Origin of the sequence: Pseudomonas sp. RA_15y_Pfl1_P11 (genome assembly GCF_963970975.1) — a bacterium.
Taxonomy (GTDB): Bacteria; Pseudomonadota; Gammaproteobacteria; order Pseudomonadales; family Pseudomonadaceae; genus Aquipseudomonas; species Aquipseudomonas tritici.
In genome coordinates, this window is sequence record NZ_CAXAOY010000020.1 from 1 (window position 1) to 57,215 (window position 57,215).

The window sequence follows — 57,215 nt, forward strand, 5'->3', positions numbered from 1 at the left end:
TGAAACGATGCATCGCCGATGGTAGTGTGGGGTTTCCCCATGTGAGAGTAGGTCATCGTCAAGATTAAATTCCGAAACCCCTGTTTGCTAACGCAAACAGGGGTTTTGTTTTGGGCGGTTGGAAAGTCCCAGGAGGAAGGGCTTGTCACCGTTCCCCTTACCGTAATCCGAGCCTCCATGAAAAATCCCTCATCCGGCATACCGTTGGGTAAAACGATACAAAGTGTTTCTGCATTTTTGGTATGGTGCAGCACATTTTCACAGGGATTGATCTTTAATCCGCAGGACGCGGCGTCGACCTTCTTTAACGAGATGCTGTAGAAATGCCTGAACCGATACCGATCAAAGATCACGAAAAAGAAAACCGCCTTGTCAACAAGCGCCTGCTCGCCTGCGCACTGTTAGTGATTGGCATCACCTGCGCCTTGGTAGGCCGTATGTATTTTCTGCAGGTGGTGCAGTACGACTATCACTCCACGATTTCTGAAAACAACCGTGTCCACGTGTTGCCCATCACACCAACGCGCGGGTTGATCTATGACCGCAATGGTGTGGTGCTTGCCGACAACCGCCCCAGCTACAACCTGATCATCACCCGTGAGCGCACCACTGACCTCAAAGGTGAGCTGGACGCCATCATTCGTTTGCTGCACCTGCCCGCCGAAGAACGTGCTGTGTTCGACAAGGCGCTCAAACAAGCACGCCACCCCTTCGTGCCTGTGACATTGTTTTACGAGCTGACCGAAGAACAGATCGCGCTGCTGGCTGTGAACGAATTCCGCCTGCCTGGGGTAGACGTAGAACCGCAATTCGTTCGCCACTATCCTCTGGGCGCCCACTTTGCCCATTCCATCGGGTATGTGGGGCGGATCAATGAGAAAGAATCCAAAGCCCTCGACTCTGTGGAGTATCGCGGTACGCAATCCATCGGCAAGACCGGTATCGAGCGCTTCTACGAGTCCGAGCTGCATGGTCACGTAGGCTATGAAGAAGTCGAGACCAATGCTCAGGGCCGCGTACTTCGCGTACTCAAACACACGGATCCGATCCCGGGCAAAAACATTGTGCTGAGCCTCGACGTGCACCTTCAGGAAGCGGCGGAAGAAGCCCTCGGTAATCGCCGTGGCTCGGTGGTTGCCCTCGACCCGCAAACCGGGGAAGTGCTGGCCATGGTCAGCAAGCCGAGTTTCGACCCAAACCTGTTCGTCACCGGCATCAGCTTCAAGGAATATGCCGCGTTGCATGACTCCATCGACCGGCCACTGTTCAACCGCGTCCTTAGAGGACTTTACGCGCCGGGCTCGACCATCAAGCCTGAAGTCGCCATTGCCGGCCTCGACAGCGGTGTCGTCACGCCGCAAACCCGTGTCTTCGACCCCGGTTACTACCAACTGCCGGATTTTGACCACAAATACCGCAATTGGAACCACAGCGGCGACGGCTGGGTAGACATGGACGCCGCCATCATGCGCTCCAACGACACCTACTTTTACGAACTGGCCCACAAGCTGGGCATTGACCGCCTGCATGACTACTTGGCGGAATTCGGCCTGGGCCAGAAAGTGTCGCTGGATATGTTCGAAGAGTCAGCTGGCCTGATGCCATCCCAGGCCTGGAAGCGCGCCACCCGGCGTCAGCCGTGGTTCCCGGGCGAAACCGTGATCCTCGGCATCGGCCAGGGCTATATGCAAGTCACGCCGTTGCAACTGGCCCAGGCCACTGCTTTGATCGCCAATAAAGGTGTGTGGAACCGACCGCATCTGGCCAAGACCATCAACGGCGTGCCGCCCGAGGATGAAAATCCGATGCCTAACGTGGTCCTTAAGGACCCGCGCGATTGGGAGCAGGTCAACCACGGCATGCAACTGGTCATGCACGATCCACGCGGTATTGCACGCGCGGCGGCACAAGGCGCGCAATACCGCATTGCCGGCAAGAGTGGTACAGCGCAAGTGGTGGCGATCAAGCAGGGTGAGCGTTACAACCGCGAAAAGACCCAGGAGCGCCACCGTGACAACGCCTTGTTCGTCGGTTTCGCTCCGGCGGAGCATCCGAAAATCGTGATCTCGGTGATGATCGAAAACGGCGAGGCCGGAGGCCGCGTCGCGGGGCCGGTAGTACGTCAGATTATGGATGCCTGGTTGCTCGATCAGGAAGGCCACCTGAAACCGCAATATGCGACGCCGACTAAGGCGCCTGGCGACCCAAAGGTTTAAATCATACTTGCCATTCGTCCCATTGCTCTACGCCTTGGTAGGTAAGCCAGGGCACGTCATGGGCTGTCCAGATATGCGCGGTGGCCGTGACACCCGGATCATCATCCAGCGTCGCCACCCGCACAATGACATGGGGTTGATGCACACGCTCTGCCATCAGATGCGAGCCACAGCGCGAGCAGAAATGCCTGAGTTTGCCTGGCGAAGATTCGAAAGACGCCAGCAGCTCCACGCCCCGCGTCCAGCGAAAGTGTTCGCGCATCACGCCGGCCGTCGCCACAAAGGCCGCCGCATGCACCTTGCGGCAGCTGTAACAATGGCAGTGACTGACGGGCATATCCAAGCTGTCTAGCTGATACTGCACGGCTTTGCAGAAACAACTTCCATGGAGCTGTTCAGTCATGGTGCGTCACCTCAGGGGGGGGGGAGGTGGGAGAATCTACCTTTTGCCGCCGCGTTGCGCATCACTGTCATACAAGCCATTTGCCTTAGTGCTAAATTGCGAAGCGTTCTCATTCTTACGCAATATCACTATGCCGTTGTCCGCTGGGCCTCATCCTACCCACGAACCTATTGGCCAACTCTACAGTGGCCACCCCCGCTGATTGGTCAGTTGGTTACCTGCGCGCCTGGGTTGTTCCCATCAGGCTGCAGACCTGGCTCAAGACACCTTATCCGTTTGTTGCTGGCCGAGCGCGCGAAGCCGGTGGCCGCTGACTTGAAGGAGGCCCGGCACTTTCTTGTGACGATTGCCAAGCGCGTGATGATACAGCTTTCGCCGAAAAGCCCTTGAGCACGCCTACCTCCAGGCCATCGCTGGCACCACCACGCGCGGTGTCGAAACTGAGATTTCCGGTGAATTGGCCGCAGGCTGGAACGTGTTCGGCGGCTATACCTCCCGCGAGTCTCACGGCGAACGTCAACAACCTGTTCGACAAAAAATATTACGACGGCATGGGCACATTCAACTCAGGTTCCTACGGCGATCCGCGCAATGCGATGGTCAACGCCAAATGGAAATTCTGAAGTAAGTAGCAACACCAATGCGTGACCGAAAGGTTGCGCATTAGTCGATGTCGCCTACTGTCAATGCAGGAGGTGACGTATGCACGTATTGGACCGCATAGAACGAAAAGTACTGCTCAATGCTCCACGTAAACAGGTGTGGGAAGCACTGACAGACGCCGAACAATTCGGCCGATGGTTTCGGATTGCACTCACGGGCAAGGCGTTTGTCGCGGGGCAAACCGTTGAAGCGCCTATCACCTACCCAGGTTACAAACATGTGATCTGGAAGGTGAAAATCGAACGCATCCTGCCGCAAACACTGTTCTCTTTCTGGTGGCATCCGTTCGCGGTAGAAGAGGGCGTCGACTATGACCAGGAGACCCCGACGTTGGTGGAGTTCACCATTGAAGACCGTGCTCCGGGCATTCTGCTATGGGTGGTCGAATCGGGTTTTGACGCAGTGCCTGAGGCGAGGCGGCAAAAAGCCTTCAAAATGAATTCCCGTGGCTGGGACGAACAGATGAGCAACATCGAAACCTATCTGAGCCAGGCTGGGCCCTAAACAGCATCATGATTGTTGGGGCAGCCGTCATGAGCGTTAACGTGCCGCACTCGTGCGATGCCGAGTAGAATCACGCCCTGAAAGCGATTCCTGAGGTGCGTTACGGTGGATTTACAGCAGGGTTTTGTCCTGACCCGGCATTGGCGTGATACCCCGGCGGGCACGGAGGTGAGCTTCTGGCTGGCGACCGACCACGGCCCTAGGTTTATCCGCCTCCCCGTGCAGACCTCGGTGATGTTTATCCCCGAAGCCCATCGCAAGCCGCTGGATTGGCTGCTCAAGGGTGAGCGCGACATCGAATTGCGCCCGTTGCAGTTGTGCGATTTCCATCACCGCCCGGTCCTGGGTCTTTACACCCGCCAGCACCGCCAGGCGATGGACGTGGAAAAACGCCTGCGCGCTGCCGGTGTGGATGTCTACGAAGGTGACGTGCGCCCACCCGAGCGCTACATGATGGAGCGTTTCATCACCGCACCGGTGTGGTTCGGTGGCACTCCCGACGCAAACGGCGTGCTCTGCGACGCGCAGATGAAACCCGCGCCCGACTACCGCCCGCCGCTGAAACTGGTGTCCCTCGACATCGAGACTACCGCCGAGGGGGATCTCTATTCCATCGCCCTCGAAGGCTGCGGCGAGCGCCAGGTGTACATGCTCGGCCCGCCGAACAACACCGACGCAGTGGACTTCAAGCTCGACTACAGCGACACCCGCGCGCAATTGCTCGAACGACTCAACCAATGGCTTGCCCAGCACGACCCCGATGCGATCATCGGTTGGAACGTGGTGCAGTTCGACCTGCGTGTCCTCCACGAACACGCCCAGCGCCTCAACGTGCCGCTGATGCTTGGGCGTGGCGAAGAGCCGATGGCCTGGCGCGAACACGGTAGCCGTAATCACTACTTCGCGGCGGCGGCGGGGCGGCTGATCATCGATGGCATCGAGGCCCTGCGCTCGGCCACCTGGAGCTTCGAATCCTTCAGCCTGGAAAACGTCGCGCAAACCCTGTTGGGCGAGGGCAAGGACATCTCCACGCCGTACCAGCGCATGGACGAAATCAACCGCATGTTCGCCGAGGACAAGCCCGCCCTGGCACGCTACAACCTCAAGGACTGCGAGCTGGTCACGCGGATTTTCAAGAAGACTGAGCTGCTCAAGTTCTTGTTGGAGCGCGCCAGCGTCACCGGGTTGCCGGCTGACCGCAACGGTGGCTCTGTCGCCGCGTTCACCCATTTGTATATGCCGTTGATGCACCGCCAGGGCTTTGTCGCGCCAAACCTGGGCGACAAACCGCCCCAGGCCAGCCCCGGCGGGTTTGTCATGGACTCGCGCCCCGGTCTCTACGAATCGGTGCTGGTACTCGATTACAAAAGCCTCTACCCATCGATCATCCGCAGTTTCCTGATCGACCCGGTGGGCCTGATCGAAGGCCTCAAGTACCCCGATGACAGTGCGTCGGTGGAAGGCTTTCGCGGCGCGCGTTTTTCCCGCACCCGGCACTGCCTGCCCTCAATCGTCGCGCGGGTCTCCGAAGGCCGCGAAGTGGCCAAGCGCGAACACAATGCGCCGCTGTCCCAGGCCCTGAAAATCATCATGAACGCCTTCTACGGCGTACTCGGTTCCAGCGGCTGCCGTTTCTTCGATACACGGCTCGCTTCGTCAATCACCCTGCGCGGTCACCAGATCATGCGCCAGACCCGCGAACTGGTCGAAGCCCAAGGCTATGAGGTGATCTACGGCGACACCGACTCCACCTTCGTCTGGCTCGGCAGCGCGCATTCTCAGGAAGAGGCCAGCCGCATTGGACGGGCGTTGGTACAGCACGTCAACGACTGGTGGCGCGAGCACCTGCTAACGGCGTTCGGCCTGCAAAGCGCCCTGGAACTGCAATACGAAACCCACTTCACGCGCTTCCTCATGCCGACCATTCGTGGCGCGGAGGAGGGCAGCAAGAAGCGCTACGCGGGCCTTGTCGTGCGTAGCGATGGCAGCGAAGAAATGGTCTACAAAGGCCTGGAAACCGTGCGCAGCGACTGGTCGCCCCTGGCCCGCCGATTCCAGCAGGAGCTGTACCAGCGCATCTTCCATCGCCAGCCCCACCAGGACTACATACGCGACTACGTGCGCCGTACCCTGAGCGGCGAATTCGATGAGTTGCTGATCTACCGCAAACGCCTGCGCCGACGGCTGGACGATTACGAGCGCAACGTGCCGCCGCATGTGCGTGCTGCGCGCCTGGCGGACGAATACAACGACCGGCTGAACCGCCCCCGTCAATACCAGCGCGGTGGCTGGATCAGCTACGTGATCAGCGTCAACGGCCCGGAACCCCTCGAAGTGCGGCAAGCACCCATCGACTACGACCACTACGTCACCCGGCAATTGCAGCCGGTGGCCGACGCTATCCTGCCGTTTGTGAATGACGATTTCAGCACGCTGGTCGGCGGGCAAATGGGCTTGTTTTAAAACACTTGATTCGACTCCGTGGTTACTTGCACTCTTGGGCGCAGGCACCGCTAGGAGGACAGGCCCATGTACACGCTCTACGGCATCGACGAATCCGGTTCCTGCATGATTGAAATCGCCCTGCAACGATGTGCGGTGCCGTGGCGAAGGGTAGACGCGGCCTCCTGGGCGGAAGGTGAGGGCAGTGAGGAGCTGGCCCTTATCAACCCGCTCAAACAGGTGCCCACCCTGGTAACCCCCGACGGCCAGGTGCTGACGGAAAGCGCAGCGATCCTGATCCATCTGGGCCTGGAGTTTCCCGGCTCCGACCTGCTGGCCGGCAACCGTGCGCAGATCATTCGCGGCCTGGTGTATATCGCGGCCAATTGCTATTCGGCGATCGGCATTATCGATTACCCCCAACGCTGGATCGGCGACGTCAACGAAACGGTGCAGGCGCAGCTTGTTACGGGCACCCGGCGCTACCTGCACCAGGCCTGGGTGGTATTTGCCGATCAGTTTGCCGGGCATTTGTTTGGCCCGAACCACACTCCGAATGCACTGGGCTTGATGGCCGCAGCGGTGTCGCGCTGGGACGAGGCACGGGACGCATTGAACGGGCTGGCGCCGAGCTTTGCCCAGAGTCTGGCGCAAGTGGATGCCGACCCCATCGTCGCCCCCGTATTGGCGAGGCATTGGCCGGAGTGGAAGGTCTCATGAAGTTTCCGCAATCAGTGGAAACAATGACAGTTGAACCCACCAAACCCTTGCGTAGCGGGCGTCCTGACCTACGCTTTATTAAGGTGATGTAGGAATCATCCTTGAATTTGACTGTCGCAGACATGAAACTCAAGAACCCTGCATGGAATTCAAAGGAGGTGCGCATGCTCATCCGGTCGCTGACCCTGGCTACCTTGATGGCTTTAACGGGGCCGCTGTTGGCTGCTGATGATATCAACCCGCTCAAGCAGGACTTGGGCAAAGCCCGGCCGCTGGTGGTGGTGGAGCTTGATGCTGGCAACGACACCTTGGCGACCCTAAAGAAACAGTTGGACGAGCCTGCGACCAAGCAGTCCTTTGAAGAGCGCAGCATGGTGTTCTACACCGTGAAATTCGGCAGCATTGGTGCCGAAGGGGAGAAGTTCGCCAAGGACCCAAAGGACAACAAAAAGCTCACGCCGCCCGAAACCAATGCGCTGATTCGTGCCCTCAAACTGGGCGCCGGCAGTGGCACTAAAGTGATCCTGGTGGGCAAGGACGGTGAGAAGAAAGTCGAGAAGACCGTGCCACCGGATACCCTCGACTTGAAGGAGTTTTTCGCGGCTATTGACCAAATGCCGATGGCGGAAAAAGAAGCTGCCGCGGCCGCAGAGCCTGAACCAGCAGCACCCGCTGCTGCGCCGACCAAGGGTGCCAAACCGGCCAAGCACGGCAGTAAGCCAGCTTCGCAACAACTCGACGACTGAAATACATAACCCTTTGTGGGCGTCCGTCGTCCGTCTTGCCCGCGATGGCTATAAGTATCTGCACAACCCTGTAGGGGGCGGGGCAAGCCCGCTCACACAGGTTGCTCTCGAGATGTGTAGATACCAATGCTGCGCATCTTCAAGTGTTCCTTACGTTGCCGCCTTCTCCCCGGTCGCCTTACGCACTGGAAACGGAAAGTAGAGAAACCGCAAAAACGCCACCCGCTTGATCACTTCCCCGATCAATAACGGCACCACCACCGCCACCACAAACCCCACGCACGCCGCCGGCAGTGCAGGCAGCCCCAAGCGCTCCATCAGGTCGAAGGACTTGTGCTGGATCTCGCCGTGGAAGATCAGCAGGATCAAGGTGTTCTGGCCGATGTAGGTCATGGCCCGGGTGACCCAGGCCGAGACCATCAGCACCCGCGCCAGCGCCCAGCAGGCATAAACGCCGATCGCGGCCGGCAGTGTGGTCCAGAACCAATGGTCGTAGCGACGCTGTGCCAGGTCCATGGTGTCCCAGGTGAAGGTGAACACCAGGGCGAACAGCGCGATCGAGATCAACAGCGTCAGCCAGGAACCCGAGTGCCGGCGCAACCAATCGCGCAACAGGTAGCCGACAATGAAGTAAGTGCTGCTGATCAGCGTGATATCCAGGCTGAACGGCAGGCCTGGCAGCACCCACGTATGCTCGCCGAAGGTGACCGGCAGTTGCCAGAACCACGGCAGCATCCAGGCGCCTAGGATCAATTGCAGTGCCACCAGCGCGAGGCTCAACCACAGCGACAGCTTCAAGCGCTGGATCAACCGCAGCATCACCCAACTGAACAGGATCGCCACCCAGAAGTGCGGCAGAAACCACAGCGCCTGCCACGGGAGGGTGTCCACCGAGGCATACAGCACGCCACCCACATCCGGTAGCAGCGGCTGGCCGCGCAGAATGCTGCGCACGACCACATAGGTGAGCATGGTGAAGAGAAACGGCTTGAGCAGGCCATCGGCCTTGCGCACCGCCATCTCCACGAACGGTTGTTCAGGCTTGAAGAACACCCCCGACAAAAAGAAGAACAACGGCAAGATAAACGACGCCAGTACCGGGTACAGCAAGTCCGGCGAGGTGGCGACGAACCAGCTGTGGGCAAATACGATCACCAGGATGCCGATACCCTTGGCAATATCCATTTGAATCCAGCGATGTTTCATCTGAGTTGTCCCGATTGATCGTTCATGCCTTGCGCCACGGCTTCAGCCACAGCCCCATCCCGAGCAACACCACCGCGCCGGTCAGGGTGCTCAGCCCCAGTTGCAGCCACACGCCTTCAACCCGAAACAGCGCCAGCGCCACCACGCCCATCAGCACTGCACTGAGCAGCCAATGCCGGGCCCAGGGCAGGGCGCCAAGCAAGGCTTGGCGCTGCATCAGCAGTAACGCGGTGCAGATCACCCCGGCCAGCGCAGCCAGAGGAATGCCGGCCAGGCCGAACATAAAAGGCAGGGCGCCGAGCAGCAGCACATTGACCAAGCTACCGAGCAATTCGCAGCGCAGTGGCTGGCGTGTATCGCCAGCGGCATAGGCATAGCGCGCGAGCAAGGCGTTCCAGGCGCCGAACACCAGTGGCACAGCAAACCAGGCCAGCAACAGTGGCAACGGCGAGTCCACCGATTGCCTGGGCAGCAGCAACGCCACCAGGCTCGGTGCCGCCGCCACCAGGCCAACGCCAGCGGGCAGGGTCAGCACGCTGGCGGTTTCCAGGCCGCGCTTGAGCAGGGCCAGGCGTTCATCGCCCTGGCGACGGCTCATCATGCCCAGCAGTACTTGGTTGAGGCTCATAAGCGCAATCAGCGGCAGGTTCATCAGCTTGCGCGCCAGGTTGATCCAGGTCACCGCGCCTTCCCCCAGCAACGACGCCACCAGCCGCTCGATCAGCGCCAGGCCCTGGCTGGCGCCATTGCTCAACAACAGTGGGCCGATGCGCTGGCCCAACTCCCGTAGTGGCGCCAACGACAATTGCCAATGCCATGGCCGCCAACCCTGACGCCACATCGACGGCAGCAGCGCCAACGGCATCAACAGGCTGCCGGCCAGGCACGCCAGTGCCAGGGAGTGCGGTTGGGTGGCGGTACCCGCGAACGCGAGGTAGGTCACCGGCGGCAGATTGAACAACAATGAGCCCAAGCCTGCCAGCACAAAACGCTCGCTGGCCTGCAACGGAATACTGAACAGTGCATGCAGCATCAGCCCCGGCACGCACCACGCGACAATCTGCAAGTTGCTGCTCGCCAAAGCCGTCGCACTGGCCGCCAAGCCCGGCCCAAGCAGTTGCACCAGCCACGGCGCCCACAGCGTCAGCAGCAGGCTGATGACCAGCGCGATCAGCAGCAACGTCGGAAACAACTCCGTCAACCAGCCCTGCCGCTCGTCGTCTTTGCGCGCGAGATAAAGCGGCAGCGCAGCGGCGCTCAGCACACCGCCAGCCAGAGACATGCGCAGCGCCTCCGGCAAAAACAGCGCGATCAGGAACGCATCACTGCGCTCACTCGCACCCCAGGCCGCCACCAGCAACCATTCGCGGGCGAAGCCCAGGCACAAGCCCAGCAGCGTCGCCAGGGTCAGCCAGACCGCGGAGCCCAGCATCAGGGTTGCGCGCCATCAATCAGCGGTTTGCGCAACGCCACGCTTTTTACCTGTGGCAGGCGCGCCGGAAACAGTCGGCGGGCCTCCAGCACATTGATCCCCACCATCAGCCAGAACAGCGCGACCATCACCACCGCAAAGCTGAAGTAGTGGTCGAACAGGCCGCTGACCAGCGCCGAGAGAATCCCGGCGGTGGTGCCCAGCCATAGCGCATTGTCTTTCGTCAGGCGGATCGGGCCGCTGTCCGGGCGCGCTTCACGCCACCAGCGCACCGTCACCGCCACAAAAAACAGCATGCCGACGATGCCGGTCTTGTAGATGAAGTTCAGCCACAGGTTTGAGATGCCCAGCAACTGAGTGCCCGGTACCGGTGGATCCACCTTGAAGCCAATACCGAACGGGTAAGACCCCACCGCCTGCGGGAACATGCGGTACTCGTCGAAACGCACTTCTGTACTGGCGTTATCCGACGAAAAGATCGTCGCCAGGCGCTCCTGCAACGGTGGATAAGCCATCACCAACGCTACCGTCAGCGCCGCACCGATCATCAGCAGGCGACCGGTGTAGGGCACCCGGCGCGTGGCCATCCACATCAGCACCAATGCCAGGCTGACCATCGCGCCGCGGCTGCTGGCCAACAGCAGCGCCGCCGCGCCCAGGCACGCCACGATCAGGCCAAGCGCGCGTTTCCAGCCTTGCTCGGTCATGCCGAAACAGAAGGCCAGGGGCAGCAGCAACGCCATGATCCCGCCGATGGCATTCGGGTGCATCCACGGCGAGCCCATGCGCGAAGACATGGCCTCCAGGCCGAACTTCAACATGTCGAAGTTGGCGTAGTTGAACAGCCCCAGGATCGGCGCAATGCCGGCCGCGGATCGCGTGTGCACAAACACTGCAATCGACAGCACCAGCATCGCCAGGCTGCCCAGCAGCAGGGCGATTACCAGCGATTCGCGGTGCTTGTGATCCACCAGCAATTTAGCGCAGAGGAATACCGCCGACAGGCTCAACAACCAGCGCAGCCAGTTGGCCACGCCGCTGGTGTCGGCGTGGATGGTGACTTGGCCGACGATAAACGGGAACACACTGAACAGCATCAGCCACAGCAGCATCTGGTCGGTAGGCCGGCGGGAGAGGCTCGGTGTGTCGGGCAGGCGCGCCAGGAAGTTGTGCCACAGCACCGCGCCCCATGTCAGCGCCAGGATGGCTTCGCTGACGGTACTGCGAATGCCCAGGTTGACCGTGGAGTACGGCATGAACGTGGCGATCAGGGCAAACAGCAACAAGCCCCAGAACGGAAAGCGCAGGATGGTAACGGCCCCGGCCAGGCCGATCACGGCGAGGAACGCCTTGGCCGGTGACAGCAGCAGCGCGAGGGCGCCAAACAGCAGGCCGAAGAGGATCGCGAAGAGGCTGGTTAAATTTATTTTCACTTCAGCTCCTCAATCAGTTCGCCCAGGCGCCGGCGATAGGCGTGATGGTTGAAGCGCTCCGCCCACTGGCGCCGTTGCTCGGGCGATTCCTCATTGGCGCGCTCGCCCAGGCTGACCATCAACTGCGTCAGCGCCGGGCCATCGGTGGGCGAGAAGCGCGGTGCCGACGGCGGGGTGATTTCATCCAGCGACGTACCGCTGGCCACCGCCACCGGGGTGCCCACGCTCAGGGCTTCGATCACAGGCAGACCAAAGCCCTCGGCATACGAAGGTTGCCACAAGCGTAATGCCCGGCGGTACAGCGCGTGCAATTCGGCATCCGACACGCCACTCAGCGCGCGAATACCCGGTAGGGCACGCAGGGCTTCGGGCAAATGGTCGAGGCTGCCCACCAGCACCAAATCCGGCACGGCAGGGGATTGGCGTCGCGCTTTCTGCCAGGCCTCCACCAGGAATGGCACGTTTTTGCGCAGCTCGCGGGTGCCCACCAGCAGCCAGTAGCGCTCGGGGAGTTGGCGGGCGCTGAGGTCCGCCGCCAGTTCGGAAAAACCGTCGACCTGGTTGGGCAGCACGCGAATCTTGCCCGCCGACTTGGGAAACAACCGCGCGGTTTCGTCGGCGCTGTACTGCGACGGCGTCCACACCCGGTCGGCGCTGTGCACCGCGTAGGCAATCGACAGGCGATCGCTGGTCTTGTAGATCAGCGCCTTCAAACGGTTGGCGTGGTAGTTGTCCAAGGTGATCTGAAACAGGTCATGCAGCAGCACCACGGTACGCAATCCTTTCGGCTTGGGCGGCAACGGCAGGCCCATGTTAAAGGTGCTGATGTACAGGTCGATAGGCTGCTCACGCAACGCGCGCGGTAGAAAACCGGCCTCGAAACGCAGGCGATTCTGCGGCTGGTGCATGGCGGTCTTCGCGCAGCCCCAGGCTGGGCAGTGGGCCTGCAAACGGGTTTCATCGCCCAGGGGCGCCACGGTAAACCGCTCAAGCTCAATGCCCGGCAGGCTGTGCAGGGCGCTTTCCAGCGCGTACACCTGGCGGCTGATGCCCGATTGCGGCGAAGTGCCGACGGTGCGGTAATCCAGGCCTACACGCATGCGGGCTCCTTTTGATTCAACGGCGAAAGGCTCGCGTACACCTGCTCTAGCTGGCTGGCGGCGACGCTCCAGTCATGGGCGCGACGCACATACGCGCGGCCAGCTTCACCCATGGGCCCGGCGGCGTCGGGGAACTGCAGCAGACGCACCACGGCGTCTGCCAGGCTCGCGGCGGTTTGGCCGCCTAGGTAGTCCAGGCCTTCTATCAGGTCGAGCCCCGAGACACCTTGCTCGGTACTTGCCAGCGGCAGGCCGGCGGCCAAGGCTTCAAGCACCTTGAGTTTGGAACCGCCGCCATGGCGCAACGGCGCAAGAAAAACCGAGCAACTCGATTGCAGGTCTATCAGGTTAGGCACAAAACCTTGCCACTCAATGCGTGGGTCCTGCCAGCGCTCGCGCCAGCTGGCTGGCATGCCGAAACCACACACGCTCATGCGTGCCTGCGGGCAGCGTTCCCAGACCTTGGGCAGGATCTCATCCAGCGCCCACTCGATAGCGTCCACATTGGGGGCGTATTCGTAATTGCCCAGGAACAGCACGCGGCGTGCCGATGGATCGGGATGGGCCACCGCGAAGTGATCGCAATCCACGCCATTGACCACCACCGACACCGGTTTGCCGGCGATCTTGGTCAGGGTCTGTGCGTCGCTGTCAGTCACCGCCACTACCTGCGTGGCCTGGCGCATCACACGACGCTCCCAGCGCGTGTAGCGCCATTGATCGTAGCGAATGAAGGGCAGCGCCCAGCCCGGCAAGCGGTCATAGGTGGCCGCGCCCAGGGCCGACTCGACATTGTGTTCGGTCAGCACGAACGGCTGGGATTTACGCGCCAGCGCGTCCTCGTAAGGCTGGAAGCTGTAGCTGTGCTCAATCTGCACCACGTCCCAGTCGTCATCCAGCAACCCGTTGAAGGTTTCCTGCAGTTCATTCGACAGGCCATTCACACTGGCCAGCAGCGGGTAGGGTGCAAACAGCCCGGCCACGAGGGTCTTCACACTGCGCAGTGGGCGGCGCGGCAGGATGATCAGTTGTTCGAGAAATGCTTCCAGCACTTTGCGGTCTGTGAGCGACACCGGGTGCTTGTCATGCAGTAGCAAGGTGATCCGATGCCCGCGCGCGGCCAGGCTGCGCAGCAGGTGAAACTGGCGCGTCTTGCCGCCGCTGGTGGCGGGCCAGGGTGAGTAGGGCAGGATCCATAAAATGCGCATCGCAGGCCTCAATCCCATAGCAGAATTTGCAGGTTCGACTTGACCGGTACAGTCAGGCCGTTGGTGCCGCTCACCGGGGTCTGGGTGCCGCGCAACGGGTCGTACAGGGTGGCGCTGGCCAGGCCCGGCAAATGCGCGTTGCCGCCTTGGGCAGACCAGAAAAACCACAGCTTGCGCCCGTCCGCACGGGTCCAGCCGATGCTGAACAAACCGCCGGGCAACTGGTCGGCAACCGGTGGATCGCCCGGCGTGAGTTGCGGCCCGCTGACGTCGAGGAAGTTTTTCAGCGCGGTGTAGGCGGGCTTGGGGTTGGCGTCGATATCGAGCAGGCCATACGACTGGTCGCGCACGCTGGCGCGCTGGTCGAGGTCGCTGAGGGTGAACAGGAAGATTTTGTCGTAATCCATCGCGCTCATCAGCGCCACACGCCGCACGATGTAATCGGCCTGGGCTTGTAGCGTGATGATGTCCTGGGCGTCTTTTGGCCCGTGGTAAGTCGACCAGCCCCACTCGGTGCTCCACAGGGTTTGTACACCGCCGTTGCGCAAGGCCTGGTTGAGTTGGGTGGTCTTGGCGATGAAGTCCAGGTTCGCCGGATCGTTGCCTTCAGGCAGTTGGGTGTAGGGGTGGTAGGAAATTACCGTGTTCAAGCTGGCTACACCCAGCGCACCGAGGGCCGCGAGCATGGTCTGCCCATTAGGCATTTCGCTGAAGAACGCCATACCAGCGGCCACCACCGGTGTGTTCGGGTTCACGGTGCGCAAGGCATTGGCGGTAGCCGTCAAAAGGGTGGCATAACCGGCCGGGTCCGCTACCGGGCGCCAGAAGCCCAGCAGGTTCGGCTCATTCCACACCTGCCAGGCATCCACACTGGGATAACGCTGGGCCAACAGCGCCATGCGATTGGCGAACACGTTCGGATCCTTGGGCGGGTACTGATCCTGATACGGCGCCCCGGCTGGCGCGGTCGTAGCGAAGGGCGCCGAGCCGACCAGGTAGAACACCGACTTGAGCTGATTGTCCTGCAACTTGCCGACCAACTGATCCAGGGTTGCGACCTGGTACTGGTTCTCGGCGGGTTCAAGCTGATCCCAGTGCAGGTCCAGGCGCACCCATTCCAGGCCCAGGGCCTTTAGGCGGTCGATCTGCATCTGGTAACGCACCGGGCTGAACCACAGGAATTGCGCGTTCACCCCCAGGAAATCCTTCCACACCACGACTTTGCTGCCCTTGAGCACAGGGTTCTCGGCATCGGCCTGGCGCCCCCACAAAAACGCGCTGAGGCCCAGGGCGGCGACTACCGCCAGGGTGACCAGGTAAGTGCGTTTACGCGACATGGCGGGCTCCGACGATGGCCTCGCCAAACAGCGTGACAAATTTCTGCGCCGTCAACGGCCACAACCGTTCGCGACCAATTTCCCCGGCGCGCTCGGCCCAATCCCGCGCCAGCAGCGGCGTGCGTGCCAGGCGCAACAGTTGTTCGCCGAGGGCAGCCACATCACCCTCTGGGTAAATGGCGCCGTTGCCACTGGCGACTTCCTCGGCAAACGCGCGCGCATCGGAGGTGATCGCGCCGCGCCCGCAGGCGGTCGCCCAGGACAACGCCCCACTGGTGCCGCGCTGGCGCCCGAGCAGGCCAAGTTTTTTCGATTCGCGGTACGGCAGCACCATCGCATGGTGGGCCTGGATGGTATGGGCAATTTCATCGGCGGGCAGGTTCAGCCGCCAGTCGATGGACGCGGTCAGGCCCAGTGACGCGATCTGCGCGTTCAGTTGCGCCAGGTAATTACCGCCCGCGCCAAATGCCATCTCCGGGGCAGTGCCGCCGGCCAGGGTCAGGCGCACGCGATCGCGTAATTCGGGGGCGTGTTTGAACACATCCGCCAGGGCCTGCACCAGGTCTTCGATGCCTTTGCCGCGGTAGATGAAGCCGAAGTACAGCAGGTGCAGCGTGTCCAGCGATGGCAGCGGTGCCGGTGTAATCGCCAGGTTGGCATGGTTGATCACCGCCACTTTGGCGGCGGGCAATTGCATGCGCTGGCTCAAGCACTTGGCACCCAGGCGGGTGAGGGTCACCAGCCGGGTCAACCCTTTGGCGACCTGGCGTTCTTCGCGCAACGTCAGCGGGTCGGCCAGCACCACGGCCGCTTGGGGTAACGGGCTGGGCAAACGCTCCAGCAGGCTCAAAGGGAACGGCAGATGCTCACGCCGCCACACCAAGCGTTCCGGGTCATGCACGGTGGCGGTCAGTGGCAGTTGCGGGTAAGCCTTGCGCAGCTCGCGCAGGGCCAGGAACTCCCCCAGCCGCCCGCCGCCCAGCTCGGCGTGCACCAAGTCGACGGTTTGCCAATCGAAGCCGGCGACGGCCTGCTCTATCGCTTTGGAGTTGCCCGCCACCCCGGCCAACGGCGTCAGCACCGTCACACCGAGTTGTTCCAGCGCCGTACGGAAATGGTTCGCGTAGTCGGCGATGCCGTTTTTTTCCGGCGGCAAGGGCGCGAGCAGGGCGATACGCATCAGAACGCTCCCCGGTATTTGCCAATGGTCTGCAGCACCTTGCTCGGCACTTCGAACTTGCGCCGGTTGATGATGATGCCGTCCACCTTGCCGAACGCCGTGTTGAGAATCGACAGCGCATGCTCCACCACCGGCACGGTACTTTTGCGCGCCTCCACCACCAGCGCGATCAGGTCGGCGCAGCGCAGGGTCACAAACGCATCGCGGTTAGCCAGCAACGCCGAGGCATCCAGCAGCACCACCTCGCCGGGCGCCGCCGCTTCAAGCCCGCCGACCCGCACATCGATGCCGTTTTCGGCCAGCAACTGGCGCAGTTGCTCGACCACAAAGGTCACCCCCTCGCCGTGACGCGCTGAGGTCAGCCCGAGTGTCAGGCCCTTCTCGGCGATACGGTCGGGCTGCAGCAAGCTGTATAGCCGGTAGATGCTCGCATTGAACGCGTTGGCGCTTTGCGCGGTGGTGGTGTCCAGCTCGGGCAGGGTGGTCCACAGCGGCAGGCCGAACTTGCGCTCCACCAGGCCACCGTCGTGAATACGCTGGTCGAGCAGGTAGCACAGGTAGATCACCAGCAAGCCGACGACGATCGCAAACGGGATCGCCAGGATTAGCATCACCAGGGTTTTCGGGAAGATGCGGCCTGGGTTCAGGGTTGCTTCTTCGATCACGGCAATGTTGCTGATCTGGCTGTTGTCCAGCTCACGGTCGATGCGCGATTTTTCCAGGTTATCCACGTACAACGCGTAATTGCGCTCTGTGGTGTTCAGCTCTCGGGAGAGGCGGGCCAGCTCCGGTTCTATCTCCAGGGCTTGCTTGCGCTGCGCTTCCAGGTTCACCAATTGTTTCTGCTGTTGAACCAGCTGCGTGCGCAGCGCCAGGTTGTTACTGGTTTCATCCAGCAGCACGCGCTGTAAGTGGATTTCCAGGGTGTTCGGCGCACGGTTTTCCGAGGCTTGAACGGTGTTGCTTTCGCTGGCGACCTGGACCTGCATGGCACGAATCGACGCGTCCAGGGCTTTGACCGGCGGCGCATTGTCCGTGTACGTGCGCATCATGTCGGCCTTTTCCAGCAGCTTCTGGTTAAGCAGGCGACGTAAGTCCTGCTGCTGCGGGTTCAGAGCGATCTGGCGCACCGTGGTGACTTCCTTCGGCTGGCTCTTGAGTTGCTTGCGTGTGCTCTGGATTGCGCTGTCGGACGAGGCGATCAGCCGCGTAGTGTTGAAGGTCTCGCCGCGCAGCACGTTGATGCGCTCGGACAAGTCTTCCAGGCGATCGGTGATGCTCGCTGCGCCGATCTCGTTGAGGTGCGTGAGGATCTGTTGCTTGTAGCTCTTGATCTCGGTCGCGCTGTTGGCCGCCTGGCCTTCATAAAAGGCGTACAGGCTCTTGCGCCCCAAGGCCTGGGTGCGTTCGTTGATATAGGTTTCGACCCAATCCTTGACCACCGCCTGGGCGATCTCCGGGTCGCCCCACTTGAAGCTGATATCCATCACCGTCGAGCCGGCGGCGTGGCTCACTTCAAAGTTCTTCTCCAGGCTGACGGCCAGGCGTTCAACCGGGGTAGTCTTTTCAACCACGCCAACGGTTTCCAGCACCACGCGCAGGCCATCGAATACCGCACCCAGGCCGCTCTTGACGTAGTACTTGGTGCGCTTCCAGAAGCCTTCCGGCGGTGGCGCGTTGTCGATCACTTCCAGGTAGTGCTCCGCCACCGCGCGCACGATCGGGCGACCGGTGAGCAGGCGTTCTTCGTCGACAATCGGGTCTCGCTGCGTGCTGGGCATCACCAGCGCCTGGCGGTTACTGATCTCGATGGGCAGGGTCGAATCCCGCCCAGGCTTGACCAGCAGGCGCGCAGTGGATTCGTACTTGGCCGGCAGCAAGAAAGCCCCCAGCAGGATGATCACCAGCGCGGCAATCGCCGCCAGTTTGAACTCGCGCCGGAAAATGAAGAACAGACGCAGAAGATCACGAAAAGAACGGATCTCGATCATAGGGATGTCGCTCCTTTAGTTACTGCCGCCGCTGGTTCGTGTGTAGTTGTAGCCAACCCCAATGGACTTGGTGAAGGGGATCAGTTGGTTCAGGTAGGTATCCACCCCTTGGATGCGCTCGCCCACGTTGGATTTGGGCACGAACACCACATCGCCGCGTTGCAGGCGAACAGGCTTGCGCCCGTTGGGGCCGGTCTTGAGCAGTTGGCTGAAGTCCAGGAAGTAGGCGCGATAGGCACCCTGTGCGTCTTCACGCAGCAGGGCGACCATGCTGGCATTGCCCGCCGGGCTGACCCCGCCGGCACCGATGATTGCCTGCTCAAGGGTGTTGGCCGTGGCAATCTGCACTGCCGTCGGGTTGTTCACCGCGCCGCCGACGATGATCGAGCTGGCCGGTGCCTGGTTGATGTTTACGGTCACGCGCGGTTCGCGGTAGATCGGCGCGAGCTTGGTGGTCAGCTCCGTGGCCAATTCCGAAGGCTGGCGCCCGGCCACTTGGATCGGCCCCAGGAACGGGTAGTTGATCTTGCCGTCGGTCTGCACTGTGTACAGCGTCAGCTCATAGATGGTGCTGACGTTGAACGCTGACAGCGTCGGCATCTCACCGGCATCGCGCACGATGCGCAGCTGGTCGCCGATGCGGATACGTTCCATCGCCGGCGGTAGCTGTGCAAGCTGCTCGAGGGCGCGCTTGCCTTCTTCGACGGTCTTGCCGTCCGGCGGCACAATGCGCGCAGGCGTGTTACAGCCTGCCGCAGTCAGCAGGGCGAGCACGAGCAGGGTTCGTTTCATCAAGGGGGACTTCCTGTAGGTCATGATGCTCACCTCCAATAACCGGGAAACATGCTGATGCGCCGCTTTAGGGAGAGGGGGAGACGGCGCTCCAGATGGCCCAGCCGGTAGCCGAGCAATTTGAACGCGCTGCGTACCAGCACTTCGGGAATGCGGTGCAAGGCTCGGGCCTTGCGCAAGGCCCTGAGTTCAGCCAGCACATAGCGCTTGCCTTCGCCACCCGCATCGCCAAAGGCCTGCTTGATCCACGGCTCGCGGCCGTAGAACACGCCAATGTCGAAGTAGCGGTGAAACTCATCCATGAGTCTGTAATCGTGGGAGTGGTGCACCAGCGCCGTGGCGGCGTAGCGCACCTTGTAGCCTTCGAGCAGCATGCGTGCGGCCACGAAGGCGTCTTCGCTGCCGATCACGTCTGCCGGGAAACCGCCCACCGCCTCCAGCACGCTGCGCCGGTACACGGAAAACGAGTCGGAGCTGAAGCAGGTCTTGATCCCTAATTCCGCTGCATCGGCCAGGCTTTTGCTGCGGCTCTGTTCCGGATAGTTGAAGTGCCGCGATTGCGCGCCCAACACACCGGCATCGGGGTGAGGCAGCTGGCGCCCGTAGGCCACGCCATTGAGCGGGTCCTGCTGCAATTCGGCGAGCAGGTTGGCGAAGGTCTCGGGGGTGGCGGGGATCGCGTCCTGGGTCATCACGATCAGCGCCTCACCGCCCACCTGTTCGCTGGCCCAGCGCCGCGTACCGCCATGGTTGAAATCACGCGCGTCGATCACCTCAACCCGTGCACCGAACGCGCGAAAGCGCGCCACGGTGTCGTCGCTGGACGCGCTGTCCACCACCAGCAACTCGTCAGGTTGCAGGGTTTGCATCTCCAGCGCCGGCAGCAGGCGTGCCAAGTGGCTGGAGGCGTTACGGGTCGGGATGATCAGAGACGTACGCATGTCATTTTTTCACTTCAGCCGGGGCGCGCCCGTAGATGTCGTCGAAGCGCACGATGTCGTCTTCGCCCAGGTACTCGCCGCTCTGCACCTCGATCATCACCAGGTCGATAATGCCGGGGTTGGTCAGCCGGTGTTTATTCCCGGCGGGGATGTAGGTGGACTCGTTGGCGTTGATCAGGAATTCGCGCTCGCCGTTGGTGATCTGCGCTGCGCCGCTGACCACCACCCAGTGTTCGCTGCGGTGGTGGTGCATCTGCAGTGACAGCGACGCCTGCGGCTTGACCACGATGCGTTTGATCTTGAAGCGGCTGCTTTCCTCCAGCACGGTGTAGGTACCCCACGGCCGGGTGACGGTGCGGTGCAGGCTGTACGCCGGATGGTTCTGGCGCTTGAGTTCGGCGACGATGTAGCGCACATCCTGGCTACGGTGGGCGTCGGCGATCAGCAGCGCGTCGGGCGTGTCGACGATAATCAGGTCGCGCACGCCTACCGCGCCGAGTACGCGCTTGGGCGAGTCGATGTAGCAGTTGTGCACGTCATGCAAAATCGCTTCGCCATTGACCTGGTTGCCATGCGCGTCGCTGGGGGTGAGCTGGCGCAGGGCTTCCCACGAGCCGATATCGCTCCAGCCGATGTCGCAGGGCACCACGGCGACTTGCTTGGACTTTTCCATCAAGGCCACGTCGATGGAAATATCTGGCGCGCTGCCGAAGGCCTCCGAGTCCAGCTCACACTGGCGCGAGGTTTTGTTTTGCAGGCTCTGGCTATGGTCCAGCGCGGTGCGGGCGGCTTCCAGCACGTCGGGCGCATGGGTGGCGAGTTCGTCCACCAGGGTGCTGGCCTTGAAGCAGAACATGCCGGCGTTCCACAGGTGCTTGCCGCCGTCGAGATAGCCCTGGGCGGTGACCAGGTCGGGTTTTTCGACGAAGCGTTTGACCCGGTTGCCCGTGCTCAGCGGCTCACCCTGTTCAATGTAGCCAAAGCCGGTTTCCGGGTGATCCGGCTGGATACCAAACGTCACCAGGTAACCGGCTTCGGCCAGGTCGCGGGCCTGGGTCACGGCCTCGGCAAACGCCACTTCATTGAGGATCAAATGGTCGGCGGGCATGACCAACAACTGCGCGTCGCCGCCAAAATGTTCCTGTACGTGCAACGCCGCCACCGCAATTGCCGCTGCCGTATTACGCCCGAACGGCTCCAGAAGCAGGTCCAGGGGCAGGTGAGCCTTGTTGACCAGGCGGTAGTCATCCAGGGTGCGGAACAGCAGGTCGCGGTTGGTCACCGTCAACACGCTTTCCACGCCGGGCAGTTTGGCCGCCCGCTGAAAGGTTTTCTGCAGCAGGCTTATGCCATCGCGCATGCGCATGAACGGCTTGGGCATGTTCTGCCGGGACACCGGCCACAGCCGGGTGCCCGAACCACCGGAAATGATGCAGGGAATCAATCCGTTGAGGGTGTTCATCAATAGACTTCCTTGGTGGAAAGGACGGCCGGGATCGTCATGAAGACGATGTACAGGTCAAACCACACCGACCACTTGGAGATGTACTCCAGGTCGTACTCGACGCGTTTCTGGATCTTGAACAGGGTGTCGGTCTCCCCCCGGTAACCGTTGATCTGCGCCCAGCCGGTGATACCGGGCTTGACTCGGTGACGCGAGCTGTATTCGCTGACCGCCACTTCGAAGGGCACGCCCGCCGCCTTGGTCGCCGTGGCGTGCGGGCGCGGGCCGACCATGGACATGTTTCCCAGCAGCACATTGAACAGTTGCGGCAGCTCGTCAATGCTGGTCTTGCGGATGATGCGGCCCACGCGCGTGATGCGCGGGTCTGTGCGCGTCGTTTGGCGCTCGGCGGTGAAGTCGCTCTGGTCGGTGTACATCGAGCGGAACTTGAACACGCGGATTTCGTTGTCGTTGTAGCCATAGCGGTTCTGGCGAAACAGCACTGGGCCCTTGGAGTCGAGCTTGATCGCAATCGCTGTCGCCACCATCAGCGGTGACAGGCACACCAACGCCAGGCTGGCCAGCAGGAAATCCTCACAGCGCTTGATCACTGGCGACCAGCCGCGCAATGGCAACTGCGAGGTGTTGAACATTAGGATGCCGCCCACATCGGTGATTTTGCTGTGGCCGTAGCGCAGGGCCGCCATGTCCGGCACCAGCATGACGTTCACCGACAGCTGCCGCAGGCGGTTGACCAAGCCGTGGATGCGCTGCTCGGCGGCCCAGGGCAGGCAGATCATCACTTGGTTGACCTGCTCGGCACGGATCAGTTTTTCGAGGTCGCGGGTATTGCCCAGCAGGGGCAGCTTGCTCAGCTCCTTGGGAATGCGCTCGGTGCGGTCGTCGATAAAACCGACCAGGCCGGAACGGATATCGCCGTGGCGCTGCAGGTGATCGGCGACGTGCACAGCGGTGTCGGTAAAGCCCAGGATCACCGTGCGTTGCAGGTATTTGCCAGCCCGCATCAGCCTGCGATAAAGGCGCAACATCACCAGGCGCTCCAGGCAGAACAACGTCAGGCTGGCGACGTACCACGTCGCCAGGTTACGCGGGGTTAATTGCGGGAACATGTGCAGGATCTGGTACATGAACAACAGAATGCAAAACGCCGCCGACCAGGCTTTGATCTTGGTTTTCAAGCGCAGCCGGTTGCTGAACAATTCTTCGGAATATATGCCCAGGGCCTGAAAGAGAATAATGGTCAGGACCGCGAAAAACACCAACATGCCCACGAAATGAGCGCGCAGTTCAGGGTCAATCGGGTCGAGGAAAAGCACCAGGACCAGTGGAGGCAAAATGGCCGACAGGCCGTGGATCAATTTGACGAAGACAACAAAGAATTCAACAAAACCAGCACGCGTTAAAAACAAGCTGTCGACTGACGACTTCTCTCGCATAAACCATCCCTCATTGCACGCCAAGCGGCACTGTTCGACTGTTCGCTCAATAAAGCAGCGGGCCGCTTTAGCGTTCAGCTCGAACTGACTGCACTGGGTAATACGCAACTTTCCAATTCAAATGCACCCTCCAAACACAGCGATTCATTTGAATTGATTTTGCGGGGTAGTGACTAAAGGCGTTTTCCCTTTATTTGCTTAGTCAATAAGTTGACTGTTGTGCGAGGCCCCCATACTAGAGAGTTCTATCATTATTTTTAGTGGCATTTTATTGACATTCCTTGTCTGGGCACTGGGTGATTGGGTATGTTTTTGAGTGTAGGAACAAATAAGGAATTTTTCCTGCTTTAAGGAAAAAGCTTTTTTGCAGTGCGCTGGGAAAGAGGGACAAAAGAGAGGTGGCAGGGCGCACTAAGTGCCCTGCCCATCGGGTTTGCGCCCGCTCAGAAGTTACCTTTCAAACTAATCAAAAAAATGACGCGGTTCACCCTGGAAATTGCCGCAGAAGCTACGCCTACGTTCCATTTCGACAGTGCGGTGTCCAGCGGGTATTCACACCACGAGCGTGCGGCCATTCGCGATTACCAGAAACAATGTATCCATCACAATTTTTTGTTCGCACACGGTACGCCGATTAGTCTGCAGGCTTTTCCGGTGGATGGCTTGAGCATGATTGACCTTGCAACCCTGGCGGTTTTTTCGGGTGCTGTGCTGTTGCTGCTGTTATCGCCTGGGCCGAACATGGCCTTTGTGATCAGCCACGGCGTGACTCATGGCTGGCGCGGGGGAGTGGCATCAGCCTTGGGTATCAGCGTGGCCGACCTGTTGCTGACCGCATTGACCGCCACGGGGGTGACGGCGTTGGTCGCCAGTTGGCCGCCATCCTTCGATTTGATCCGCTATGCGGGAGTGGTCTACCTGCTGTGGCTGGTGGTCAAGACGTTGCAGAAAAATCCAGGGCTGGGCGCGGCCCAGGTCAATCGCGTGCCCCTTGGACGAGTGTTTCTGCAGGCCATGTTCAACAGCCTGCTCAACCCCAAGGCATTGCTGTTTTTCGTGGTGTTTTTGCCGCAGTTTATACGGCCGCAGGGGGGGCAATTGCCGTGCAGTTGATGGTGCTCGGGGGCGTGCTGACGTTAATCGCTGGGGTGTTTCATGCGGTGCTGGGCATTTTTGGTGGTGCGCTGAGCCGATTCTTCGCCAGGCGCTCAAAAGGCGCCTGGCTACAGAAATGGGGTTTGGCGACGGTGCTGATGGTGCTGGCCGTGCGCCTGGCGCTGATGTCTCGCCCAAGCTGATTCAACGCACGATGTCAGCCCAGGCGTGCAGCTGCGCGTGCGACGATCTCGCCGCGAACTCTGCGCGATTCGGCCGTGCGCTTGTTGGCTTCCTCCAACACGTGCTTGGGCGCAGTGTCCGGTCGGCCTGCGTCGAACGGTGGCGCTGGCGCATATTCAATCTGCAACTGCACCAGTTGCGCCGCCGCGTCGCTGTACAACTCGGCCGCCAGGGTCAGGGCGAAGTCGATGCCGGCGGTGATGCCGCCACCGGTGAACAGGTTGCCATCACGCACCACGCGCTCTTGCACCGGGGTCGCGCCGAGCGGGGCGAGCAGGTCGTGGTAAGCCCAGTGAGTCGTTGCCCTGCGCCCGCGCAGCAAACCCGCCGCGCCCAGTACCAGCGAGCCGGTGCACACCGAGGTCACATAGCGTGCGGTTTGCGCCTGGGCCTTGAGGAAGTCCAGGGTGAGCGGGTCTTCCATCAACGCGCCGACGCCGGAGCCGCCCGGTACGCAGACCACATCCAGGCGCGGGCAGTCGGCATAAGTCATGGTCGGGGTGAACACCAGGCCGGTGCTCGAGGTGACCGGTTGCAGGTCTTTCCACACCAGGTGCAACTTCACGTCCGGCAGCGAACCGAGTGCGTCATAGGGGCCGGTCAGATCCAGTTGTTGGATACCGGGGAACAACACAAAGCCGATCTGCAAGGTCATGAATAGCGCTCCGTCAAAAGGGTGGACGGCTTCACTCTAGAGGCCTAGGCTTTGGCGAATACGCCATTGAGCCCACGAATCACGCCAATCATGCCCAGAATCGTCCATGTCCTCGCTTTTGATAATGCCCAGGTGCTTGATGTGACCGGGCCGTTGCAGGTATTTGCCTCTACCAATGACCTGGCGCGCCAGCGTGGCGAACCCTTGCCTTACGCCGTCTCGGTGATCGCCGCGCAAACGCCGCCGGTGATGACCTCCGCTGGCCTGGCATTGGTGGCCGAGCCGCTGCCTACCGTCGATGCACCGTGCGACACACTGGTGATCGCAGGCGGTTGGGGCGTGTACGGCGCTGCCGAAGACCCGGCCCTGGTGGGTTGGGTGCGTGAGAAAGCCAAGCACACCCGACGCATGACTTCGGTGTGTACCGGTGCGTTCCTGCTGGCCGCCAGCGGCATGCTCGACGGCTGCCGCGTGGCTACCCACTGGACGCGTTGCGAAGAGTTGGCGCGCCAGTTCCCCTCGTTGACGGTGGAATCCAACCCGATCTTTATCCAGCAGGGCGCCGTCTGGACCTCTGCCGGCGTCACCGCTGGCATTGACCTGTGCCTGGCGTTGGTGGAACAAGACCTGGGCCGCGCCGTGGCCCTGGAAGTGGCGCGGCACCTGGTGGTATTCCTTAAGCGCCCCGGTGGCCAGTCGCAATTCAGCGTAACCCTCTCCCTGCAAAAAGAGGGCAGCCGTTTCGCGGACCTCCACGCCTGGATGGCCGAAAACCTTACCCTGGATTTGAACATCCCGACACTGGCCGCCCAGGCCGGCATGAGTGAACGCAGCTTTGTACGCCACTATCGCGCCGAGACGGGTCAGACCCCGGCGCGTGCCGTCGAATTGATCCGCGTCGAAACCGCGCGCCGGCAACTGGCCGACAGCACGGCGTCGATCAAACGCATTGCCGTGCAGTGCGGGTTTGGCTGCGAGGAAACCCTGCGCCGCAGCTTTCTTCGTGCCTTGTCGGTAACGCCCCAGGCTTATCGTGAACGCTTCGCGCCGGTGACTTAGGCGAGCAATTCCAGCAGCGCATCAAGCGTGGCGTGCGGCGCTTCCTGAGGGATGTTGTGGCCCACGCCGGGCAACACCTGGCGCCGGTAAAACCCACTGAAATGCGCCACGTCATCATCCTCTTCGGGGGGCGGGCCCACCCCGTCATCGGCACCGCACAACGAAATGCTCGGCACCGAAATCGCCGGCTGCAACATCAGGGCCTGCTCGATGGCTTCGAGTGCGGGGTCGCCAGGCGCATACATGAAACGGTGGCGATAGGAATGGATCACCACCTCGACAAAGTCCGGGTTATCAAACGACGGCGCCGTCTGCTCATACAGCCCCGGTCCTTCGGTCCAGGACGGCGACCACAGTGACCACAGCAGTTCGCAGAGTTCGCGGCGGTTGGCGGTCAAGCCGTCGACACCGCGCTGGGTATGAAAGTAGTACTGGTACCACAAGCGATGTTCCGTCTCGGGTGCCTGTGGCGCCAGCGACTTGGCGATGTCCTGGATGTTGTAGCCGTCACCGGTCACCAATCCACTGACGCGCTCGGGCCACAGCGCCGCGACGATACACGCGGCACGTCCACCCCAGTCGTAGCCGGCGAGGGTCGCCTGTGGGATGCCCAGCGCATCCATGAAGTCCAGCAGGTCCTTGGCCAATGCCGCCTGCTGTCCGGAGCGCATGACGTGTTCGTTGATAAAACGCGTCGGACCGTAACCGCGCAGGTACGGCACCAGCACTCGCAAGCCATGCCCGGCCAGTACCGGCGCTATCGCGTCATAGGCGCGAGGGTCGTAGGGGAAACCGTGCAGCAGGATTACAGGTTTTCCGTCAGCGGGGCCGTGGGCTTCATACGCCACATCGAGCATGGAAGTACGGATGTAAAGCAGCGGGGCATTGGTGGTCATGGTGAGCGTTCATCGGCTGGCCAGAGGTGCTGGAACTCTAGCCGAAAGCCGTGAACGGAAGGGGTGGAATTTAAGGTAATGGGCTGACGTGTGTGGCCCGAGGTCAGCGCCGCTCGGCGACCTCAGGGTTGCCAGGTGGTTTTTTCCCCGCTGAGTTTACGGTCCAGGAACGTCGCTGCGCTGATCAACGCCAAGTGGCTCAAGGCCTGCGGCGTATTGCCCAAGTGGCGGGCCTGGCTGTCGAACTCTTCTGCGTACAGCCCCAGCGGGTTGGCGTAGCGCAGCAGTTGTTCGAATTCCAGGTGGGCCTTTTCCACTTGCCCGGCGCGGGCCAGGCATTCGACGTACCAGAACGAGCAGGCCGCAAATGCGCCTTCGGTGCCTTGCAGGCCGTCGATCTGGCTGTCGTCGTTGCGATAGCGGTAGACCATGCCGTCGCGCACCAGGCTTTTCTGGATGGCTTCCAGCGTTGAGAGCCAGCGTGGATCGGTCGCCGCGACGAAGCGCACCAACGGCATCAGTAGCATCGAACCGTCGAGCGCGGTGCTGCCGATATGCTGCACAAAATGTCCGCGTTCCTCGTTCCAGAAGTTGCTCCAGATGTCGGCATAGATCGCTTGGCGGGTCTGGTCCCAACGTGCAAAAGGCGCCGGCAGCGAACGCTTGGACGCCAGGCGGATGGCGCGGTCCAGCGCGACCCAGCACATCAGTCGCGAGTGCAGGAAGTGATGCTGCTCGCCGCGCATTTCCCAGATGCCTACGTCTTTGGTGTTCCAGATCTCGCAGACCTGATCGGTGACTTCTACCGTATGTTTCCAGCCCTCATGAGAGATGGCTTCGCCGTACTTGTTGACCAGGTACACCGCGTCCATCAGTTCGCCGTAGATGTCGAGCTGAATCTGGTCGAACGCCTCGTTGCCAATGCGCACCGGCTTGGCGCCGCCGTGGCCGCTGAAGTGGTCCAGTTGGGCTTCCGGCAGCTCCTGGCGACCATCGATGCCGTAGAGAATATTGATTTTGGTCGGCTGGCCGCAGCAGTCACTGACGCGTCCTTTGAGCCAGCTCATGTAAGCGTTGGCTTCTTCGACAAACCCCAGGCGCATAAAGGCGTAGACGGTGAACGAGGCGTCGCGGATCCAGGTGTAGCGGTAGTCCCAGTTACGTTCGCCACCCGGCGTTTCCGGCAGGCCGAAGGTGGCAGCGGCGATGATTGCGCCGTGTTTGCGCGAGGTCAAAAGCTTGAGCGCGAGGGCCGAGCGGTTGACCATTTCGCGCCAGCGGCCACGGTAGTTCGACTGCGCGATCCAGCCGCGCCAGAACTTCAAGGTGTGGGCCAGCGCCAGGTCGGTGCAGCCGCCGTCGACGCGTTCATCCTCCTGGCCGCCCAAGACGAACTCGGCACCTTCTTCCTGGTCCAGGGTAAAACTGGCCACGGCTTCGCCGTCCTTGATCTGCAACGGCTGGCTGCTGGCCAGGCGCAGGCCAGGTTGGCCGTCGGCGCTGAAGCACACCTTGCCGTTGTCGAGGCTGGCGTGGGTAGGCGTACGCGCGTAGTCGTGGCGCACCGCGCAACGCAGATGAAGGGTGGCCTTGCCACTGACCACGCGCACTCGGCGGATCAGCAGCGGCAGGTCTTCGATTTCTTCGCTGATGACCAGCAGATCAGTGATCTCCACCACGGCTTCGTCGCTGAGCCAGCGGGTTTGCAGCACGTTGGTGTCGGGCAGGTAAATTTGTTCGCGCCGCGCGTTGGGCAGGTCCGGCGCGAGTTGGAAAATGCCGGCGTCGGGGGTGTCCAGCAGCGAGCAGAAGATCGACGGGCTGTCGAATTCCGGCCAGCAAAAGAAGTCGATGCTGCCTTTATCGTTTACCAGGGCCGCACTGCGCATATCGCCGATGATGCCGTGGGCATCGATGGCGCTTTGTTGCTCGTTCTGATCAACCATTTCCACGAAACTCCGGATAAAGGCTCATGCCGCCATCGATAAAGAGCGTGCTGCCCACGACGTAGTCGGAAGCATCACTGGCCAGCCACACCACGGCGCTGGCTACATCTTCTACATCGCCGACGCGGCCATAGGGAATCAGCTTCAGCAGTTCCTTCTCTGCGGCGCCTTCAGTGGTCGCACGGTTGATCGCCGTACGAATCGCGCCGGGCGCAATGCCATTGATGCGGATGCGCTGTTCGCTGACCTCCTGGGCGAGTGTGCGCATCAGCATTTCCACGCCACCTTTGGACGCCGCGTAATTCACATGCCCGGCCCAGGGGATCAACTGGTGCACCGAGCTCATGTGGATGATTTTGCCTGCCGCCCGCGACACACCCTCGCGCACGCCCTGGCGATTGAAGATCCGCACAGCCGCCCGCGCACACAGAAACTGGCCGGTGAGGTTGACGCCGATCACTGCATTCCAGTCGTCGAGGCTCATGTCGACCAGGTTGGCGTCCTTTTGCATGCCGGAATTGGCTACCAGGATGTCCAGGTGGCCGAAGGCATCCAGCGTCTGGGCAAACAGCCGCTCCACGTCCGCTTCTTTAGACACGTCGGCGCCGATCGCAATCGCCCGGCCGCCGCTGGCATTGATCTGCGCGGCGAGGGATTCGGCGGGCGCCGCCTGGGTGTTGTAATTCAGCACCACGGCCGCTCCGGCCTGTGCCAGAGCCTTGGCCGCGCCGGCACCGATGCCCGAACTGGCGCCTGTCACCAGTGCCACTTGTTGTTCCAACGAAATACGCATTGCTCACCCAGCCCTAAATTCGTGAGTTCAAGTAGCTGACTGATAGCGCGCAAGGGAAGTTCACCCGTGTGAAATGAGCGACTACAACCATGGTGAAAAATGGAATAACAGAACTATAAAAAATAACCATAAGATACTAAAAAACCGTTCAAAAGCGTTTGACAGGATTTTTCGCCCCGTGTTTTATAGGCACACCTCAACCCGCTCCGTTGGTAGTTCGGAAGTCATCGCGGGGCCAGCGATAAGAGATATCTATGTGCCGCTTGGCCGATACAGGGGAACTGCCCGTTCAGGAAACAGCCGCGGCCTTAGTGGGTGTGCCTAAGTTAGTTATCTTTGATTGCGACGGTGTGCTTGTCCAAAGCGAAGAAATAACCCTGTCGGTGTTGATTGCGCGGCTAAATGCATTAGTGCCGGACGACGCGATGCTGGATGTCACACGTTTTATCGAGCACTTCCGTGGGCGCAAGATCGTTGAATGTTTACGCGAAGCGGAACAGCTTTTAAATATTCGTCTAAACAGTCAGTTTGAACAGCACTTTCGCAAGCAGGCATTGGACGCACTGACAAAAAGTTTAAAAGCCACTGAAGGCGTGATTGAAGTACTGCAAGCGCTGACGGTTCCCTTTTGCGTGGCGTCCAGTGCGCCACGTGACAAGATAGAACACTGTCTGCGCCTCACCGGGCTGTTCTCTTATTTCGAAGGGCGAATATTCAGCTGTTATGAGTTGGGCCGTTGGAAACCTGACCCCTTGGTGTTTCTGACAGCGTGCGACACTTACGGTATTGACGTGAGTGATGCATTGGTTGTTGAAGACAGTGTTACCGGTATTCAGGCTGCTGTTGCCGCCCATCTACGTGTCCTGGGTTTTGGCCCTGCGCATCGGCATCCGCAGTTAGTGGCTGCTGGTGCACTGCCGATTGCCGATATACGTGAAATGTTGGCCGTTTTTAATTGATCTTATTACTCAGGGAGGAGGCGTCGTGAATACACGTGGTTACGTAGAACGGCTTAAACGCAACGATCACACTTCAGAAGTGTGGTGGGATTCATCGCCTGCCGTGTACCTGCCTTATAAACTGCACCTGCTGGAAAAGTACCCGGCGGCGACGCCTTATATAGATGCGTTGATGCCGGATGATATCTCCCAGCCCAGGGGCGTGTGCAGCGTGACCACCAACCCGCGGTTGGTGACGGCCGTTATCCTCGAAAAGCGCGAGTATTGGTCATCGCGTTTCAATCTCGCGAGCCTGTCTCCCAGGGAGTTGCGCAAGCAGTTGTACAACGAAGTCATCCTCGAAGGCGCCGCGACGCTCACGCCGCTGTGGGTTCAGTCGGCGCAGGTCGAGGGCTGGATTTCCGCCCAGGTAGACCCGGTGGATGTGCGATGCACCGAGCGCATGACCGCCAGGGGCCTGGAACTGCATTGCCTCGCACCGAACGTGATGGTCAAGGTGCCTGGCAGCCTGGAGGGGCTGGCGACTGTCGAACAGCTGGTAGCCCTGGGCGCGTCGGTGAATATCACCTTCTGCTTCACGGTGGCGCAGTTCCAGGCCGGTATCCAAGCCATCGAGCGCGGCATGGCGACTGCACACAGCAACGGGCTCGACACCCGTCGCTGCAAGTACGTCATCACCTTCATGATCGGGCGTTTCGCCTGCCAGCCCGAATTCACCTTGCAGGCGGCGGAGCGTGGCCTGGTCTTGAGTGCCGAGGAGCTGCGCTGGGCCGAATTGATGATCTACGAGCAGGTGCAGGCGCTGGTCGCGGCCTCGACCGTGCCGGTCAAAACCTTGCTCTCCAGCATAAAAGTCGACGTGGACGAGCGTGGCAACAAACACTGCTGGCACTTGGAAAAAACCGGACAGACGGCGACGTGCTACACGCTGACGCCGGAGGTGGTGGAGTTTCTGATCGAGCGCGAGAGCCACGGCAAGCCGGTAATGCCTGCGGTGGGCCCTCAGAAGCCGCCTGCGTCGACCTTCGCCAAGCTGATCCGCATCCCGTATTTCTACGAAGCCTATTTCATCGACAGCATCGAGCCGTACGACTTTGGCAACCACGAGGCGTTTATCAACGCCTGCAATGAAGCCAACAGCGCGCACCGACGCCTGGCGGACTACTGCGTACGGTTGTGCCCGGTGACCAAACTTTTCAAACGCGCGCTCAACGCGCTGCTGGCCGCCGAATTCGGGGTGATCGCATGAACCGGATGATCGGATTGTGGGCCCACCCACGTTCGCGCTCCACCGTATTGGAGCGCGTGTTTATCGAGCGAGGGGATTTCGAGGTCTTTCACGAGCCCTTTGCGCATATGGCGTTTTCAGAGGAATCGGCGATCCCTTCGGATGAGTGGGATCACAGTTTCCCCACCACTTACCAAGGCATAAAAGAACACTTAGTCACTGCGCGCGAACGCACTAACGTTTTTCATAAAGATATGTGTTACCACTGTTTGGATGATTTGAAAGTTGATGTCGGCTTTCTGGCGCAACAGGACAATATCTTTCTTATTCGCGAACCTGCCAGCAGCATTATTTCTCATCATCGGGTCCACCCCGATATGCCGTTGCAGGCCATCGGGCATAAAGCGCTCTACGACATATTCTGCGTGGTCACTAAACTCACCGGCAACGTGCCTTACGTGATCAATGCAGATGATTTGGCCGCCGAACCGGAGCGGGTGATTCGCCAGTTATGTGATCACTTGGGTATTGAGTTCTTGCCGCACGCCATGACGTGGAAGCGAGCGTGTCCACAACAATGGAACACCTGGCGGCGTTGGCATGTGGCGGCGGAAAACAGCGAGCGTATTGTTCCGCCGCACGAGCAGCACATTGACATCGAGGCGTTCGACCGACATTCGAAGTTAAAGGAAATGTATGAGTACCACCGGACGTTTTACGCGCGCATGAATGAATTTTGCCGATAAGGATTGTTGTATGAAGAAGTTAATTGTCACCGGGGCGGCCAACGGAATTGGTCGGGCGACTGTTGAAATGGCCATTCAGCAGGGTTATTTCGTTATCGGTGCCGACAAGGACGCCGACGGCCTGAAAGTGCTGCAGGATCTCTATGATGCTGATGTGTTTGAAGCGCACAGTGCCGACTTTTCCGATAAGGCAGTTATCAAGGGTTTTATTCCCGCCTTGTATGAGCGTCACGCGACCTTCTTTGGACTCGTCAATAATGCGGGTATTTACCACGGCAAAAGTGTCTACGCCTATTCCGATGAACAAATAGACGAGATCCTCAACGTCAACCTCAAGGCGCTGGTCTATCTCTCCAAAGACTTCGCCGAACGGGAAATGAAGCACGAGGCCCCGCGCAGTATCGTCAATATCGCCTCGGTGGCGGGTGAAGTCGGCAGCTGCGACGCCCTCTACGGTGCCACCAAGGCGGCGGTGATCGGCCTAACCAAGGCCAACGCCTGGAATTTCGCACCGTTTGTGCGGGTGAACGCGGTGTCCCCGGCGCTGATCCACGAAACCGCCATCTACGACACCATCCCCGAATACCGGCGTGCTGAGTACGCGCGCCAGGAAGTCCTCAAGGACCCCATCCTGCCGAGCGGCGTTGCCGAGGTCATCATGCTGCTGGTCGGCGATGCGATGCGCCACATCACCGGCAGGGTCATTCCGGTCGATAACGGAGCCTACCCACGATGAGCCAGTCGATGCCCAGGAAAAAACTGCTGGTGGTCGGCGCCGGCAACCTGTGCCTGCAGATCCTCAAGATTCTCGGCCCCAAAAACGCTTTCGACTTTGTAGTATTGGGCCGCAATGAAGAGGCGACGATTCGGCTGTGTAACCTGGTAGCACTGTCGTGTGCGCAATTGGGGCAATTCATTGCCATCAAACCGGTGGTCGCCGACCTGACAAATATCGCGAAAGTCGCGCAACTGCTGCGTGAAGAAGCGCCGGATATGCTGGTGAACTGCGCGTCGCTGCAGTCCTGGCGGGTTATTACCGGGTTACCCAAGCTTTCGTTCGAGAAGCTTGACCAAGCCCAGTTCGGTCCCTGGCTGCCCATGCACCTGACGCTGATGCATTGCCTGATGCGAGCGGTAAAAGCCTCGGGCATCACCACTAAAACCATCAATGCGGCGTTCCCCGATGCGGTCAATCCGATTCTGGCGCGCATTGGCCTGGCGCCGGATATCGGCGTGGGCAATGTGGCCAACCTGGTTCCTGCCGTGCGTTTTTCCATCGCCCGCTTGCTCGAATGCGCGCCCGCTGATGTGCAAGTGCAGCTGTATGCCCAGCATTACTTCAGCCACTACGTGCCGCGTGGTGGCTTGCCCCCGCGTGCCAGTTACCGGCTGTTGTATGAGGTGCGCGACCGGCCGGAACTGGCTGGTCCGGCCGCCGAGGCGATTTTCTCTACGGTGAAATCCGAACTCCGCCGCCTGGGCGGGGTGGATGGCCAGTTCCTCACGGCATGTTCCGCCGTCACGGTCATCGAAGGGCTGTTTTCACCCACGCCAGTGTTGGTGCATGCGCCAGGCCCGCTCGGGCTTCCGGGCGGTTACCCGGTGTTGCTGCACGAGGGGCGGATCGAGGTGCAGTTCTCCGAGGCTTGCCCAAAGGACGAAGCGGTGCGCATCAATACCATTTGCCAGGGCCAGGATGGCATTGACGAAATCCATTGTGATGGATCAGTCAGCTACAACCCGCAATGCATGGCCGTCATGCAATCGATGCTGGGGTATTCCAAGAACACCATGTCTATCGAGCAGTCCGCCGAGTTCGCCCTCGAGTTGGCGAGCAAGTACCTGTCCTTCAAGAACTCAACCTGGTAGGTGTGTGATGAATCAGATTTCCGAGCGCAAGCACAACGAAGTGGCCAGTTATTCCACGCAGTACTCGGCGGATTTCGTCGAGCGTTGGGATGAGTTGATCGACTGGGAAAAACGCAAGGCAGGGGAGGGCGGGTTCTTTGAAAACCTGCTGCACAAGCACGGCGTGCGCTCGGTCATCGACGTATCGACGGGCAGTGGTTTTCATGCGGTGCAGCTCAAGCAGGCGCGCTTTGATGTGGTCGCCACGGATGGCAGCAGCACGATGTTGACCAAGGCGCGGGCGAACTTTCGCAAACACGGGCTGGACATCGAGTCCTATTACCGCGACTGGCACTCACTGGACCCGCAGGAGCTGGGCCAATTCGACGCCGTGGTGTGCCTGGGCAGTTCGCTGTGCCATGTGTTCGCCGCTCATGACCGATTGAGCGTGTTGGCGAAGTTCAGGGCATTGCTCAAGCCGGGTGGCTTGTTGATTGTGGATCAGCGTAATTTCCTGGCCATTCGCGCGGGTAACTTCAAAGCCAGCGGGAATTATTATTATTGCGGTACACACGCATCCGTGAGCTTGGGGCAGGTCGATGAGCACCTGTGTGAGTTCATCTACAACTTTGATAACGAAGAACGGTACACGCTGAAGGTTTACCCGTTGTTGCCGGGTGAGTTGGCCACTGAAATGCTCGCTTCCGGGTTTCGAGCCCATGAGAGCTACGGTGATTTCAAGTCTGTCTACGACATGATGAATTGTGATTTCGTCATCCACACCGCGCGCGCTGAATGAGAGGTCGATGATGAGCACACTTGTTCAGAGCAATACCCGCCCCTTGGACAGCGTCGTATTGGCGGTCGTCCTCACTGGCTTCGTGGCCAGCACCTACGGGTTTGGCGTGTACCTGTTCGCCAACCTCGTGGTAGACATGCGCCGCGACATCGGCTTCGACTACACCACAGTGGGCTTGATCACCGGCGGCGCGCAGATCGGATTCCTGTTGTTCTCGTCAGTGACCAGCTATATCAGCCGGTTTTTCGAGGGCTGGAAAATCAGCCTGGTGTCTACGGTGATGACCTCCCTGGCGCTGCTGGGCCTGAGTATCAGTGACAGTATCTGGCTGTCGGGCGCTCTTTTGATCCTGCTCGGTGGCTGTTCCGCCTCGGTGTACATACCGTTGGTGGAAATCGTCACCAAGGGTTTCAGCCCGGGTAATCGCTCCCGGGTCATGGGGCTGATTTCCAGTGGCACCAGCTACGGCGTGTTTATCAATGGCTTGCTGGTGTCGTTCCTGACATTGAATGGCGGCTGGCGCTCGATCTGGCTTACCGCTGGCCTGATATCGGGTGTGCTGTGCGTGGTGGCGTGGTTTCTGTTGCGCACCCTGGCCACGAGCCGCGACACCGAATTTTCCGAGGAGCGCGCCGCTGCATTTGACAGTCAACGACCCTGGCTCAGCCGTTCGTTGTACCTGACGTGGGCCATCGCCTTTCTCAATGGCATGGCGCTGCTGCCGTTCCAGACGTACCTCGCGCCGTTCCTGCGTGATGAGTTGGGTGTGTCGGTACAAGACGCCGGGTTTATCTGGACCACCATCGGTGCCGTGGGCATGGCGTCGGGTTTTCTGGTGGGGTGGATTGCCGACAAGGTCGGTGTGCGGGCGTCGCTGGCGATGTGTTTTCTCAGTGCCGGGCTGGCCGCCACCCTGGTGTTCAGTTTCAACAGCCTCCCGCTGTTCTACCTGGCGGCGTTTCTCTTTGCACTGGCGTTTTACCCCATCTTTGGGCTGGTCCCCAGTTACATCGGGCAAATCGTGCCGGTCAACCGGTTGATCCAGGCCTTTGGCATCGCCAACGTTCTGATCGGCTTGGGTGGGGTGTGCGGCAACTTCCTGGGCGGCTTTTCCAAGGACCTGACCGGGTCGTTCTCGACGGTCTACTGGGGTGTTGCGCTGTTGTTGTTCGTGCAATGCGTGATGGTGTTCATGTTGGGTAAACAGCCTGTTTCGGTCGAGGAGGGCGAGCAGTCATGAGTTATTTTCCAGACAGTCAAAACCAGAATCTGCATGCGTTCGCATTCAGCCACCGGCGCGCCGAACACAGGCGGACGAACCACAAGCCCGCCGTCATCTGGATGACCGGTATCTCTGCTTCCGGTAAGTCGACCATCGCTGATGCGCTGGACATTGCCCTGCAGGAACAAGGGCGGATCACGGCCATTATTGATGGCGACTCGGTACGTGGTGGGCTGTGCCGGGACTTGGGTTTTACCGACAGCGACCGCGATGAGAATATCCGCCGGGTCGCCGAGGTCGCGCGGCTGATGCTCGACGCGGGGCTGATGGTGATTGTCGCGCTGATTTCACCCTCATCGGCCAGCCGGCACTACGCGCGCTCTATTATCGGCAATGAATACTTCGTGGAAGTGCATGTGGACGCGCCGCTGGAAACTGCCGAACAGCGTGATCCTAAAGGCCTGTATAAAAAGGCTCGCGCGGGGTTGATCAAGAACTTCACCGGTATTGACTCCAATTATGACGTGCCGGTGTTTCCGGAAGTGCACGTGAACACCCAGGCGCTTTCCGTGGCGCAGTCTGTGGCGGCTATCCTTGATTGGGTGGCGCATAACGACGAGCGCACCTAGCCGTCTGTCTTTGCGTCAGGTTTGCGCCGGGATCGCAATGTCTGCCCTTCAAAAAAACAAGGTAATCTGCGCCATCGCAAGGAGAATGCGTTTTTTCAGGAGCAGGCATGACACATTTTACGGGCACTGCAAAATCGATCCGTCTGATTGGTGGGGCTCGGGTATTGGACTTTATCAATACCACCAATGGTCGTCGTCCCGGCACCGCACTCAAGGTCCTGGAAGAGCGACTCACCAGCTTTCAGTTCTTCTTTGAATGGGCATTCCATGCGTCGTTGATCTCGGCCCAGGAGTTTGCTGACTACAAGCCGATGGTGCTTGAGTCATCGATCGCCTACCAACCGGACCTGGATGCCGTTATTGCATTCAGGGAGTGCCTGTACGAGGTGTTCTATCCGTTGTCGTTGCGCGGCGCTGCACCCGATGAGGCGTTGCAGCAGATTAACCAAACGTTCCAGCACGGCGTCGCACGGCGCGTGCTGCGTTCTGTCGACGGTAAGCCTGCCTGGGAGTGGAAGCCCTGCAGTACGGCACAGGAACTGACGGCCACGGTGCTGGGGCGCCTGGCGATAGACGCCACGCAATTGCTGGTATCGGGTGATTTGCAGACGTTGCGCAGTTGCACCTCGACTGACTGCGATTGGGTGTTTCTGGACGTCTCCAAGAACAAACAGCGCAAATGGTGTCAGATGAGCGTGTGCGGCAGCCGCGAGAAACTCAGCCGACTCAAGCAGGTTGGCGGCGCGCAATAGTTTCGAGGTCATATGGCGGGTAGCAATTGCGCCACTTAATAGGAAACATTACTATTCACGCCCGCCTCACCCGTGCCCCCGCAACGATCCCTCCCTCAACGTCGGTGTACGTGGCCTGACGTCGCACCTGTCACCACGCTCCACCGTGCTGATCGATGGTGTATCGGCTGCATTCGCGCCGTACGGCCAGCCACAGCTGTCGATGGCGCCGATTTCGCTGGGTAACCTCGATAGCATTGACTCGACATGTCCGCTCATCCTGGCCAGGCTGGGCGGCGACCATGCCCATGGTGTGGTTTGTCTCTCACGCCTTCAGACGTTCTTCCTACCTCGATTCTGGAAACTATCAGCCGCCTCAGGAACCGGCTCCCACAGTTCTGCCACATAGGATATGCCTGCCTCCACGGGTTTCCTTGACGCCTCCTTAAGCGCCGGGGTAGCTGGAACAGTGAGGTCAGGCACCTGAATACACCGAACTGGAGAACTAGAATGTCGGTATCAGCATACAATCAGAGCGTCGCTCCTTCCCTCGATAACGCCTCTCTCGCAGATGCAAAGCCCAGCACCGAGCGGTCTGCTACCGCGTCCAGTGCCCAGGTCACGATAGGCGTCAATTTCACCTCTCATCCTGGTCAATGCGGCCCAGTTTTCGGTTGCCCGCCACCGCGGCCAGTCCCAGAAAACGTGCGCCCCAATCCCGGCCCGCCGCCGCGGCCAGTCCCAGGAAACGTGTGCCCTAATCCCGGCCCGCCGCCGCGGCCAGTCCCAGGAAACGTGTGCCCTAATCCCGGCCCACCTCCGCGCCCGACCCCCACGTTGCCCGACCCTTATTACTCCAAGCAAAGCAACGAGCAACTGGCCCAGGGGCTTTTGAATAATTATGACGCGCTCAAGGGCCGCTGGCCTTCGCGCGAGGTCACGCGCCAGAGCTTGCAGAAAATGGCCAATCAACCGTTAACGGGCAACCCCTACAAGGACCCAAACATCCGATTGGCGAACGAGTTGCTGCGGCGTCCCGGGTTGCTGCAATCGCTTGACCGAAATGGCTGCACCGGTGCATTGGATGGCCGTTTGTCCAAGAACGATATCCGGAGCTTTGTTCGTTCAGATAACCCCTTGAAATTGAATGACGACAAACAGATCGTCCAAGACGTACTGAATAATTTCAACGCATTGAAGGGTGGCTACTTCAGCAGCACGATAAAGCTCAGGGAGCTCAAGGCACGCGCCATGCAGCCGTTGACGGGCAACCCTTACACCGACCATCTCACCCAGCTGTCGAGGGAAATCATGTCCCGTTCAGATCTGAGGTCGGCGATGGACAATATCGTCAGTTGGCAACGCGATGGCAAGATCTCTCGACAGGAATTGTACGCACTGCTTCGTTAGACCTGGGCTGTCTTCTGCCGTGCACACGCGGCAGAAGTTGACAGGCGTTTGATGCAGTAAATACAAACCTGGCATGCAGGAACCGTTTACGGAAATGCACCACCAAGAAAATATCCACCGGTCATTGATTACCGGTGGGGGCCTTCATCTACCGGATTAGGTCTGGACCATGAATTCGACATCATTTGAATCCCGTCATTCCCAGTACAACGCCTCGGCCCGGGCCGGGCTTACGCAGGAGGCAGAAAGCCCAAGAGCGTCCCAGCTGCAGGGGCTCAACCTCACATCCTCGCCCAAGTTCAGCTTCAAGGCGCCCACCGCCGAAGATTTTGACAAAGGCTCTCGGGTGTTCATGGAAGAGTCGGCGCCCAGCCCTGTGCTTTCAGTGTTTGCCAGCTTGTGGAGCAAGTTGTCCCGCCGCTAGCAGGCCATTCCAGGCCATGGATGGCCCGCAAAACTGAGGCGGTTACAAACGCTCAAGATTCACCGGGTCATATCGGGCGTCTTGGACGACCGTCTGCGGAACCATTGTTTTCTGAGAACCACTCAGTCGGTGCTTGTGCCATCTTGATTTCGAGGCGTTTTCGAGGATCAGGCAATCAGGCCCAGGCTACGGAATCTAGATAGGGTGGAGGTGAATCATGATTGGTAGTGTCAATAATCCGGGCTTTACGCAAACGGCGGCGCCAGCGACATCAGGGCCGACGGGAAACGGTCAGTCTCGTTTTGAGGTCGATGCTCGCGCATTAGGTAAACCGCTGCCAGCGGCGCAGCCAATCAACTCCCGATTCGCGAATGGCGCCGACCGGCACTTTGACGGTCAGAATCTGTACGGAGGCATGACGAAGGTTGGCAACCCCTTTGTCAGCTCAGACGACCATCTGCTGGCGACTGACCTGAAGAACAACCTGCCATTGCTGGACGCCTTCAAGAAAGAGGGACGACTGACCCAAGGCTCTTTGCAGGAGATTGCCAAAGAGGAACCCAACAGCAGCAAAGTCTCCGAGCGCACGATTATGTTGGCGCGAGAGATACTCAACCGCCCCCGGCTAAACGACGCCATTATTGCAAAGGGCGGTGAAATCACGCATGAAAGCCTTACCTCAGCGGCCGACGCACAGATCGGTAATACCAACCCCAACACGCAGAGCGCGGATCCGTTCCATGCGAAAACTGACGCGCAGGTCGTCCAGGCATTCAAGGGTATGTTCGATGATTTGCGGGACACGTCGGAAGACCGCACTTTCTTTTTCGGTACACAAAGACATCGTTACGTGAAAAAAGACACGATTATCGAAATCAGCAAGGACCCCAATCAGACGGGCAACAACGGTGAGCCTCTGCGGGATGTACGCACCGGGTTTCCTTTGAAAAAATACAGCGAACAACAAGTTTATCTGGCCAAGAATCTAATGGAGCGACCCGGGTTGATGGCTTCTCTGGATAGCTACAAAGCCAACGGTTACAGCCCGTTCGGTAGCCTGAATGACGATGGGTGGTTGAAGAACTACAGCATTGACCGCTGGCTGGAGAACGATAAGGCAGAGAGGGGGCATTAAGGGCACACGCGTGCATGAGCATCTTGAAAGACGCTGCTCATGCCGTTATGCGGTCATACCCGCAGTATTTTCCCACTGACCGCCACCGCTGCCAGCAACACGCCTATCAACAGGAAGGCGGTTGCCAGGCTGCTGCCATGGGCGATAAATCCAATCACGGCAGGCCCGGCTAATATCCCCGCGTAGCCCAAGGTTGTAATGGCTGGCACGGCAATGTGTTCTGGCATGACATTTTGTTTGCCGACCGCGGAATAGAGCACGGGAACAATATTGGAGCACCCGGCGCCTACGAGTGCATAACCCAACAATGCCACTTCCCAGTCTGGGGATAATGTGGCGAGGAATGTGCCGGCGGCGGCGAGGGCGCCACCGACCACGATGACCCAGGTCGCGCCCAGCCGGCGCACGATTGCGTCACCGGTCAACCGCCCGGCAGTCATGGTCAAGGCAAATGCCGCGTAACCCAGGCCAGCATAGGCTTCGTCCAGGCCGCGCTCGTCACTGAGGAACACTGCGCTCCAGTCGAGCACCGCACCTTCGGCGAGAAACACGATAAAACACAAACAACCGATGAACAGCACCACGCCGTGGGGCACGGCAAAAGCCGGGCCCGAACTCTCACTGCCATAAGGCAACAGATGCGGTGCGGCCTTGAGCAGCGCCGCCAGCGTAATGACGATCACCACGAGGGTTGCCTGTAGCGGCGACAGGCCCAGCCCCAGTAATGCCGAAACCCCCGCCGCGCCGACGATCCCTCCCAGGCTGAACAGCCCGTGAAAGCCAGACATCATGGTTTTGCCGCTGGCCCGCTCGACGATCACCGCCTGCAGGTTGACGGTGGAATCCACCGCGCCCAAGCCAGCACCAAACAGAAACAAGCCCGCTATCAGTAACGGGATTGAACTGACTGTCGCCAGCATCGGCAACGCCAGGCAAATCATGATTGTCCCGGCGCTCAACACCTTTCGGCAGCCATAGCGCGAAGCCAGCGCACCCGCCGCGGGCATGGCGATGATCGAGCCGACACCCAGGCACAACAACAGCAGGCCCAGCGTACCTTCGCTCAGCCCGGCGCGGGCCTTGGCATACGGCACCAGCGGCGCCCAGGCCGCGATGCCGAAACCGGCGATAAAGAAAGCGATACGGGTCGACATTTGCTCCAGCCGCCCGGGAGCCACGGGCGCTGAGGTTGGGATGGCAGTCATGAATAATCCTTGGTCTTGCGTTCAACGAACGATGTCCGGCGCCACATCGTTGCATATCAGGCCGTGGCAGGCGAGCCGGGCTCTCCTGGGATTCTGCTGGTCGTGGACTTGGTTTTTAAAACCTGGAACGTAAGGGCAGTTTGCAGCCACGTGTGCAGTATCGAGTGTGTAGGAGGCGGTCTGGAAGGTGCGTAATCCCTATGGGGGCTTTTGAACCCCTGGATGCTAACGGTGGATTCCCACCTTCCAGGCCGCTTCCCATCATTGGTAGGTTCTGTAATACGCTGTTGTCTCAATAGGTAGGCAAGCGGACGGACTCATTGATGAAACACTTCAGGCAAACAACGTCATGACCCTGTTCTATGACGCCCGCGGCAATATCTACGGCGTGGTCAGCCCGGCCTCATTAAGAGGCAAGGGTATTGATATGCCCGAAAGCGCTGCCTTGGCCGCGCAGACTCGTGACCGTTGGACAACATCCGCCATCGCCTGCGAATGCGATTGGGGCTCGACACCTCGCCTGGCCGGCGCAAAGGCCCACCGCAGTGACGGCCTGCTGGTCGGCCCGTTCCAGGCCGAGCCGCCGTTTGACCTGCTGATCGTTAACACCGACGGCTCTTTGGCCGAGCGCAGTGGCAATGGCTTGACGATTTTCGCCCAGGCGCTCACTGACCAGGGCCTGATGACTGGAGCCAGTGAGTTGCGGGTGCATCACGACAAGTCGGATGCGTTGACACCGGTACCGACACGGGTTGAGCCGGCAGTCCATGAACAGGTTGCGGGGTTCTGGCTTGAGCTAGGTTTTCCAGCTTTCGGGCCCATGGCGGTGGGGGCGCAGGCCGTTGGTCGGACGATGCTTGGCGCAATTGAACTGAGCCACGTGAGCGCGTTGGCGGTGATCAACCCACAGTGGGCAACCAGTCAGTTTGTGCGGGTGGGTAACCCTCATTGTGTGACGCTGGTCGAGCACGTTTCGGCATTGCCGGATAACGCACAGATGCAGCAGCCAGCCCTGTTCGAACCCTTGAAAGCGATTGCCTTCTCGCCTCCAGCGGGTGGCGGTGAACCCTGTGTGGCCGGTATCAACTTGCAATGGGCGGCGCGCCAGTCCGACAACCGAGTCATCGCACGGGTGTTTGAGCGCGGGGAAGGGCCCACTGCGTCTTCCGGAACCAGCGCCAGCGCTGTGGCTTGCGCGGCATGGCGTGCTGGATGGGTTGAGAGCGGTGAGGTTGCCGTGGTGATGCCGGGTGGCATTGCGCCGGTGCGTTTGCACGCTCAGGGCGAGACGTTACTGAGTGTCAGTCTCTTCGGGGCTGCAAAGCCGCAGGCGTGAGGTTGCTCAACCGCTGATGCTTCGATCCGGTGTCAGCTGTTTCTCTATCTGTTAGTCGTTCCAGCGAAAGTTTGCGTAGGGCATTTCTTATTACTAGGAAGTGGCTCATTGACTCATTTTCTTATTTTGTAAAAGACACTTCCAACGTCGTCGTACGAAACTTCTTTTTTATTTTAAAACGGCCGATTTCTGCCTGGAGTCGCTAAGCTTCGAGGCGTTCAAAGACTTTTCTCAGCAACGTATTCCATGTTTAGCGAGAGGAAGTATCTCAGGGCGTTCATTCATTAACGGCGGGTAACAACGGATGGTTAACGCGTTTGTTTTTTCACGTTTCAATCTGATTCTTCCACGCATAAATATCGACTTACAAGTACTGGCATTCAAAGGCAGTGAGGTCCTTGATCAACCGTTCTTTATCCACGTGCAGGTGGTCAGTGAAAACCCTTCCCTTGATCTACAGGCGTTGCTTCACCAACCCGCCTACCTGGACTTTGGCGAAATCAACGAAGGCCTGCATGGTCAGGTTTACGCCGTGGGCCGGGATGACCCGGGCCGGCGCATCACTCGTTATCACCTGACCCTGGCGCCCCGCCTGGCTTACCTTGCACACCGGCATGACCAGCGGATTTTCCAGCAGCGCAGCGTGCCGCAGATCATCGCGGCGGTCCTGGAGCAGCATGGCATCCTGGCGGACGCCTATGCATTCGAGCTAGGCCCTGTGGTTTATCCGCCGCGCACGTTCTGTGTGCAGTACGCGGAAAGCGACTTGCACTTCATCCAGCGGCTGTGTGAAGAGGAGGGTATTCACTACCATTTTCGTCACAGTGCGGACGCTCACCTGTTGGTCTTTGGTGATGACCAGACCGTGTTTCGCCGCTTGCCCGTGCAGCGCTACTGCCCCGACGGCGGGCTGCAAGCGGATACAAAAGTGATCCAGCGTTTCGACCAGCGATTGGCCACCCGTAGCCAAAAGACGGTGCGCCGGGATCACGACTTTGAACATCCCTCGTTGCACCTGCAGGACAGCGCGGGTTCTGCTTCGATACTCCCGCTTGAGGACTATCGGTATCCCGCTGGATTTGCCGGCCATGCCCGTGGCAAGCAATTGGCGCGTCGAGGGCTGGAGCGTCACCAGCGCGACCGGCATCGAGCATTGGGCAAGAGTGATCAACCCTTACTGCACAGTGGGCATTTCCTTGAACTGCGTGATCATCCAGACCCCTCCTGCAACGACCTTTGGCTGATCACTTCGGTGCGTCACGAGGGTTATCAACCGCAGGTGCTGGAGGAGGCTACACCTGCGGCTGACGTGTTCCGGGGGTATCGCAATCGCTTTATCGCGACACCCTGGCAAGCTGTGCATCGGCCGCCCCTCAAGCACCCCAAACCGACCATCAATGGCAGTCAGACCGCAACCGTGACGGGGCCAGACGGTGAGGACGTGCATTGCGACGCCTATGGCCGGGTGAAAGTGCGCTTTAACTGGGACCGCCTGGACAAGGCGGATGATAAAAGTAGTTGTTGGGTTCGGGTTGCGTCCGGGTGGGCCGGAGACGGGTTCGGCGCAACGATGATCCCGCGCGTGGGCATGGAAGTACTGGTGACCTTCCTGGAAGGGGACCCGGACCGGCCGCTGATCAACGGTTGCCTGCCGAACGCGCTGCACCGGCCGACCTATCCTTTGCCGCAGCACAAGACCCGCAGTGTTTTGCGCAGCCGCAGTTCCCTTGGCGGCGAGGGCTCCAACGAAATGTACCTGGAAGACCGTCGTGGCGAAGAGCTTGTTTACCTGCGTGCGCAGCGCGACTTGGAGCAACGGGTCGGTCATGACAGTCGGTTGGAGGTTGCGGGGGAACGGCGAGAAGTCATCCATGGTTTAAGCACGACTCACGTTGAAAGTGAAGAGCATCGTCATGTCACCGGCGATCGCAAAGTCGTGCTCAAGGCGAGCGACTACCTTGATGTGCAAGGCGATAGCCGGACCCACGTGACTCAGAACTTGGTCATTGAGGCGGGGCAGCAGCTTCACCTCAAGTCCGGCGCCAGCCTGGTGATTGATGCCGGTGCGCAACTGAGCCTCCGGGCGGGAGGAGAGCATCTGGTCATCCAGGCGGGCGGCATCTTCAGCAGTCGCCCTATCACCCTTGGTGGTTCACCGTCTGTGGTCCAACTGGCGAACGCCTTGACGGTGTCCGATGTGCCAAAGACCTCCAAGGTACAAGGCAGCATCATGAACCTGTCCAGGCACCTGGGGGCGGACTACTGCCCGGTATGCGAGCGCTGTCGTGAAGGCTTGTGTGAGCTGCCGGGGAGGGCTGCCTGATGCAGAACATGCCACGCCATTGGATGGCTCAACAGCAGCGCGCTGGGCGACAGCTGTGTTTGATCCTTGAGGGGCAGAGTAACGCGCGACAGCCGCTGCTGGCGGCGCGCAGTTTGTCAGAGTATCGCAGCCTCTATGGCGAGACCGCGCTGGCGGAACTGGCGGTGGAAGGCCCGGTGATCCTTCTGTTGAAACAGATAAGCGAGCCCGTGCTGCTCAACCTCTTGCAACAGCCCGAAACGAACTGGGGCTGGCTGGGCTCTTTGCCAAGCGAGGACCTGACAGGCGTGGCTCAACACTGGCGCGACCGTTTGCTGGTGGGGCAGGAAGGCGAGCAATCGATGTACCGTTTTCATGACAACCGCACTCTGGCGCGTGCATTGGCCTATCTGTGCCTGGAGCACTGGCCGGTATTCCTCGGCCCGTTGATCAGCGTGTGCTACTGGCACGAAGACCGCTGGCGCACGGGTGACAACCCGGCTCCCGGTGAGTATCCGCTGCCTGACCCGATCCCTTGGCTGACCACGCCCAACCCAAACGCCGAAGCCATCCTGCACGCCAATATCCTGCGTTACCTGTTGACCGAGCACAGCGAAAACTTGGTCTCACTGGTGGAATTCCAGGACCCGAGAATCTGGCTGACACAGGTGCTGGAACAGGCGCGCGCCTGGCAATGGCGGGAGCCGGAGCAGCTGGAGTTTTTGGTGGTACGCAGGTTGGAGGAGGCCACCAGGAACAGCTTTATCCGGTGGCAACCGAAGGAGGGAGAAACACCGCAGGATCATTTTCAACGGGTGGTGGAGCAGTGGAAATTGATGGGGGAAATGGATGGGTAGGCGGAGTGTTGGCGTGTTGGTCGCGTTAGGGCTAATGGGCTGTGCGGGAGAGCCGGTTGATAGCGTGACGTTGGAGGTGGATTTACCTGCGGAATTCCGCTTCATCGGCGGCGCCAACTATGGGCCAGCGACCGGTGAGATCTGCACGTTGCCGAGGCGTCGAGGCAAAAGACCCGAGAGGAAGATCTTTATTGCGCGTTACAAACCTGTGGCTGAACGGGTGAGTTTTAAACTGCCATTGGCTGAGGTGATTGAAGGTTGTCCTACGGTTTTGCGTAGTGTGAATTTTGATATTTATGCGAAGTGGGGAAAGCGTGATACGGACGTAAGTGGCGATATTGCAGGTTTCTCAATTAGAGATCCGTCGAACGCCGATTTACCTGGGATGCCAGAAACAGGGATTCAGGAACTGCATAAGCAATGTCAGTGGTTATTTCGGACGGTGGGGCCGCAGCACGCGATCATCAAGGTGCTTGTATGTAAGTCCTTCGGGCTGGCGAGTCAGCCGCAAGAAGAGCGTGCAGGAGTTCTTGTTGAACGGGATCAATTGCCGGGAAAAACACTCAGGGTGGTACTGAGCGTTACTGATGAGGAAGCCCCCGCAGTGGGTGATAACTGGTTAGCCGTTCCAGGCGGCTGGAAGCGTTGTAAAGGTGAGAGCTTTGAAGATTTGTTTGCGTTTTGTAATGGCAATATCACCGATTTTAAGCCTGTAAAAATTCCGGATGGTCGCGTATGTGACGTCTATCCATCGTGTAAGTAATAAGGGACAAGCTCATGAAGCTAGATGCACGGAAGCGATCTTTTTTCAGTGATAGCAAACCGGCCTGTTCATTGCGAGGGCATTGGGTGAGCTTTTGCCTGGTCGATGAACTGGGCGTTGGAGCGGCATACGGTGGTTTGCCTTACACCGTCCACGATAGTGCAGGGCAGCAGTACAAAGGCAGGCTGAATGGAGAAGGGTTTGCCAAATTACAAGATATTTACTGTGGACCTGTGGTGCTTGTTTTTGACGACCTGTATTCCGGAACAGAGCAGCCGTATAAATGGCTGATGTTACGCCCTACTTACAAGCTTCCTATCACCGAACTCCAAATTCGCGCTGAACAGACTCGATTTGCAGTCTCTGATGGTCGGCGTACGGAAGGTAACTCAGCTCGACAAAATGCCAACCGTTTCTATCAAGTTGAAGTCCGCGATTTGGTCAGCCATGTCGCTCACTTGCCACCGATTGCTCCGAGGACTCATCAGCCCCAACGACACGCACTGAAAATGATGGCGGATCTGGGGTTTGGGCCGTCTCAATCGACCTTGGCGGGAGTCGTATTATTTCCCAATAACCACACCGTTCTTGAGGTTCGACCACTGCGTGCATTCCGTCCGATGCTTTCAACCGATGACAGCTTCTGCGCCTTGAACCTGTATCAGTTAGCGTTGATGGCTACCTTGAGTTATTGCAAATTCGGCCAAGAGCCACCTCAAAAGCCTCAAGACGAAGTTCGCTTCCCTTTTGATCCCAGCGTCGGTCATTTTTTCGCTGAGAAACTCTCGGGTTGTCACGACGCCTGGCGCGTCGATGCAGAGCAGGACCAGCGTTTTTACCCGCTCTACGAAGAGGTCCCGTACTCTCGACGTTTCGAGATTCTACCCTTCGATCCTGTGTTGTATCCCCAGAACCGACCAGAACTGGAGGAGAAGCAAGAGCACCCTGCGAGTTTGCATTTTTTTGATGACGAAGAGTTAGGTACCGACACGCAAGCATTTATCAGCCACCACGAAGATGTGATCCTGATCGCGGTGCGTGGTACCGCCAGTGCTGCTGATGGGCTACGGGATGCAAACGCCCATCAGGTAGCTTTCGTTGACGGTGCTGGTAAGGCACACGAAGGTTTTTACCAGGCTTACCAGGCGATGCGCGATTTTGTATTGCGATACCTTGGTCGGTTCCACACCAACCAACGAATAATCATCTGCGGCCACAGCCTGGGCGGCGCGATCGCTTTGCTTTTGGCAGAAGGCCTGCGGCGAGCACCGGATGCCAACTACAACATCCTCCTCTACACCTACGGCGCCCCCCGCGCCGCCGATGCCGAATTCACCGCGGGCGCCTCCACCCTGGTCCACCACCGTATCGTCAACCACAACGACCCCGTCCCCAGTGTCCCAGCTCCGTGGATGAATACCACCGCCAAACTCTGGGTCCCTGGCGCCGTCACTCTCTTCAGTGCCCCTGCACCGGGCGGCCTGCTGTTCGCCGCCGGTCTGGTTCGTTTCGGTGGGAACCCTTATCAGCACCATGGCGAACAACAACACTTCATGCCGGTCATGCTCGCGGATGGCACGCGTTCTTCGGTGCTTTGGAAGCCCGGTTGTGAATCCATTCAAGAGGCGGGTTGCAACCGAGCATTGCAACTGCATGGCGACATGCCCGACCGCGATAACCTGCTGAAACAGCTGCTCCAAGCCAACCAACACTTCATGACCGCCAGCTACATCCCGGCTGCCTGGGCGACGTTGCGTCGCTGGCAACAAACCCAGGAAAGCGACGGCCCATTGGTCACGCCAAGAGAGTTTGAATTACTTGATCATGCACTCGAGGACATGCGCCAGCAGTTGCGAAACAAACGCAGGGAACTGGCCCGGCTAAGACCTGCCAACGACCGTGGCTATGAACACAACGAAGCCTTGAACGCCGAGATCGATCGCTTGCACACCAGCCGCGAGCGCCTTGCCACCCTGCGCTGGCGCCGTCTGGACGCCCGTGATGTCTACGGCAGTCAGGCCCACAGTGCCCATTTGCAACCCAGCCTCAAGCGCTGGTTCAGCCACCGTGAAAACCGTGAACCGGCCCAGGTCGCCAGTATCCCTCCCGCCACGCAAACCGAATGGGGGAGGACGCAAACGCTGGATATCGACTCGATCGTATGACCGAGACGTTTACATAAACTCCACCTGCGCTGGCTGACGCTTCATCAACACTTTGCCATTGCGGATCGAGTACAGCGGCAAGCCCTGGCTGCGGATGACCTCGTAGTCGCTGTCCGCCGAAAGGATTAACAGGTTGGCTGGCCGCCCAGGCTCCAGGCCGTAGCGGTCACCCAGGGCCATGGCCTTGGCGCTGTTGTCAGTGACCAGGTCGAGGGCGTTTTGCAGGTTGCGGTAGCCGAGCATGTGGCAGATGTGCAAACCGGCTTCGAGCACCCGCAGGATGTTGCCGTTGCCCAGGGGGTACCAGGGGTCGACGATGGAGTCCTGGCCGAAGCACACGTTCATGCCGGCTTCCAGCAGTTCGTTGACCCGGGTGACGCCGCGGCGTTTCGGGAAGGTGTCGAAGCGGCCTTGCAGGTGAATGCTTTCGGTGGGGCAGGAGACGAAACTGATACCCGAGTGCCCGAGCAAGCGAAAGAGTTTGGCGCAATAGGCATTGTCGTAGGAGCCCATGGCCGTGGTGTGGCTGGCGGTGACGCGGGCCCCCATGTCGCGGCTGCGGGCTTCTTCGGCCAGCACTTCGAGAAAGCGCGAGTGCGGGTCGTCGGTTTCGTCGCAGTGCACGTCCACCAGGCAGCCGGTACGTTCGGCCAGGTCCATCAGGAACTTCACCGAACTCACGCCTTGGTCGCGGGTGTATTCAAAGTGCGGGATACCTCCGATCACGTCGGCGCCCAGGCGAATGGCTTCTTCCATCAGCTCGCGGCCGTTGCGATACGACTCGATGCCTTCCTGCGGGAACGCGACGATCTGCAGGTCGATCAGGTGCGTGCTTTCTTCACGCACTTGCAGCATGGCCTTGAGTGCTGTGAGGTCCGGGTCGGTGACGTCGACGTGGGTACGCACATGCTGGATACCGTGGGCGGCGAGGGTCTGGATGGTCTTTTTGGCGCGGGCCTTGGTGTCTTCCTCGGTGATGGTGGCTTTGCGTTCGCCCCAGCATTCGATGCCTTCGAACAGTGTGCCGCTCATGTTCCAACGCGGCTCGCCTGCGGTCAGGGTGGCGTCGAGATGGATATGCGGTTCGACAAAGGGTGGCGTCACCAGGTTGCCGGCGGCGTCCAGGGCGTCGGCCGCCGCACTCGGTGCCCCCGATTGTGGGGTGATGCTGGCGATCCGGCCATGTTCCAGGTGCAGATCATGCAGGCCTTCACGGTTGCGCAGGCGGGCGTTGATGATGTGCATGGGCAAGTTCCTCTTGGCTAAAAACAGTCAGGCAGACAGCCGCCAGATCATCAGCGCAATGCCGATGTCCAGGCGATCATAAGCATTATCCAGCGTCAGCCCGCACAGGGCTTCGATGCGCTGGACGCGGTGTGTCAGGGTGTTGCGGTGCACGGCCAGGCGCTGGGCAGCGGCCACAAGGTTACCATTCTCGTGAAACCAGGCTTCCAGAGTGGGCATGAGGCTGGGGCCATGGTGCAGGTCGTGGCGCAGCAAGGGGCCGAGGCGTTCATTCAGGAATTGGTCGAGCAGGGCGCGATCACGCACGCCGCTTAGCAGCTTGAGCACGCCCAACTCGTCGTACACGCACAGCCCGGCGCGTTCGCTGAAACGCCGCGCAGCCGCGAGTGCCTGGCGGGCTTCCTCCTGCGCCTGGGCCAGGCGTGCGGGTGGGTGAGCGGCGGCGCTGAGGCCAATAAACAATTTAAGCGGCGACAGGCGCAGATTCAGTGGGTTGAGCCAGTTGGTCAATTGTTGGCGGTTGGCCAACGCTGCGGCAGCGTCCTGTGCCGGCAGCAGCAACGTCCATTGCCCGGCTCGACCCTGAACCGGCAAACCGGCCGAGAACTGACGCAAGCGGCGGCTGATGGCGTCGTGTTGTCGGGCCAGTTGCGCCTCCACAGAAGCCGCATCACCCTGGGCAAACAGCGATTCACTGCCTGCCAGTTGCAGTTGCACCACCTGCCAATGCCCGGCCAGCGGCATGCCCAACTGCGTGGCCCGGTGCAGCAAGAGATCCAGGGATTGGTAGTCGCCGGTCAGCAAGCGTTCCAGTACGTCATGCCGCGAGCGCCCCAACTGCTCGGACTGGATCAGCGCCGAACCGATGGCTTGGGTCACCAATACCATTTTCAGCGAGTAGGGCTGTTCGACCAGCGGCATGCCGGCGGCTTCGGCAGCGTCGAGTAAGCGCTGGGGGATCGCCTGGATATAGGACGGCCCGGTCAGAACCACCAACCCAGCCACTTGACGCTCGCAGGCTTCCTCCAGCAATTGCAGCAGGTTGGCTTCGTCACGCGGGTGATTGATCCCAGTGACGAATACCAGTTCGCCGCCCAGCACCCATTCGGCGATCCCGCTGTTTTCCGCCACATAAGGCCAGCGCACGCCGTTATCCAGACCCGCCTCGCCCGCGCGCAGGCGCATGGATTCCAAACCTGGCAGGGCGAGCACATCGGCAAGGGTCAGGCTCATGCTTGAGCGTCAGCCACCGGCGCTCGCACCCGTAGTACGGCGGTGAGCGCGATGTAGGTCAACGACGCGGCGACGATGCCCACCAATGGCGCGACCCAGGGCGAGCTGAATGCCAGCACTGTGCCCACGGCATACGCGACCAGTCCTGGCCAGTTGAACGCCGGCAGGCGGGCGTCGGCCAGGCGTGGATAGTGGCCGCGATAGCGATAGAAAAAGTCCGCCATGATCACCCCTCCAATCGGCGGGATCACCGTACCCAGCACAATCAAGTAGGGCACCAGCAGGTCGTACATGCCGAGTAACGCCAGCAGGGTGCCGATCACCGCACCGGCCAGGGTCACGGTCTTGCGCCGCTTGGTGCGCAGCAAGTTACAGCCGGCAACGGCGAAGTTGTAGATGGTGTTGTCCTGGGTACTCCAGATATTGAGTAGCAACATGACCATCGCCGCCATGGCAAAGCCTTGCAGCAATAACACTTCGACTACGTCTGGTTGCTGGTAGACGATGGCACCGTAGGCGCCGATCAGCACCATCAAGCCGTTACCGATAAAGAAACCGATCAGGCTCGCCAGCACCGCCACCTTGGCCGAACGCGAAAACCGCGTCCAGTTGGTGGCCTGGGTCGCGCCGCTGACAAAGGTGCCGAACACCAGGGTAATCGCCGTGGACAAGTCCAGCTCAGCGGTCGGTACCACTGCCAGCAGTCCGTCCAGCCCACCGACTTTCACTGTGGCTACCCACATCGACATAAACAGCAGAATGCCCATGGCTGGCACCGCGATGTAGGACAGAATTTCGAGCCCACGATAACCAATGTAGGCCGTGGCGCAGAACACCAGACCAAACAACACCATCAACGCAAGCACACTGCCCTGGCTCAGTTCGAAATACTTGCCAAGCAATACGGCAGCAGTGGCAGTACCCCAGGCATACCAGCCGATTTGAGTGAAGCCGAGGATCAAGTCGCTGAGTTTGCTGCCCACTTCGCCAAAGCAGAAGCGCCCCATCAACACTGAATTCAGCCCGCTCTTGAAGGCGATGCAACCCAGGCCTGCGGCGTACATACCCAACAAAAGGTTACCCAGGGCCACCACGCCGAGCATGTCGACGAAACTGAACGCCACCCCCAGCTTGCCGCCGGCAAACATGGTCGCGGTAAAAAAGGTAAAGCCCAGCAGCACCATGGCGGTCGATGCCAGGCCCTTGCGCGCATGCATGGGGACTTCGCTGAGGGGGTAGTCGTTGCCCGGTTCTTGCTGCGTCATGTGCCTTGCTCCCTGAGTGAGTGACGCAGCGCTGTTGCACCGTGCGTGCCAATCCGGCAGCAGTGACGAGCGCACGGTGGGCGCTGTGCACTGTGCACAGTTTTTATAGCGAAAGAGGGCGCAAGCACAGCAATGAATGGTCGCAGTGCCCAGTCGGGCACGAAAGCGGTGCAGCAGTGATACAAAGTGGATCAGTCAAACAGCGTCTGGGTCGTCTCGCCGCGATGGAAGGCAAAGGCGGCCTCCAGATCACTTTCGATGGTGCGCCCACGGGACAGCGGCGGTAGTGCATCGAGGCGGAAAAAGCCCACGTCAGTGGTTTCGAATCCGGCCATCGGTGTCGACTGATCCAGCGATTCACACAGGAAGTACAGCTTGTAGAAGTCCCGCACATCCGGTCGATACAAGCCTTTGGCCTTGTGCGTCACGCTGTACAGCGCCCTGGCGGTTACCGTAAGCCCCGCTTCCTCGCGAATCTCTTTGACGATGTTTTCGGCTGCCGACAAGCCGATATCCGCATACCCACCCGGCAACGCCCAGCAACCATCGGTCAACTCCCGCACCAACAAAATCCGGTCGCCTTCGATAACCGCACCGCGCACGTCAATCATTGGCGTCGAATAACGCTGGGCAAAATCTGTGACCAGTCCGCAGATACGTTCCAACGGGACATTGCCCAATTGCGCCAGCATGCTGTGGGCAATCTCGGCAATTTCTTCCAGGCGCTCGCGCTCGAAATCATCAGTGCAAAAGTGCAGCCCCGTGGACGCCAGCGCCTGTAAGCGTTTGGCTTGGGCCAGCCAAATGTTTTCCATGGGTTACTCCTGGAGAGGCTTGGTCATGTATATGCGCCGCAGGCCGTGTTCCTCGGCGCGATGGGTTTCAAGATAGCCGCGGCGATGGTAGAGCGCGATGTTCTCGGTCATGGCTTCATTGGTATAGAGGCGGACCACAGCGAAACCTGCGTCGATCGCCTGCTGTTCGGCAAAGTCCAACAGCAACCGCCCGAAACCCAGGCCCTGTGCCTCAGGGGCGACGGCCAGGTTATCCAGCAACAGCGCGCCGTCGGCCTCCAGCAGGACAATAAAGCCCTGGACTCGCCGTGCGTTTTCCAGCACGTGCACGCCGCCGGCTTCCACCCGTTGGCGATAATCCTCGAGCATCGGCCCGGGTTTACGGCCGATTCGTGCGATATACGGCGAGTAAGCTGCCTGGACGATGGCCTCGATGGCTACAACATCATGGACAGTGGCGGGGCGCATCATAGCCGCGTGCTCCTAGTGGCAGCGAAGCCACGACTGTAAGGGAGGCAGGCACAAAAAAACCACCGCGTGGGTGGTTTTTTCATATCGCAGGCTTACTCGCCGTGATAAATGCAGCCGCTGGTGCAGGTCTCGTGGATGCGAATCGCACTGAGCTCAGGCAGCAAGGGTTTCAGCTCATTCCAGATCCACTTGGCGAGCACTTCGCTGGTCGGGTTTTCCAGGCCAGGGATGTCATTCAGGTAGTTGTGGTCGAGGCGTTCGTAGAGCGGCTTGAAAATTGCCTTGATCTCCGAGAAGTCGCGAATCCAGCCGGTATGGGGATCCAGGTCGCCGCTCAGGTGGATCGCCACCTTGAACGAATGCCCATGCAGGCGCCCGCATTTATGGCCTTCCGGTACGTGGGGCAGGCGGTGGGCGGATTCGAATGTAAATTCCTTGAAGATTTCCACAGTGTTTTCAGCTCGGTCGATGTCTGGCAGGCGGCGAGTTTAACAGCTTGATCCCTTGTCGCGCATACCGCTTGGTCATAGCGCCAGCATGTGCTCGCCCAATTTGCCGTTATCCGCCAGCTCAAGAAACTCATCCCCCAACCGCCGGCTTTCGCTCATCGCGGTCTGCCAATATGTGTTGCGGCTCGGGTCGTCGCCCATAAAGCGCTTGAAGTCGCTGCGGTCCGGCAGTTTGCCGTGGGGCAGGTGGGCGAGGTAGTCCTTGGACGGCGCCAGAAGCAATACATCCTGCAAACCCTGCGGATTGCTGCGCCGCCATGGCAGGCCTTTGTCGAACCAGCCGGGAATGACCCGGTCAGTAAAGTGCGGGTACAGCACAATGTCATCGCCGTGATAAGGCAGGTCGAGGTGGTAGTCGAGCAGGCCGCCGTCGCGGTAGGTGCCGGCGCCCGCGCCGGGCAGGTCGCGTACGCCTTGCATCACCATGGGGATCGAGCCCGACGCCAGCAGCGCCTGGCGCAGGTTGCCCACTTCCAGGTCGAGGAAGCGTGACGGAAAATCCTTCAAAGGATGCACCGGCGGCGCCTGGCGCGGGTCGTGGATGATCAGCCGTTCGAAGTGGCGCGACAGCCGTGCGCGGCCACGCAAATTATCGGCAATCACCGACGACAAGCCCAGCCCGAGGCGCCCACGGTGATCATCGGCAAGCAGGCCGTGGCTCTTGACCACCATGATGTTGAGGCGATAGTGGGGTGTTTCCAACACCTGCGCATCGCGGCCGGCCAGCAGGTCGTCGAGCATGCGCTGGCAGCTCTGGCTGACCGCGGCCATGGTCACGCCTTTGGCAAAGCGTTGTTCGTTATATAGGCGCCCGAGGTCCAGCAGACCTTGCACCGGGTCCGGCAGGCACGCACTGGCAAACCGCCAGGAGCCGATGGACGCGCCGATCAGCGCGCGTTCCCGTGGTGCACGCGGCAACCAATCGCCAAACAGCGCCAGGTCCAGGCCTTGGATACCCAGCGCCTTGGGGCCGCCGGCCGCGCCAGGCAGGATGCCGACATCGGCAGGCGCCAGGCCTTGTTCGCGAATGCGCGCAAAGGCGCGTTTACCGGCCTTTAGGGTCAGGGCGGGAAACTTGATGTGAATCGCTGTCATACCGGTCTCTGTGGAAGCGAGCAGGGTTGTATAGGAAATTTCGCACAATAATTGGGGAAGAGGGATGTCGGAAATTGCCATGGTGGCAATTCAGTTTCAATTAAGTTGCTACAGGTACGGTGGCCGACGTAGGAAAAATCTTGAAACGGAGACTCCCAATGATGCGCCTTACAGTGCTGGTCGCCGCCGGTATCATTGCCTTCACGGCGATCCAGGCCCAAGCCGTGGACCCCGACAAACCACTGAAAGTGCCTGCCACTGTTACAATTATCGCCTTTGATCAGTTGGAAGCCACGGCCCTGGCCTTGCACCCGGGTTCAACACTGCTGGATACCGACCTGGACGAGGAATACGGCAAGTATCTTTACCAAGTTGAACTGGAGGATACCGATGGCATCGAGTGGGAGGTTGAATTGGACGCGCTCACCGGGCAGGTTCTCAAGAATCATCAGGAAACGTAATGAAGGTAAATTTATACGGCGGCAGTCGAATGGCGTTGCTGCTCCTGGCTTTTTGCTCAAGCCTGGCAGCCCGCGATCTTGATCAGGACGAGGCCTTGGTCCTGCGCCAGAACGGCGTGATCCTGTCGCTGGAGCAGTTGCTGGACCAGGCCATGGCGCGTCATCCGGGTTCGCGCCTGCTGGAGGCCGAGCTTGAGAAAAAGCACGGTAAATATGCCTATGAAGTGGAACTGGTCACCGCCGAAGGCGTGGTGCGTGAGATCAAGTTGGATGCATCCACGGGTGCGCTGATCAAAGACGAGGAAGACTGATGCGCCTGCTTTTGGTGGAAGACAACGTACCTCTGGCCGATGAACTGTTGGCCGGCTTGCAACGCCAGGGCTATGCCGTCGATTGGCTGGCTGATGGCCGCGATGCGGTGTACCAGGGACGCAGCGAACCCTATGACCTGATCATCCTCGACCTTGGCCTGCCCGGTTTG

The 57,215-nt window shown here is 60.0% G+C and carries 52 protein-coding genes and 2 pseudogenes (1 of these 54 running past the window's edge); 29 read left to right on the forward strand and 25 right to left on the reverse strand.

The features are described from left to right. The first annotated feature begins 323 nt into the window (after positions 1-323). Positions 324-2,216: a penicillin-binding protein 2 gene (gene mrdA, locus AACY44_RS22330; protein WP_339439435.1), complete on the forward strand. Its 1,893-nt coding sequence runs from the start codon at positions 324-326 to the stop codon at positions 2,214-2,216. A 1-nt stretch (position 2,217) separates the two neighbouring features. Here the strand turns inward: mrdA and AACY44_RS22335 are convergent, their stop codons facing one another. Continuing rightward, positions 2,218-2,619, reverse strand: a complete 402-nt coding sequence (locus AACY44_RS22335) for a GFA family protein (protein ID WP_339421131.1) — start codon at positions 2,617-2,619, stop codon at positions 2,218-2,220. Positions 2,620-3,071: 452 nt separating this feature from the next. On the opposite strand from AACY44_RS22335, the gene AACY44_RS22345 reads away from it, so the two are divergent. The 5 genes from AACY44_RS22345 (at position 3,072) to AACY44_RS22365 (ending at position 7,694) form a co-directional block, all read left to right on the forward strand. Then, entirely contained in the window at positions 3,072-3,242 is a 171-nt protein-coding gene (locus AACY44_RS22345; RefSeq protein ID WP_339428133.1) for a hypothetical protein, read from the forward strand. A 79-nt stretch (positions 3,243-3,321) separates the two neighbouring features. Next, positions 3,322-3,786 (forward strand): SRPBCC family protein, encoded by a 465-nt coding sequence (locus tag AACY44_RS22350; protein ID WP_339493523.1) that lies wholly within the window; start codon positions 3,322-3,324, stop codon positions 3,784-3,786. A 105-nt stretch (positions 3,787-3,891) separates the two neighbouring features. Next, positions 3,892-6,249, forward strand: a complete 2,358-nt coding sequence (locus AACY44_RS22355) for a DNA polymerase II (RefSeq protein WP_339531082.1) — start codon at positions 3,892-3,894, stop codon at positions 6,247-6,249. A 66-nt stretch (positions 6,250-6,315) separates the two neighbouring features. Continuing rightward, complete coding sequence (locus AACY44_RS22360; RefSeq protein ID WP_339421127.1) at positions 6,316-6,948, forward strand: glutathione S-transferase; 633 nt, start codon at positions 6,316-6,318, stop codon at positions 6,946-6,948. A 164-nt stretch (positions 6,949-7,112) separates the two neighbouring features. Then, entirely contained in the window at positions 7,113-7,694 is a 582-nt protein-coding gene (locus tag AACY44_RS22365; RefSeq protein WP_339421126.1) for a DUF4174 domain-containing protein, read from the forward strand. A 150-nt stretch (positions 7,695-7,844) separates the two neighbouring features. On the opposite strand, the gene AACY44_RS22370 is transcribed toward AACY44_RS22365, so the two are convergent. Genes AACY44_RS22370 through AACY44_RS22425 form a run of 12 tightly spaced genes read right to left on the reverse strand, consistent with a single transcriptional unit; the run spans position 7,845 to position 23,215 of the window. Continuing rightward, positions 7,845-8,900: an acyltransferase family protein gene (locus AACY44_RS22370; protein WP_339439440.1), complete on the reverse strand. Its 1,056-nt coding sequence runs from the start codon at positions 8,898-8,900 to the stop codon at positions 7,845-7,847. 22 nt (positions 8,901-8,922) lie between these two features. Continuing rightward, complete coding sequence (gene murJ / locus AACY44_RS22375) at positions 8,923-10,332, reverse strand: murein biosynthesis integral membrane protein MurJ (protein ID WP_339421123.1); 1,410 nt, start codon at positions 10,330-10,332, stop codon at positions 8,923-8,925. After that, positions 10,332-11,759, reverse strand: a complete 1,428-nt coding sequence (locus tag AACY44_RS22380) for an O-antigen ligase family protein (protein ID WP_339456297.1) — start codon at positions 11,757-11,759, stop codon at positions 10,332-10,334. Before AACY44_RS22380 ends, murJ begins: the two co-directional genes overlap by 1 nt. 2 nt (positions 11,760-11,761) lie before the next feature. Next, positions 11,762-12,865 (reverse strand): glycosyltransferase family 4 protein, encoded by a 1,104-nt coding sequence (locus tag AACY44_RS22385; RefSeq protein WP_339428135.1) that lies wholly within the window; start codon positions 12,863-12,865, stop codon positions 11,762-11,764. Then, positions 12,856-14,073 carry a glycosyltransferase family 4 protein gene (locus AACY44_RS22390; protein WP_339439441.1) on the reverse strand — a complete coding sequence of 406 codons (1,218 nt, stop codon included), beginning with the start codon at positions 14,071-14,073 and terminating at the stop codon, positions 12,856-12,858. The genes AACY44_RS22385 and AACY44_RS22390 overlap by 10 nt, the downstream gene beginning before the upstream one ends. 8 nt (positions 14,074-14,081) lie before the next feature. After that, the gene (locus AACY44_RS22395) at positions 14,082-15,410 is read right to left on the reverse strand and encodes a GH39 family glycosyl hydrolase (protein ID WP_339439443.1); all 1,329 of its coding nucleotides are present in this window, start codon (positions 15,408-15,410) and stop codon (positions 14,082-14,084) included. Then, entirely contained in the window at positions 15,400-16,590 is a 1,191-nt protein-coding gene (locus AACY44_RS22400) for a glycosyltransferase (protein ID WP_339421119.1), read from the reverse strand. Before AACY44_RS22400 ends, AACY44_RS22395 begins: the two co-directional genes overlap by 11 nt. Beyond that, positions 16,590-18,581, reverse strand: coding sequence for a GumC family protein (locus AACY44_RS22405; protein ID WP_339421117.1), 1,992 nt, complete (start codon positions 18,579-18,581; stop codon positions 16,590-16,592). Before AACY44_RS22405 ends, AACY44_RS22400 begins: the two co-directional genes overlap by 1 nt. 15 nt (positions 18,582-18,596) lie before the next feature. Then, positions 18,597-19,373 carry a polysaccharide biosynthesis/export family protein gene (locus AACY44_RS22410; protein ID WP_339421116.1) on the reverse strand — a complete coding sequence of 259 codons (777 nt, stop codon included), beginning with the start codon at positions 19,371-19,373 and terminating at the stop codon, positions 18,597-18,599. A gap of 29 nt (positions 19,374-19,402) precedes the next feature. After that, positions 19,403-20,314, reverse strand: coding sequence for a glycosyltransferase family 2 protein (locus tag AACY44_RS22415; protein ID WP_339428136.1), 912 nt, complete (start codon positions 20,312-20,314; stop codon positions 19,403-19,405). A gap of 1 nt (position 20,315) precedes the next feature. Beyond that, entirely contained in the window at positions 20,316-21,776 is a 1,461-nt protein-coding gene (locus tag AACY44_RS22420) for a mannose-1-phosphate guanylyltransferase/mannose-6-phosphate isomerase (protein ID WP_339428137.1), read from the reverse strand. Continuing rightward, on the reverse strand, positions 21,776-23,215 hold the full coding sequence (locus tag AACY44_RS22425; protein ID WP_339421110.1) for an undecaprenyl-phosphate glucose phosphotransferase: 1,440 nt from the start codon (positions 23,213-23,215) through the stop codon (positions 21,776-21,778). Before AACY44_RS22425 ends, AACY44_RS22420 begins: the two co-directional genes overlap by 1 nt. Positions 23,216-23,884: 669 nt before the next feature. On the opposite strand from AACY44_RS22425, the pseudogene AACY44_RS22430 reads away from it, so the two are divergent. After that, positions 23,885-24,513, forward strand: a pseudogene (locus AACY44_RS22430) (LysE family translocator). A gap of 14 nt (positions 24,514-24,527) precedes the next feature. Here AACY44_RS22430 and inhA read toward each other — a convergent pair. Next, positions 24,528-25,208 carry an isonitrile hydratase gene (gene inhA / locus AACY44_RS22435; RefSeq protein ID WP_339531086.1) on the reverse strand — a complete coding sequence of 227 codons (681 nt, stop codon included), beginning with the start codon at positions 25,206-25,208 and terminating at the stop codon, positions 24,528-24,530. A 90-nt stretch (positions 25,209-25,298) separates the two neighbouring features. On the opposite strand from inhA, the gene AACY44_RS22440 reads away from it, so the two are divergent. Next, entirely contained in the window at positions 25,299-26,267 is a 969-nt protein-coding gene (locus AACY44_RS22440; RefSeq protein WP_339421106.1) for a GlxA family transcriptional regulator, read from the forward strand. On the opposite strand, the gene AACY44_RS22445 is transcribed toward AACY44_RS22440, so the two are convergent. The 3 genes from AACY44_RS22445 to AACY44_RS22455 all read right to left on the reverse strand — a co-directional run bounded on the left by AACY44_RS22445 (position 26,264) and on the right by AACY44_RS22455 (position 29,902). Next, a complete protein-coding gene (locus AACY44_RS22445) occupies positions 26,264-27,163 on the reverse strand; it encodes an alpha/beta fold hydrolase (protein ID WP_339421104.1) in 900 nt (299 codons plus the stop codon). The two genes, AACY44_RS22440 and AACY44_RS22445, sit on opposite strands and share 4 nt — an antisense overlap. Positions 27,164-27,285: 122 nt before the next feature. Next, the gene (locus tag AACY44_RS22450; protein WP_339421103.1) at positions 27,286-29,109 is read right to left on the reverse strand and encodes a glycoside hydrolase family 15 protein; all 1,824 of its coding nucleotides are present in this window, start codon (positions 29,107-29,109) and stop codon (positions 27,286-27,288) included. Further along, positions 29,102-29,902, reverse strand: a complete 801-nt coding sequence (locus AACY44_RS22455) for a glucose 1-dehydrogenase (protein ID WP_339421102.1) — start codon at positions 29,900-29,902, stop codon at positions 29,102-29,104. Before AACY44_RS22455 ends, AACY44_RS22450 begins: the two co-directional genes overlap by 8 nt. Before the next feature lie 254 nt (positions 29,903-30,156). On the opposite strand from AACY44_RS22455, the gene AACY44_RS22460 reads away from it, so the two are divergent. From AACY44_RS22460 to AACY44_RS22515, 13 genes and pseudogenes are all read left to right on the forward strand, one after another. Then, complete coding sequence (locus AACY44_RS22460) at positions 30,157-30,861, forward strand: HAD family hydrolase (protein WP_339439450.1); 705 nt, start codon at positions 30,157-30,159, stop codon at positions 30,859-30,861. A 25-nt stretch (positions 30,862-30,886) separates the two neighbouring features. Continuing rightward, positions 30,887-32,110, forward strand: a complete 1,224-nt coding sequence (locus AACY44_RS22465) for a transaldolase family protein (RefSeq protein ID WP_339421099.1) — start codon at positions 30,887-30,889, stop codon at positions 32,108-32,110. Further along, a complete protein-coding gene (locus AACY44_RS22470) occupies positions 32,107-32,835 on the forward strand; it encodes a sulfotransferase-like domain-containing protein (protein WP_339421097.1) in 729 nt (242 codons plus the stop codon). The genes AACY44_RS22465 and AACY44_RS22470 overlap by 4 nt, the downstream gene beginning before the upstream one ends. A 10-nt stretch (positions 32,836-32,845) precedes the next feature. After that, positions 32,846-33,571, forward strand: coding sequence for an SDR family NAD(P)-dependent oxidoreductase (locus AACY44_RS22475; RefSeq protein ID WP_339421095.1), 726 nt, complete (start codon positions 32,846-32,848; stop codon positions 33,569-33,571). Beyond that, positions 33,568-34,704: a hypothetical protein gene (locus AACY44_RS22480; RefSeq protein ID WP_339428141.1), complete on the forward strand. Its 1,137-nt coding sequence runs from the start codon at positions 33,568-33,570 to the stop codon at positions 34,702-34,704. The genes AACY44_RS22475 and AACY44_RS22480 overlap by 4 nt, the downstream gene beginning before the upstream one ends. A gap of 7 nt (positions 34,705-34,711) precedes the next feature. Continuing rightward, positions 34,712-35,482, forward strand: coding sequence for a class I SAM-dependent methyltransferase (locus AACY44_RS22485; protein ID WP_339421092.1), 771 nt, complete (start codon positions 34,712-34,714; stop codon positions 35,480-35,482). Between the two features lie 10 nt (positions 35,483-35,492). Further along, positions 35,493-36,722 carry an MFS transporter gene (locus AACY44_RS22490; protein ID WP_339428142.1) on the forward strand — a complete coding sequence of 410 codons (1,230 nt, stop codon included), beginning with the start codon at positions 35,493-35,495 and terminating at the stop codon, positions 36,720-36,722. Further along, positions 36,719-37,333, forward strand: a complete 615-nt coding sequence (gene cysC / locus AACY44_RS22495; RefSeq protein WP_339421089.1) for an adenylyl-sulfate kinase — start codon at positions 36,719-36,721, stop codon at positions 37,331-37,333. Before AACY44_RS22490 ends, cysC begins: the two co-directional genes overlap by 4 nt. 107 nt (positions 37,334-37,440) lie before the next feature. Then, positions 37,441-38,085, forward strand: a complete 645-nt coding sequence (locus AACY44_RS22500) for a CGNR zinc finger domain-containing protein (RefSeq protein ID WP_339421087.1) — start codon at positions 37,441-37,443, stop codon at positions 38,083-38,085. Positions 38,086-38,167: 82 nt separating this feature from the next. After that, positions 38,168-38,383 (forward strand): annotated as a pseudogene (locus AACY44_RS27835) (hypothetical protein); the annotation flags it as partial. 518 nt (positions 38,384-38,901) lie between these two features. Then, positions 38,902-39,474, forward strand: coding sequence for a hypothetical protein (locus tag AACY44_RS22505; RefSeq protein WP_339419978.1), 573 nt, complete (start codon positions 38,902-38,904; stop codon positions 39,472-39,474). 169 nt (positions 39,475-39,643) lie between these two features. Continuing rightward, positions 39,644-39,898 carry a hypothetical protein gene (locus AACY44_RS22510; RefSeq protein ID WP_339419980.1) on the forward strand — a complete coding sequence of 85 codons (255 nt, stop codon included), beginning with the start codon at positions 39,644-39,646 and terminating at the stop codon, positions 39,896-39,898. 217 nt (positions 39,899-40,115) lie between these two features. Beyond that, on the forward strand, positions 40,116-41,033 hold the full coding sequence (locus tag AACY44_RS22515) for a hypothetical protein (RefSeq protein ID WP_339419982.1): 918 nt from the start codon (positions 40,116-40,118) through the stop codon (positions 41,031-41,033). Between the two features lie 53 nt (positions 41,034-41,086). Here the strand turns inward: AACY44_RS22515 and AACY44_RS22520 are convergent, their stop codons facing one another. Then, positions 41,087-42,238 carry an MFS transporter gene (locus AACY44_RS22520; protein WP_339419984.1) on the reverse strand — a complete coding sequence of 384 codons (1,152 nt, stop codon included), beginning with the start codon at positions 42,236-42,238 and terminating at the stop codon, positions 41,087-41,089. A gap of 349 nt (positions 42,239-42,587) precedes the next feature. Here AACY44_RS22520 and AACY44_RS22525 point away from each other — a divergent pair, with 349 nt between their 5' ends. The 5 genes from AACY44_RS22525 (at position 42,588) to AACY44_RS22545 (ending at position 49,661) form a co-directional block, all read left to right on the forward strand. Next, a complete protein-coding gene (locus AACY44_RS22525; protein WP_339419986.1) occupies positions 42,588-43,574 on the forward strand; it encodes a diaminopimelate epimerase in 987 nt (328 codons plus the stop codon). Positions 43,575-43,878: 304 nt separating this feature from the next. Further along, entirely contained in the window at positions 43,879-45,897 is a 2,019-nt protein-coding gene (gene tssI, locus AACY44_RS22530; protein ID WP_339419988.1) for a type VI secretion system tip protein TssI/VgrG, read from the forward strand. Beyond that, complete coding sequence (locus AACY44_RS22535; protein ID WP_339531090.1) at positions 45,897-46,733, forward strand: DUF4123 domain-containing protein; 837 nt, start codon at positions 45,897-45,899, stop codon at positions 46,731-46,733. The genes tssI and AACY44_RS22535 overlap by 1 nt, the downstream gene beginning before the upstream one ends. Further along, positions 46,726-47,496 (forward strand): hypothetical protein, encoded by a 771-nt coding sequence (locus AACY44_RS22540; RefSeq protein ID WP_339419992.1) that lies wholly within the window; start codon positions 46,726-46,728, stop codon positions 47,494-47,496. Before AACY44_RS22535 ends, AACY44_RS22540 begins: the two co-directional genes overlap by 8 nt. Before the next feature lie 14 nt (positions 47,497-47,510). After that, a complete protein-coding gene (locus AACY44_RS22545; RefSeq protein ID WP_339436200.1) occupies positions 47,511-49,661 on the forward strand; it encodes a lipase family protein in 2,151 nt (716 codons plus the stop codon). Between the two features lie 9 nt (positions 49,662-49,670). On the opposite strand, the gene codA is transcribed toward AACY44_RS22545, so the two are convergent. From codA to AACY44_RS22580, 7 genes are all read right to left on the reverse strand, one after another. Further along, complete coding sequence (codA, locus tag AACY44_RS22550; RefSeq protein WP_339493515.1) at positions 49,671-50,906, reverse strand: cytosine deaminase; 1,236 nt, start codon at positions 50,904-50,906, stop codon at positions 49,671-49,673. Positions 50,907-50,933: 27 nt separating this feature from the next. After that, positions 50,934-52,139: a PucR family transcriptional regulator gene (locus tag AACY44_RS22555; RefSeq protein WP_339428146.1), complete on the reverse strand. Its 1,206-nt coding sequence runs from the start codon at positions 52,137-52,139 to the stop codon at positions 50,934-50,936. Further along, positions 52,136-53,404 (reverse strand): cytosine permease, encoded by a 1,269-nt coding sequence (gene codB, locus AACY44_RS22560; RefSeq protein WP_339531092.1) that lies wholly within the window; start codon positions 53,402-53,404, stop codon positions 52,136-52,138. The genes AACY44_RS22555 and codB overlap by 4 nt, the downstream gene beginning before the upstream one ends. Before the next feature lie 191 nt (positions 53,405-53,595). Beyond that, positions 53,596-54,219, reverse strand: coding sequence for an NUDIX hydrolase (locus tag AACY44_RS22565; RefSeq protein WP_339420002.1), 624 nt, complete (start codon positions 54,217-54,219; stop codon positions 53,596-53,598). A 3-nt stretch (positions 54,220-54,222) separates the two neighbouring features. Next, complete coding sequence (locus AACY44_RS22570) at positions 54,223-54,669, reverse strand: GNAT family N-acetyltransferase (RefSeq protein WP_339420004.1); 447 nt, start codon at positions 54,667-54,669, stop codon at positions 54,223-54,225. Between the two features lie 92 nt (positions 54,670-54,761). After that, positions 54,762-55,118 carry a 6-carboxytetrahydropterin synthase QueD gene (queD, locus tag AACY44_RS22575; protein ID WP_019692825.1) on the reverse strand — a complete coding sequence of 119 codons (357 nt, stop codon included), beginning with the start codon at positions 55,116-55,118 and terminating at the stop codon, positions 54,762-54,764. A 75-nt stretch (positions 55,119-55,193) separates the two neighbouring features. Beyond that, positions 55,194-56,273, reverse strand: a complete 1,080-nt coding sequence (locus AACY44_RS22580; protein ID WP_339531094.1) for a patatin-like phospholipase family protein — start codon at positions 56,271-56,273, stop codon at positions 55,194-55,196. A 158-nt stretch (positions 56,274-56,431) separates the two neighbouring features. On the opposite strand from AACY44_RS22580, the gene AACY44_RS22585 reads away from it, so the two are divergent. The 3 genes in view from AACY44_RS22585 to AACY44_RS22595 are tightly spaced (each overlapping or abutting the next) and all read left to right on the forward strand, a layout consistent with a single transcriptional unit that may run on beyond the window. Beyond that, the gene (locus AACY44_RS22585) at positions 56,432-56,734 is read left to right on the forward strand and encodes a PepSY domain-containing protein (protein WP_339436203.1); all 303 of its coding nucleotides are present in this window, start codon (positions 56,432-56,434) and stop codon (positions 56,732-56,734) included. Beyond that, positions 56,734-57,045, forward strand: coding sequence for a PepSY domain-containing protein (locus AACY44_RS22590; protein WP_339420011.1), 312 nt, complete (start codon positions 56,734-56,736; stop codon positions 57,043-57,045). Before AACY44_RS22585 ends, AACY44_RS22590 begins: the two co-directional genes overlap by 1 nt. Then, positions 57,045-57,215, forward strand: the start of a protein-coding gene (locus AACY44_RS22595) for a response regulator transcription factor (RefSeq protein WP_049709086.1). Its footprint extends 498 nt past the window's final position; the window shows 171 of its 669 coding nt (coding positions 1-171); its start codon is at positions 57,045-57,047; its stop codon lies off the right edge, out of view. Before AACY44_RS22590 ends, AACY44_RS22595 begins: the two co-directional genes overlap by 1 nt.

What these genes read in the sequence shown, in the direction of transcription:
- AACY44_RS22555 (WP_339428146.1), bottom strand. Translation starts at nt 52,139, where the DNA reads ATGAGCCTGACCCTTGCCGATGTGCTCGCCCTGCCAGGTTTGGAATCC.
- AACY44_RS22370 (WP_339439440.1), bottom strand. Translation starts at nt 8,900, where the DNA reads ATGAAACATCGCTGGATTCAAATGGATATTGCCAAGGGTATCGGCATC.
- codB (WP_339531092.1), bottom strand. Translation starts at nt 53,404, where the DNA reads ATGACGCAGCAAGAACCGGGCAACGACTACCCCCTCAGCGAAGTCCCC.
- AACY44_RS22490 (WP_339428142.1), top strand. Translation starts at nt 35,493, where the DNA reads ATGAGCACACTTGTTCAGAGCAATACCCGCCCCTTGGACAGCGTCGTA.
- mrdA (WP_339439435.1), top strand. Translation starts at nt 324, where the DNA reads ATGCCTGAACCGATACCGATCAAAGATCACGAAAAAGAAAACCGCCTT.
- AACY44_RS22500 (WP_339421087.1), top strand. Translation starts at nt 37,441, where the DNA reads ATGACACATTTTACGGGCACTGCAAAATCGATCCGTCTGATTGGTGGG.
- AACY44_RS22520 (WP_339419984.1), bottom strand. Translation starts at nt 42,238, where the DNA reads ATGACTGCCATCCCAACCTCAGCGCCCGTGGCTCCCGGGCGGCTGGAG.
- AACY44_RS22460 (WP_339439450.1), top strand. Translation starts at nt 30,157, where the DNA reads ATGTGCCGCTTGGCCGATACAGGGGAACTGCCCGTTCAGGAAACAGCC.
- AACY44_RS22350 (WP_339493523.1), top strand. Translation starts at nt 3,322, where the DNA reads ATGCACGTATTGGACCGCATAGAACGAAAAGTACTGCTCAATGCTCCA.
- AACY44_RS22440 (WP_339421106.1), top strand. Translation starts at nt 25,299, where the DNA reads ATGCCCAGAATCGTCCATGTCCTCGCTTTTGATAATGCCCAGGTGCTT.
- AACY44_RS22585 (WP_339436203.1), top strand. Translation starts at nt 56,432, where the DNA reads ATGATGCGCCTTACAGTGCTGGTCGCCGCCGGTATCATTGCCTTCACG.
- codA (WP_339493515.1), bottom strand. Translation starts at nt 50,906, where the DNA reads ATGCACATCATCAACGCCCGCCTGCGCAACCGTGAAGGCCTGCATGAT.
- AACY44_RS22390 (WP_339439441.1), bottom strand. Translation starts at nt 14,073, where the DNA reads ATGCGCATTTTATGGATCCTGCCCTACTCACCCTGGCCCGCCACCAGC.
- AACY44_RS22365 (WP_339421126.1), top strand. Translation starts at nt 7,113, where the DNA reads ATGCTCATCCGGTCGCTGACCCTGGCTACCTTGATGGCTTTAACGGGG.
- AACY44_RS22470 (WP_339421097.1), top strand. Translation starts at nt 32,107, where the DNA reads ATGAACCGGATGATCGGATTGTGGGCCCACCCACGTTCGCGCTCCACC.
- AACY44_RS22385 (WP_339428135.1), bottom strand. Translation starts at nt 12,865, where the DNA reads ATGCGTGTAGGCCTGGATTACCGCACCGTCGGCACTTCGCCGCAATCG.
- AACY44_RS22475 (WP_339421095.1), top strand. Translation starts at nt 32,846, where the DNA reads ATGAAGAAGTTAATTGTCACCGGGGCGGCCAACGGAATTGGTCGGGCG.
- tssI (WP_339419988.1), top strand. Translation starts at nt 43,879, where the DNA reads ATGGTTAACGCGTTTGTTTTTTCACGTTTCAATCTGATTCTTCCACGC.
- AACY44_RS22565 (WP_339420002.1), bottom strand. Translation starts at nt 54,219, where the DNA reads ATGGAAAACATTTGGCTGGCCCAAGCCAAACGCTTACAGGCGCTGGCG.
- AACY44_RS22540 (WP_339419992.1), top strand. Translation starts at nt 46,726, where the DNA reads ATGGGTAGGCGGAGTGTTGGCGTGTTGGTCGCGTTAGGGCTAATGGGC.
- murJ (WP_339421123.1), bottom strand. Translation starts at nt 10,332, where the DNA reads ATGCTGGGCTCCGCGGTCTGGCTGACCCTGGCGACGCTGCTGGGCTTG.
- AACY44_RS22510 (WP_339419980.1), top strand. Translation starts at nt 39,644, where the DNA reads ATGAATTCGACATCATTTGAATCCCGTCATTCCCAGTACAACGCCTCG.
- AACY44_RS22420 (WP_339428137.1), bottom strand. Translation starts at nt 21,776, where the DNA reads ATGAACACCCTCAACGGATTGATTCCCTGCATCATTTCCGGTGGTTCG.
- AACY44_RS22580 (WP_339531094.1), bottom strand. Translation starts at nt 56,273, where the DNA reads ATGACAGCGATTCACATCAAGTTTCCCGCCCTGACCCTAAAGGCCGGT.
- AACY44_RS22410 (WP_339421116.1), bottom strand. Translation starts at nt 19,373, where the DNA reads ATGAAACGAACCCTGCTCGTGCTCGCCCTGCTGACTGCGGCAGGCTGT.
- AACY44_RS22450 (WP_339421103.1), bottom strand. Translation starts at nt 29,109, where the DNA reads ATGGTTGATCAGAACGAGCAACAAAGCGCCATCGATGCCCACGGCATC.
- AACY44_RS22455 (WP_339421102.1), bottom strand. Translation starts at nt 29,902, where the DNA reads ATGCGTATTTCGTTGGAACAACAAGTGGCACTGGTGACAGGCGCCAGT.
- AACY44_RS22515 (WP_339419982.1), top strand. Translation starts at nt 40,116, where the DNA reads ATGATTGGTAGTGTCAATAATCCGGGCTTTACGCAAACGGCGGCGCCA.
- AACY44_RS22590 (WP_339420011.1), top strand. Translation starts at nt 56,734, where the DNA reads ATGAAGGTAAATTTATACGGCGGCAGTCGAATGGCGTTGCTGCTCCTG.
- AACY44_RS22405 (WP_339421117.1), bottom strand. Translation starts at nt 18,581, where the DNA reads ATGATCGAGATCCGTTCTTTTCGTGATCTTCTGCGTCTGTTCTTCATT.
- AACY44_RS22395 (WP_339439443.1), bottom strand. Translation starts at nt 15,410, where the DNA reads ATGTCGCGTAAACGCACTTACCTGGTCACCCTGGCGGTAGTCGCCGCC.
- AACY44_RS22415 (WP_339428136.1), bottom strand. Translation starts at nt 20,314, where the DNA reads ATGCGTACGTCTCTGATCATCCCGACCCGTAACGCCTCCAGCCACTTG.
- AACY44_RS22525 (WP_339419986.1), top strand. Translation starts at nt 42,588, where the DNA reads ATGACCCTGTTCTATGACGCCCGCGGCAATATCTACGGCGTGGTCAGC.
- AACY44_RS22545 (WP_339436200.1), top strand. Translation starts at nt 47,511, where the DNA reads ATGAAGCTAGATGCACGGAAGCGATCTTTTTTCAGTGATAGCAAACCG.
- AACY44_RS22335 (WP_339421131.1), bottom strand. Translation starts at nt 2,619, where the DNA reads ATGACTGAACAGCTCCATGGAAGTTGTTTCTGCAAAGCCGTGCAGTAT.
- AACY44_RS22400 (WP_339421119.1), bottom strand. Translation starts at nt 16,590, where the DNA reads ATGCGTATCGCCCTGCTCGCGCCCTTGCCGCCGGAAAAAAACGGCATC.
- AACY44_RS22480 (WP_339428141.1), top strand. Translation starts at nt 33,568, where the DNA reads ATGAGCCAGTCGATGCCCAGGAAAAAACTGCTGGTGGTCGGCGCCGGC.
- AACY44_RS22485 (WP_339421092.1), top strand. Translation starts at nt 34,712, where the DNA reads ATGAATCAGATTTCCGAGCGCAAGCACAACGAAGTGGCCAGTTATTCC.
- AACY44_RS22360 (WP_339421127.1), top strand. Translation starts at nt 6,316, where the DNA reads ATGTACACGCTCTACGGCATCGACGAATCCGGTTCCTGCATGATTGAA.
- inhA (WP_339531086.1), bottom strand. Translation starts at nt 25,208, where the DNA reads ATGACCTTGCAGATCGGCTTTGTGTTGTTCCCCGGTATCCAACAACTG.
- AACY44_RS22535 (WP_339531090.1), top strand. Translation starts at nt 45,897, where the DNA reads ATGCAGAACATGCCACGCCATTGGATGGCTCAACAGCAGCGCGCTGGG.
- AACY44_RS22445 (WP_339421104.1), bottom strand. Translation starts at nt 27,163, where the DNA reads ATGACCACCAATGCCCCGCTGCTTTACATCCGTACTTCCATGCTCGAT.
- cysC (WP_339421089.1), top strand. Translation starts at nt 36,719, where the DNA reads ATGAGTTATTTTCCAGACAGTCAAAACCAGAATCTGCATGCGTTCGCA.
- AACY44_RS22425 (WP_339421110.1), bottom strand. Translation starts at nt 23,215, where the DNA reads ATGCGAGAGAAGTCGTCAGTCGACAGCTTGTTTTTAACGCGTGCTGGT.
- AACY44_RS22570 (WP_339420004.1), bottom strand. Translation starts at nt 54,669, where the DNA reads ATGATGCGCCCCGCCACTGTCCATGATGTTGTAGCCATCGAGGCCATC.